Annotated in this window: 40 protein-coding genes (1 of these 40 cut by a window edge); 18 read left to right on the forward strand and 22 right to left on the reverse strand. The window is 61.1% G+C overall.

What is annotated here, in order from left to right; all coding sequences use genetic code 11:
* Nucleotides 1–458, forward strand: the 3' end of a protein-coding gene (locus J3R75_RS02000) for an endo-1,4-beta-xylanase (protein WP_307259633.1). It extends 817 nt beyond the left edge of the window; 458 of the gene's 1,275 nt are visible here — the last part of the coding sequence; the start codon falls outside the window, past its left edge; its stop codon occupies nucleotides 456–458.
* Nucleotides 459–493: 35 nt separating this feature from the next.
* Nucleotides 494–1,693 carry a mandelate racemase/muconate lactonizing enzyme family protein gene (locus tag J3R75_RS02005; protein ID WP_307259635.1) on the forward strand — a complete coding sequence of 400 codons (1,200 nt, stop codon included), beginning with the start codon at nucleotides 494–496 and terminating at the stop codon, nucleotides 1,691–1,693.
* Nucleotides 1,694–1,729: 36 nt separating this feature from the next.
* Here J3R75_RS02005 and J3R75_RS02010 read toward each other — a convergent pair whose 3' ends face one another.
* Together J3R75_RS02010 and J3R75_RS02015 are read right to left on the reverse strand one after the other, a co-directional pair.
* Nucleotides 1,730–2,938 (reverse strand): FtsW/RodA/SpoVE family cell cycle protein, encoded by a 1,209-nt coding sequence (locus J3R75_RS02010; RefSeq protein WP_307259636.1) that lies wholly within the window; start codon nucleotides 2,936–2,938, stop codon nucleotides 1,730–1,732.
* A gap of 59 nt (nucleotides 2,939–2,997) precedes the next feature.
* On the reverse strand, nucleotides 2,998–4,245 hold the full coding sequence (locus J3R75_RS02015; protein WP_307259637.1) for an alpha-L-fucosidase: 1,248 nt from the start codon (nucleotides 4,243–4,245) through the stop codon (nucleotides 2,998–3,000).
* Nucleotides 4,246–4,673: 428 nt separating this feature from the next.
* On the opposite strand from J3R75_RS02015, the gene J3R75_RS02020 reads away from it, so the two are divergent.
* From J3R75_RS02020 to J3R75_RS02035, 4 genes are all read left to right on the forward strand, one after another.
* Complete coding sequence (locus tag J3R75_RS02020) at nucleotides 4,674–5,864, forward strand: DegT/DnrJ/EryC1/StrS family aminotransferase (protein WP_307259638.1); 1,191 nt, start codon at nucleotides 4,674–4,676, stop codon at nucleotides 5,862–5,864.
* Between the two features lie 774 nt (nucleotides 5,865–6,638).
* Nucleotides 6,639–8,318, forward strand: a complete 1,680-nt coding sequence (locus J3R75_RS02025; protein WP_307259639.1) for a dihydroxy-acid dehydratase — start codon at nucleotides 6,639–6,641, stop codon at nucleotides 8,316–8,318.
* A gap of 60 nt (nucleotides 8,319–8,378) precedes the next feature.
* Nucleotides 8,379–10,211, forward strand: coding sequence for a glycoside hydrolase (locus J3R75_RS02030; RefSeq protein ID WP_307259640.1), 1,833 nt, complete (start codon nucleotides 8,379–8,381; stop codon nucleotides 10,209–10,211).
* A 558-nt stretch (nucleotides 10,212–10,769) separates the two neighbouring features.
* Entirely contained in the window at nucleotides 10,770–11,621 is an 852-nt protein-coding gene (locus J3R75_RS02035; protein ID WP_307259641.1) for a P-loop NTPase family protein, read from the forward strand.
* Between the two features lie 141 nt (nucleotides 11,622–11,762).
* Here J3R75_RS02035 and J3R75_RS02040 read toward each other — a convergent pair whose 3' ends face one another.
* On the reverse strand, nucleotides 11,763–14,426 hold the full coding sequence (locus tag J3R75_RS02040) for a tetratricopeptide repeat protein (RefSeq protein ID WP_307259642.1): 2,664 nt from the start codon (nucleotides 14,424–14,426) through the stop codon (nucleotides 11,763–11,765).
* A 162-nt stretch (nucleotides 14,427–14,588) separates the two neighbouring features.
* Here J3R75_RS02040 and J3R75_RS02045 point away from each other — a divergent pair, with 162 nt between their 5' ends.
* Complete coding sequence (locus tag J3R75_RS02045) at nucleotides 14,589–14,783, forward strand: hypothetical protein (protein WP_307259643.1); 195 nt, start codon at nucleotides 14,589–14,591, stop codon at nucleotides 14,781–14,783.
* Between the two features lie 625 nt (nucleotides 14,784–15,408).
* The gene (locus J3R75_RS02050) at nucleotides 15,409–16,758 is read left to right on the forward strand and encodes an MATE family efflux transporter (RefSeq protein WP_307259644.1); all 1,350 of its coding nucleotides are present in this window, start codon (nucleotides 15,409–15,411) and stop codon (nucleotides 16,756–16,758) included.
* A gap of 119 nt (nucleotides 16,759–16,877) precedes the next feature.
* On the opposite strand, the gene J3R75_RS02055 is transcribed toward J3R75_RS02050, so the two are convergent.
* The 6 genes from J3R75_RS02055 to J3R75_RS02080 form a co-directional block, all read right to left on the reverse strand.
* Nucleotides 16,878–17,291 (reverse strand): type II toxin-antitoxin system VapC family toxin, encoded by a 414-nt coding sequence (locus J3R75_RS02055; RefSeq protein ID WP_307259645.1) that lies wholly within the window; start codon nucleotides 17,289–17,291, stop codon nucleotides 16,878–16,880.
* Entirely contained in the window at nucleotides 17,288–17,551 is a 264-nt protein-coding gene (locus J3R75_RS02060) for a DUF6364 family protein (protein WP_307259647.1), read from the reverse strand. Before J3R75_RS02060 ends, J3R75_RS02055 begins: the two co-directional genes overlap by 4 nt.
* Nucleotides 17,552–17,745: 194 nt before the next feature.
* Nucleotides 17,746–18,711, reverse strand: coding sequence for an acetylxylan esterase (locus J3R75_RS02065; protein ID WP_307259648.1), 966 nt, complete (start codon nucleotides 18,709–18,711; stop codon nucleotides 17,746–17,748).
* A 77-nt stretch (nucleotides 18,712–18,788) separates the two neighbouring features.
* The gene (locus J3R75_RS02070) at nucleotides 18,789–19,562 is read right to left on the reverse strand and encodes an HAD family hydrolase (protein ID WP_307259649.1); all 774 of its coding nucleotides are present in this window, start codon (nucleotides 19,560–19,562) and stop codon (nucleotides 18,789–18,791) included.
* A complete protein-coding gene (locus J3R75_RS02075; protein WP_307259650.1) occupies nucleotides 19,563–20,573 on the reverse strand; it encodes an aminoglycoside phosphotransferase family protein in 1,011 nt (336 codons plus the stop codon).
* A gap of 45 nt (nucleotides 20,574–20,618) precedes the next feature.
* Nucleotides 20,619–20,894, reverse strand: coding sequence for a hypothetical protein (locus tag J3R75_RS02080; protein ID WP_307259651.1), 276 nt, complete (start codon nucleotides 20,892–20,894; stop codon nucleotides 20,619–20,621).
* Between the two features lie 721 nt (nucleotides 20,895–21,615).
* On the opposite strand from J3R75_RS02080, the gene J3R75_RS02085 reads away from it, so the two are divergent.
* Nucleotides 21,616–21,909, forward strand: coding sequence for a hypothetical protein (locus J3R75_RS02085; protein ID WP_307259653.1), 294 nt, complete (start codon nucleotides 21,616–21,618; stop codon nucleotides 21,907–21,909).
* A 109-nt stretch (nucleotides 21,910–22,018) separates the two neighbouring features.
* On the opposite strand, the gene J3R75_RS02090 is transcribed toward J3R75_RS02085, so the two are convergent.
* From J3R75_RS02090 to J3R75_RS02105, 4 genes are all read right to left on the reverse strand, one after another.
* Nucleotides 22,019–23,569, reverse strand: coding sequence for a sulfatase-like hydrolase/transferase (locus J3R75_RS02090; RefSeq protein ID WP_307259654.1), 1,551 nt, complete (start codon nucleotides 23,567–23,569; stop codon nucleotides 22,019–22,021).
* A 52-nt stretch (nucleotides 23,570–23,621) separates the two neighbouring features.
* Nucleotides 23,622–25,955, reverse strand: coding sequence for a right-handed parallel beta-helix repeat-containing protein (locus tag J3R75_RS02095; RefSeq protein ID WP_307259655.1), 2,334 nt, complete (start codon nucleotides 25,953–25,955; stop codon nucleotides 23,622–23,624).
* 132 nt (nucleotides 25,956–26,087) lie between these two features.
* Entirely contained in the window at nucleotides 26,088–26,846 is a 759-nt protein-coding gene (locus J3R75_RS02100) for an SDR family NAD(P)-dependent oxidoreductase (RefSeq protein ID WP_307259657.1), read from the reverse strand.
* 430 nt (nucleotides 26,847–27,276) lie between these two features.
* Entirely contained in the window at nucleotides 27,277–28,263 is a 987-nt protein-coding gene (locus tag J3R75_RS02105; RefSeq protein WP_307259658.1) for an SGNH/GDSL hydrolase family protein, read from the reverse strand.
* A gap of 208 nt (nucleotides 28,264–28,471) precedes the next feature.
* Here J3R75_RS02105 and J3R75_RS02110 point away from each other — a divergent pair, with 208 nt between their 5' ends.
* Nucleotides 28,472–30,247, forward strand: a complete 1,776-nt coding sequence (locus tag J3R75_RS02110) for a hypothetical protein (protein ID WP_307259659.1) — start codon at nucleotides 28,472–28,474, stop codon at nucleotides 30,245–30,247.
* A 183-nt stretch (nucleotides 30,248–30,430) separates the two neighbouring features.
* Nucleotides 30,431–30,787: an encapsulin nanocompartment ferritin-likeEncB family encapsulin nanocompartment ferritin-like cargo protein cargo protein gene (encB, locus tag J3R75_RS02115; RefSeq protein WP_307259660.1), complete on the forward strand. Its 357-nt coding sequence runs from the start codon at nucleotides 30,431–30,433 to the stop codon at nucleotides 30,785–30,787.
* A gap of 190 nt (nucleotides 30,788–30,977) precedes the next feature.
* Here the strand turns inward: encB and J3R75_RS02120 are convergent, their stop codons facing one another.
* Entirely contained in the window at nucleotides 30,978–31,160 is a 183-nt protein-coding gene (locus tag J3R75_RS02120; RefSeq protein ID WP_307259661.1) for a hypothetical protein, read from the reverse strand.
* A gap of 164 nt (nucleotides 31,161–31,324) precedes the next feature.
* Between J3R75_RS02120 and dnaA the strand changes: the two genes are divergently transcribed.
* From dnaA to carB, 3 genes are all read left to right on the forward strand, one after another.
* Nucleotides 31,325–32,740 (forward strand): chromosomal replication initiator protein DnaA, encoded by a 1,416-nt coding sequence (gene dnaA, locus J3R75_RS02125; protein ID WP_307259662.1) that lies wholly within the window; start codon nucleotides 31,325–31,327, stop codon nucleotides 32,738–32,740.
* Nucleotides 32,741–32,892: 152 nt separating this feature from the next.
* Nucleotides 32,893–34,086, forward strand: a complete 1,194-nt coding sequence (locus tag J3R75_RS02130) for a sialidase family protein (protein ID WP_307259663.1) — start codon at nucleotides 32,893–32,895, stop codon at nucleotides 34,084–34,086.
* A 244-nt stretch (nucleotides 34,087–34,330) separates the two neighbouring features.
* Nucleotides 34,331–37,534 (forward strand): carbamoyl-phosphate synthase large subunit, encoded by a 3,204-nt coding sequence (carB, locus tag J3R75_RS02135; protein ID WP_307259664.1) that lies wholly within the window; start codon nucleotides 34,331–34,333, stop codon nucleotides 37,532–37,534.
* On the opposite strand, the gene J3R75_RS19965 is transcribed toward carB, so the two are convergent.
* A complete protein-coding gene (locus tag J3R75_RS19965) occupies nucleotides 37,459–37,860 on the reverse strand; it encodes a hypothetical protein (protein ID WP_307259665.1) in 402 nt (133 codons plus the stop codon). The two genes, carB and J3R75_RS19965, sit on opposite strands and share 76 nt — an antisense overlap.
* A gap of 111 nt (nucleotides 37,861–37,971) precedes the next feature.
* On the opposite strand from J3R75_RS19965, the gene J3R75_RS02145 reads away from it, so the two are divergent.
* The 4 genes from J3R75_RS02145 (at nucleotide 37,972) to J3R75_RS02160 (ending at nucleotide 43,172) form a co-directional block, all read left to right on the forward strand.
* Nucleotides 37,972–38,679: a redox-sensing transcriptional repressor Rex gene (locus tag J3R75_RS02145; protein WP_307259666.1), complete on the forward strand. Its 708-nt coding sequence runs from the start codon at nucleotides 37,972–37,974 to the stop codon at nucleotides 38,677–38,679.
* 79 nt (nucleotides 38,680–38,758) lie between these two features.
* A complete protein-coding gene (nuoE, locus tag J3R75_RS02150; protein WP_307259668.1) occupies nucleotides 38,759–39,250 on the forward strand; it encodes an NADH-quinone oxidoreductase subunit NuoE in 492 nt (163 codons plus the stop codon).
* A gap of 5 nt (nucleotides 39,251–39,255) precedes the next feature.
* Entirely contained in the window at nucleotides 39,256–41,124 is a 1,869-nt protein-coding gene (locus tag J3R75_RS02155) for an NADH-ubiquinone oxidoreductase-F iron-sulfur binding region domain-containing protein (RefSeq protein ID WP_307259669.1), read from the forward strand.
* A gap of 29 nt (nucleotides 41,125–41,153) precedes the next feature.
* Nucleotides 41,154–43,172, forward strand: coding sequence for a [FeFe] hydrogenase, group A (locus J3R75_RS02160; RefSeq protein ID WP_307259670.1), 2,019 nt, complete (start codon nucleotides 41,154–41,156; stop codon nucleotides 43,170–43,172).
* A 1,244-nt stretch (nucleotides 43,173–44,416) separates the two neighbouring features.
* Here the strand turns inward: J3R75_RS02160 and J3R75_RS02165 are convergent.
* The 7 genes from J3R75_RS02165 to J3R75_RS02195 form a co-directional block, all read right to left on the reverse strand.
* Nucleotides 44,417–47,761: an MBG domain-containing protein gene (locus J3R75_RS02165; protein WP_307259671.1), complete on the reverse strand. Its 3,345-nt coding sequence runs from the start codon at nucleotides 47,759–47,761 to the stop codon at nucleotides 44,417–44,419.
* A 503-nt stretch (nucleotides 47,762–48,264) separates the two neighbouring features.
* Nucleotides 48,265–49,350, reverse strand: a complete 1,086-nt coding sequence (locus tag J3R75_RS02170; RefSeq protein WP_307259672.1) for a glycerol dehydrogenase — start codon at nucleotides 49,348–49,350, stop codon at nucleotides 48,265–48,267.
* 128 nt (nucleotides 49,351–49,478) lie between these two features.
* Complete coding sequence (locus J3R75_RS02175; protein ID WP_307259673.1) at nucleotides 49,479–52,196, reverse strand: hypothetical protein; 2,718 nt, start codon at nucleotides 52,194–52,196, stop codon at nucleotides 49,479–49,481.
* Between the two features lie 112 nt (nucleotides 52,197–52,308).
* Nucleotides 52,309–53,121, reverse strand: a complete 813-nt coding sequence (locus tag J3R75_RS02180) for an ABC transporter ATP-binding protein (RefSeq protein WP_307259674.1) — start codon at nucleotides 53,119–53,121, stop codon at nucleotides 52,309–52,311.
* A complete protein-coding gene (locus tag J3R75_RS02185) occupies nucleotides 53,114–54,049 on the reverse strand; it encodes an ABC transporter permease (RefSeq protein WP_307259675.1) in 936 nt (311 codons plus the stop codon). The genes J3R75_RS02180 and J3R75_RS02185 overlap by 8 nt, the downstream gene beginning before the upstream one ends.
* On the reverse strand, nucleotides 54,046–55,305 hold the full coding sequence (locus J3R75_RS02190) for an STAS domain-containing protein (protein ID WP_307259676.1): 1,260 nt from the start codon (nucleotides 55,303–55,305) through the stop codon (nucleotides 54,046–54,048). The genes J3R75_RS02185 and J3R75_RS02190 overlap by 4 nt, the downstream gene beginning before the upstream one ends.
* A 30-nt stretch (nucleotides 55,306–55,335) precedes the next feature.
* Nucleotides 55,336–57,381 (reverse strand): ABC transporter substrate-binding protein, encoded by a 2,046-nt coding sequence (locus J3R75_RS02195; protein WP_307259677.1) that lies wholly within the window; start codon nucleotides 57,379–57,381, stop codon nucleotides 55,336–55,338.
* Nucleotides 57,382–57,671: the final 290 nt, after the last annotated feature.

Here is a 57,671-nt window from a genome sequence, read left to right on the forward strand (position 1 = left end):
ACTGCCCAGAAAAAGTCCACGCGACCATCGAAGCTTTCGCCACTCTCGGCCTGCCAATCTACATCAGTGAAATCACCATGCCATCTACCATGGCACCCGCGCCGGAGGGCGAAGACATCCAGGCCGACATCCTGCGCCATTTCTACCAGCTGTTCTTCAGCATCAAGAGCGTCGACGGCATTATCTACTGGAACCTCTGCGATGGCCCCGCCTGGCGCAAGGAAGGCGATTGCAATGGCGGCCTCACTGACGAATATTTTCGCGAAAAACCCGCCTACCAGACACTGAAACAACTCATCCGCCGGCAGTGGCTCACGGCCTGCACATTGCATGCCGACGACCAGGGCGCCGTGTCTTTCCGCGGCTTCCGCGGCAGCTATAACGCACAGTTCAACAATCAGGAATTCATGTTCACTGTAGGAAAGGAACAAAAGCCTGTCACTCTGCAACTCGCCTGACAACTACCCCACCAAGGGCAAGAGGACCGCACAGCATGAAAATCACTGCCATCACCGCTACTGCCGTCAATGTGCCGCTGACCGCGCCTATTCGCTGGTCATGGGGCATCCGCAAGGAAACAACCCGGCTCATTATCCAAATCGATACCGACGAAGGTATCCGCGGCATCGGCGAGACCATGGGCCGCGTGGGCGCTGACAACGTTCACTACGAGTCCCGCAAACTCATCGGCCAAAATCCCTTCAACATCGAGCGCATTCTGGCTTTTCTGCGACCACGACCGTATTTCTTCGGCTATGCCGGACACGGCCTTATTGCCGGCATTGAAATGGCCTGCTGGGACATCATCGGCAAAGCCTGTGGCAAGCCCCTGTGGGCGCTCCTTGGCGGGCGCTTCCGCGAGAAAATTGCCATATCTGGTTATGTCTTCACCCGTGCCAGAAATGAAGAGACCGGCGAAGGCGGCGAAACCACCCCCGAGCAACTACTCGCCTACAGCCGCCGGCTCGTGCAGGAACACGGTTTCAAAAACCTCAAACTGAAGGTTGGCGCCTCGCACCCCGACGTGGACATTGCGACAATCGCCATGTTCCGCGAGGCCTTCGGCCCCAACATGGGCCTGCGCATTGACCCCAATGGCACGTGGTCCCCACAAACAGCCCTATATATCTGCAAACAACTCGCGCCATACAATCTCGAGTACATTGAAGACCCCACCTGGGGCATTGAGGCTATGGCACGACTCCGCCGCGATATCAGCATACCGCTGTCAACCAATATGTGCGTGGTCGATTTCGATCAGATTCCCACGGCTTTCCGCCTGAATGCCGTCGACGTCATCCTCGGCGACGTTCATAAATGGGGCGGCATCTTGGCCACCAAAAAACTTGCGGCGGTCTGTGACACGCTCATGTGGGGCATGTGCATCCACTCCGGCGCGGAACTGGGTATTTCGGAAGTGGCCAAATTACACATGGCGACCTGCACGCCCAACCTCAGCTACGCCATCGACACCCATTACCCACACCTCGCTGACGACATCATCGACGGCGGCAAGATGACATACCAAGACGGCACCATGATCGCTCCCGATAAGCCCGGCTTGGGTGTGGAACTCGACATGGACCGTTTTGCACGCTACGCAGAAGCTAATCGCAAAGCTGGGCTCAGCGAAGGCTACGAGAAAGACCCAAATAGGCCGCAGGATTGGTGCCCGAAAAAGTTTCAATGGTGACGTGCCAGAGCGTCCCCGAACGCACCCGCACCAGGCCTACTGCGTGCTATGGGTCTTCATGGCGAAGGCCTTGTAGGTGGGCACGACGCGCATGCTGAGCAGTTCCTGCCACATGCGGTCGAGATTGCGGCGGCAGGTATTAAAGAGCAGCCCCACGCAGAGTAGCATGGCGATCATGCTGGAGCCGCCGTAGCTTAGGAAGGGCGCCGTCAGCCCCGTGGTCGGGCACCAGCCGCTGACCACGCTGAAGTTGGTCAGTGCCTGCGACGCAATCAGTATGCCCGTGCCCATGGTCATGAGCACGCCAACGCGATCCCGGCACATCTTGCTGATCTCCACAACGCAGACCAGCAGGCCAACATGCAGCAGCAGCACAACACAGAAACCAACGTAGCCAAATTCCTCCCCGAGCACCGCCATAATAAAATCCGTGCGGGCATCGGGCAGGTAGAATTGCTTCATGACGCTGCGGGTGAAACCGCGTCCCCACAGCCCGCCGGAGCCCAGCGTGAGTTGTGAACGCCACAGCTGGTAGCCGTCGCCCATTTTCTGCTCTTCGGCGGCTTTGTATGACGTGATGCGACTCAGCCGTTCTGGGCTGAGGTTGATCGCCGTCACCCCCAACGCCACGCCCAGAGAGGCCAGCAGCACCAGATAGCGCAAACGCACGCCCGCCAGGAAAAGGATGGAATAGGCCGTCACGCCGGTGATCACCGTGGTGCTCAAATCACCGCCAAGCAGGATCAGCCCCAACACCACGCCAATGACCAGCACCGGCACTGCCACCCCTTCGACAAAGCGTTCAACCTGCGTCTTGCTCCGCGTGCCATAATAGGCCGCCAAAAACAGGATCAACGCAAACTTGGCGAATTCCGATGGCTGAATGGATATCGGCCCCAGCCGCAACCAACGCATTGCGCCCTTGATTTCACCCGGCACCAGCGGAAAAAACCGCAGGATATCCCTGGAAACCAAACGCGCCGCAACGTTGGCGGCGAAGAGATAGGCCAAGCTGGCGACAACCGCAACCAGGATGTACGGTGCGGCTTTGCACAGGTACTCCAGCGGACAGAATGCCACCAGGGCAAGACCGCTCAGGCCGATCAGTATCCACAGCGCCTGCCTAATCATGTACGCATTGCCGTGCAGATCGTAGGTCGTCGAATACACCATGGTCAGGCCAATACACAGCAGCGCAGTGATGATCAGCCCGACCAGGAAGGTGATGATGCGGGGGTATTTCATGGTTGTCCTCGTTTTTCGCATACCGCACAGCCACCGTGTAGCGCGCGGATTGACACCGGTCAGACCTTGAATACGTCCATGGCCCGCATGGCCAGGGCACCGTCACAGTCGGTCACCCGTACGCGCAGACGACGGACAGCCAGGGGCGGGAAGGAGCAAATAGCCTTGTGGCCGATGTTCTCGCCCTGCCACAGGCGTATCCACGTCTTCAGATGATTGGGATTGCAGTCGATGCAGAAAGCCCGGGCGTGCTCGCCGGCGTTGAGGTCTTCCTGCAACACGACGTGGTCGATCAGCGTCGGTTCCGCAAAATTGAGCTCCCAGCTCAGGCCGTCGGCGCCGACCGACCAGTCGGCCAGACTGCGCAGGGGCTGGCGGAAACGCCGGTCGCGTTCGCGGGCCCACGCCAGCAAATTGCGCACGTCCTTGTCCGGTAACAGCCCACGACGGTCGGGACCGATGTTGATCAGAAAATTGCAGCCGCGCCCGACGCTGTAGTAGTAGAGCCCCATGAGCTCTTCGGGGCTCTTGACCGTGCGTTCATCAGCATCGCTGTAAAACCAGTTGGTCAGACGCATGCGGCAGTCGCATTCGGCCGGCAGCCAGGTCGGCACGGCCAACTCGGCACTGTCATTGCTGTCCATGGCGAACGGAGCGCGGCTGACCGTATTCCACAGTGGCACCGGCGCCAGCCCCAGCTCATTGCCGACCCAGCGAAAATCCGGGTCGCCAATGCCAAAAATCAGTATCTCGGGCTGCATGCCACGGATCGCCCCGCAGATGCGTTCCCAGTCGTAGCGATGGCCTGCCGAGCCGCAGCCGTCAAACCACAGAATATCGATCTTGCCGTAGGGAATGAGCAGCTCACTGATCTGGTTGATGAAGTAGTCGTCATAGGCCTTTTCATTCTCGTAGTTGGGATTGCTCCAATCCCGCGGCGAGTAGTAAATACCCACCTTGAGATTATGACGGCGACAGGCATCGACGTATTCGCGCACGACATCGCCCTTGCCGCCCCGCCAACTGGAGTTGGCCACGGAGAAGTCGGTGTACTTGGATGGCCAGTTGGCAAAACCATCGTGGTGCTTGGCGGTCATAACCATGTACTTGGCACCGGCAGCTTCGGCGACGGCCGCCCACTGGTCGCAATCCAGCTCAGTAGGCAGGAACTGACTGGGCGACATAGCCTTGCCATCCCAGTCCTTATGGCCTTCGTAGAAAGTCCGAATCCCGAAATGGAGGAAAACGCCCCATTCCCAATCCTGATAGGCCAGCTGCAACGGGGTGGGCAGAAGTGTACGTGCCATGGATGTGTCTCTTTTCTGTAAGATAGCGCCTGGGTGTAGCCGGTCGAGAAGTCATTGCGGCTGCAACTATTATAACGTCATTCCCTCAGTCCGGCAGGCGTTTCGTATCATTGTCATGTAACCATAATAGTATGGCTGGCTAATGCAATGACTCTTCACCACTTTTACGCGTGCACGCGTGCGATAGGCACCCCGACGGCGACGGGATGATCGCGGCGGCAACGACAGCAACGCACGCCAAGCATACACATTTCACGTTCAGCAACGCCTCTGCGAAGCTTGCATCCACCTGAAAAGCGCCTATGGTTATGGGCGACTATGCACCACCAACGCCGCGGTGCGTCACTTGCCGCGACAAGCCCCCAGACACCTCATCTTTTTCATCGTTTTGGTAATTGCACCTTCACCCCACATCAAGGACTGACACCATGATGACCCAAGCCGAAATCCAGCAGGCATTGCAGAAACGCCCCGCACTTCCCTGGCGCGCCGAGCCGTTGCTCGGCAGCATCTACGGCCAGGAGGAAATTGACGCGGCCGTTGCCGCCATCCGCGAGGCCATGGATGTCAGCAAGGGCTTCGGCTTCTCCGCATCGCCCATTCCCGAGTTTGAACGCGCTTTCGCCGATTACACCGGCACAGCCGACGCCGTCGCCGTCAACAGCGCCGGCCCGGGCATTGACATCGTCATGCGGGCACTCAAGCTGCAACCGGGCGACGAAGTCATCGTGCCCTCCATCAACTACCAGGCCGCGCCGCTGGCCGTGCTGGGCGCCGGTGGCAAAGTCGTCTGGGGCGAAGCCGACCCCGTCACGTACATGCTCGACCCCGCCGACGTCGAACGCAAAATCACCAATCGCACCCGCGCCATCTTCCCCGTGCACATCCACGGGCTCTGCGCACCGATGGACGACTATCTGGCCATCGCCGCAAAACATCCCCACCCCGTCTACGGCCCGCCAAAAGTCATCGGCGACGCCGCCCGTGCCTGTGGTGGCTCCTATCGCGGCACCAAGATCGGCAAAAAAGGCTGGGCGACCATCTACTCCTTCCACACCATGAAGAACATGACCACCCTCGGCGAGGGCGGCATGATTGCCACCGATGATCTCGAACTGGCCGCCTACGCCCGCTCGGTACGCATGTACGGCAGTGGCGTCGAAGCCTGGGGCACCTCCAATGTCATGACCAAAGTGCAGGCCGCCGTCGGGCTCGTCCAGCTGAGCAAACTCGACAGCTTCATCGCCGGTCGCCGCCGCGTCGCCCAGGAGCGCAATCGCCTCCTGCAGGGCCTGCCCGGCGTCACCCTGCCTCACGAACCCGCCGACTGCGAGCACAGCTACTACCTTTACACCCTCACTCTCAAGGACGACTGGGCCGGCGAAAAACGCAACCAACTCATCAAGATGATGGACCAGGACTACGGCGTCGGCTGCGTCGTCGCTAACCCACCAGCATACTTGGCGCGGCGTATCCTCGCCGAAAACTTCGGCAAGACCACGCCACTCTCTGAAGCATACGCCGCAAAAATGATCAGCATTTCCCTCCACCCCAGCATGACCAGCGATGACAATAAGTACATCGCCGCCGCCTTCATCACCTGCACCCAAAAACTCTGATCAGACCAATCATCCGACGGATTGTCTGACGGATCATCCGACCGATCAGACCGATCAGACCGATCAAATCGACGATCCGACGGATCAGACCGATCCGACCGATCAAATCGACGATCCGTCCGATCCGTCCGATCCGTCCGATCAGTCCGCGAAGAAGACAGAAGACAAAAGACAGACGATCCGACCGATCCGACCGATCCGACCGATCAAATCGACGATCCGTCCGATCCGTCCGATCCGTCCGATCAGTCCGCGAAGAAGACAGAAGACAAAAGACAGACGATCCGACCGATCCGACCGATCCGACCGATCAAATCGACGATCCGTCCGATCCGTCCGATCCGTCCGATCCGTCCGCGAAGAAGACAGAAGACAAAAGACAGACGATCCGACCGATCCGACCGATCCGACCGATCAAATCGACGATCCGTCCGATCCGTCCGATCCGTCCGATCAGTCCGCGAAGAAGACAGAAGACAAAAGACAGACGATCCGACCGATCCGACCGATCCGACCGATCAAATCGACGATCCGTCCGATCCGTCCGATCCGTCCGATCCGTCCGCGAAGAAGACAGAAGACAAAAGACAGACGATCCGACCGATCCGACCGATCCGACCGATCCGTCCGATCAAATCGACGATCCGTCCGATCCGTCCGATCCGTCCGATCCGTCCGCGAAGAAAACAGAAGACAGACGATCCGACGGATCAGACCGCTCCGCCTACAAAAACACCACCCCTGCCTCTCCCCCTGCCACTCTCTGGAGAAACCATGAAGAATTCCTGTTCGCAAGCCTGGCTCAAGCCCGGCAGCCGCCAATGCCTACTGCGTCGCGCCCTGGTCAAAAGTATGGGCTACACCGACGCCGATTTGGCGCGGCCCATCGTCGGCGTCATCAACACCTGGGCAGAAACCAACCCCGGCCACTACAACTTCCGGCAGTTGGCCGACGCCGTCAAGCGCGGCGTCTGGGCCGCCGGCGGCTTCCCCCTCGAAGTCAACACCATGTCCATCTGCGAGGTCTTCTTTGACATCTCCAGCATGATCTTCCGCAATCTGCTGGCCATGACCACCGAGGAGCTCATCAGCCGGCATCCCTTCGACGGCGTGATCCTCCTGGGCTCCTGCGACAAAAATGTCCCGGCCCAGCTCATGGCGGCGGTTTCCGCCAACAAGCCCATGCTATTCCTCCCCGGCGGCCCCATGCTTCCCGGCAACTACAAGGGCGAAAGCCTCGCCTGCGGCACCGACAGCTTCAAGCTGTGGACCCAATACCAGGCCGGTGAAATCGACGAGGAGGAGCTCAAGAACGTCGAAGGCTGCCTCTATGGCAGCGTCGGCGCCTGTCCCATCATGGGCACCGCCAACAGCATGCAGTGCGCGTCGGAATCCCTCGGGCTGGCCCTGCCCGGCAGCGCCTCGGCGCTGGCCGTGTCCGCGGAAAAAATGCGCTACGCCGAAGAAAGCGGCCGGCAGATCATGACCCTCATCGAGCGCAGCATCACCCCCAGGGACATCGTCACCCGCGAGGCCATTGAGAACGCCATCACCGTCCTCATGTCTTCGGGCGGCTCCACCAACCTCATCATTCACCTTACCGCCATCGCGCGCCGCGCCGGCATCGACCTGCCCCTGAGCGAATTCCAGCGCCTCAGCGACCGCACCCGCGTGCTCGTTGACGTCAAGCCGTCCGGCAAAGGCACCGTCGGCATTGAATTCCACCAGGCCGGCGGCGTGCCCGTGCTGATGAAGGAGCTCGAAGCGCTACTGCACACCGATGTCATGACGGTCACCGGCAAGACCCTCAAGGAAAATCTCGCCGCCGTGCCGCCGCCCTACCGGCCGGACGTGATCGTGCCTTTCGACAAGCCCTTCCGCCCCAACGGTGGCATCGCCGTCCTCCACGGCAATCTCGCCCCGCGCGGCGCAGTCATCAAGCGCTCCGCCTCGTCCATCACCCGCTTCCGTGGCGAAGCACGGGTCTTCGACACCCTCGCCGAGGCGGAAAAGTACCTCCTCGACGACGACTCCGACATGGACGAGAACAAGGCGATCATTCTCCGCGGCTACGGCCCCAAAGGCGCGCCCGGCATGCCCGAGTTCGGCAATTACCTGCCCATACCCCCCAAGATGTACAAACGCGGCGTCACCGACTTCGTCCGCATCACCGACGCGCGCATGAGCGGCGGCGCCTTCGGCACCGTCGTCCTCCACGTCTGCCCGGAGGCCTGCGCTGGCGGGCCCCTCGGCGCCATCCGCAACGGCGATATCATCAGCATGGACGTCGACGCCGGCACCCTCAATGTCAATCTCAGCGACGACGAAATACAGCGGCGCCTGCAAGCCATGACCTTCGCGCCCAAAGAAGAATTCAAGCGCGGTTTCATCCGCCACTATATCGACTCGGTGCAGCAAGCCGATCTCGGCTGCGATTTCGATTACCTGCAGTAGCCACCAGCGACACCCGTTCACCAGTATATGCTCACCAGCGACCGTCCACAGGAGAAGACGATGTTCCATATCGACAACCAGCAGCTGCGGATTTCCTTCAGCGCCGAGGCCGGCATCAGCGTCAGCGACAAGGCCAGCGGCGCCGTCTTTACACAAGTGCCCTGCCCCTACACGATCAGCGACGCCGCCGCAGACGAACAGTCCATCAGCTACACGGTCCATGCCGGCGGCCTGCCCATCAGGGCCCGTCTGGCCTTCGCCGGCGAAGGCGAAATCACCCTCGACCTCGAGGCCGCAGGCCCCATGACCGGTGACATCGCCTACCCACCCGCGTGGCAGATGGCCGCCAATGACGCCGGCGTCTACCCCATCGGCACCGGCTTCGCCTTCCCCGTCAACGACCCGTCCATTCGCGTCCCACCCGAAATGCCCTTCTTTTCCGGCTCCACCGGCCTGGCGCTCTTCGGCTTCATCCGCGATGGCCACCACGTCTTCACCGGCATCGAAAAGGGCTTCGACGCCGTCATGAAACACGAGCGCAAAGACGACGGGCTACTCTACACCCAAGTCCACTGGCGCAACGAAAAAGGCCAGTTCGGCTACCCACGCCAAAGCCGCTGGTTCTTCGCCAGCAGTCTCGACGATGTCGCCGCCGCCTACCGCCGCTGGCGCGAAAACATGGGCTGGGTCGTTACCCTCAAGGACAAAATCCGCCACACGCCCAGCGTCGCCAGGCTCATCGGCGCCGCCGACATCTGGCTCTGGGACGACAACAACATGAACCGCCTCTACGGCCGCCCGGAGGTCAGCGACGTCACCCCCCGCGATGTCCACCGCGTCGCCAGCGAGATGATCGGCCTCGGCATGACCCGCGTCCTCTGGCAGTCCTTCGAAGGCGAAAACGCCGACGACTGCGCTTGGTTAAAAAGCCGGGGCTTCCTTGTCGGCAAATACGAAGTGTACCGCGATGTGCTCCCCAAGCCCATCGCCGACCTGGTCATCCCCTACCGCAAAAAGCGCAGCGTCAACACCCGGCACTGGCCGGACATCGTCCGCACCACCGCTGATGGCGACTACGCCAAGGCCTGGGCCATCCACGGCACGGACGGCCAAATGCACTACCAGCATGCCGTCTGCGATATCTGCGCCTTGCGCCTCACCATGGAAAATGTGCCGCCGGACATCGCTGCCATCGGCTACGACTCGCGCTTCATCGACGTCCAGGCCGGCGCGGCCCTGACGGAGTGCTACCACCCGCTGCATCCCCAGACCCGCACCACCGCCCAGCGCTACATCAACGCCCAGCTCGACTTCCTGGCTGACATCGGTCTGACCGCCGGCGTCGAAGTCGGCAGCGAAGCGGCCGGCCGCGCCTTCCATTTCTCCGAAGGACTACTCAGCCCGGGCTGCTACCGCGCCGAAGACGCCGGCCGTCGCATGAACACGCTCTACTACGGCGACGACATCCCCGCGCAGATTCACCGATATATGCTCAACCCCTTCTACCGGGTGCCCCTCTGGGACTTGATCTACCACGACTGCACCGTCAGCACCTGGTACTGGGGCGACAGCTCAAACTGCTGCCCCGAACTCATGCCCGTCCGCGATCTCTTCAACGCCCTCTACGGCCTGCCACCACTCTATAGCCTCAACATGAGCCAGTGGGACACGCTCAAAAAAGACATCGCCAAGTCGTACCACCGGGCCACCGCCACCGCCCGCAAAACCGCCCTCAGCCGAATGACGTCATTCGCATGGATTAGCCCAGACGGCATGATCCAACAAACACGCTTCGCCAACGGCGTCACCGTCATCGCCAATTTCTCCGCTGAGCCATACACCCTCGACGACAAAACCGTCATCCCACCCAAAGACTACCTCTGCCGCGAATGACAGCACGGCGACAAGACCGATCTTGGGACTAATCATCGGACGGATCGGACCGATCAGACCGATCAGACCGATCAAGTCGACGATCGGTCTGATCCGTCCGATCCGTCCGATCCGTCCGCGATAACAAGAAAGACGATCAGACCGATCAGACCGCGTAGGGGCGGACCTATGTGTCCGCCCAAATCCGATCGGTCCGATCCGTCCGATCCGTCCGATCCGTCCGCGATATAAGATAGCCAAATTCGGCCCGAAGGGCCGCACCATGCATAACCCTGGGTGAGGCGCCCGGAGGGCGCCGCAACCCAGGGTATAACAGCAACCAAGAATAGCGCCCGGAGGGCGCCACATTGGCCTGGCACGTCGCGTCCCACCGCGCCAGCCAGAGGCATGTCGCGCATCCAGTATCAATAGCTGACCGATTTCCAATAATTTCCTTCTCGCGGGGGCTATGCAAAACAGTAACTATTAGTACATTATTGGGGTCTTAGACACGGGCGGCAATCCGGATCTGCCGGGGCGGGCCGACCCAGCGAGAAACCCCATTCAATGGAGAGCTTCATGGAGACCAAGACATTTCCTAGGACGACAGTTGCCGGCGTGTCCCTGCCCCGAATGCTCGCGGGCACAAACTGGGTCCTCGGATACTCCCATACTGGCGGCGCCGCTGACAAGCTGATCCGCTCCCTCCACACTGGCCCCGAGTCCATCGCCACCGTCATGGAGGCGTTCCTCTTTGAAGGCATTGATGCCGTCATGGGCCCTTTCACTGGCAACGCCCTCATGCAGGACGCCGTCAAGATCGCCGAAGACCGCGTTGGCAAGAAGATGATCATCATCGACACGCCGCCCATGAATGTCAATGACAGCGCCGATGCTCGCCGTGAAGCCGAGCAAATCATCAAGGCCTCGCGCAAATTGGGTGCGACCTTCTGCCTGATTCACCATGCATCCGCCGAGCAGCTGGTCAACAAGAACCTCCGCGCTATGCCGCGCTTGCCGGACTACCTGTCCATGATCCGCAGCGAAGGTCTGCTGCCGGGACTGTCCGCGCATATGCCCGAACTGATCATCTACAGCGACGCCAACAACTACGACGTCGAAACCTACATCCAGATTTTCAACTGCATGGGCTTCCTCATGCAAATTGAAGTCGAGTCGGTTTATCGAACCATCCGCGCCGCCAAAAAGCCCGTGATGACCATCAAGCCCATGGCCGCCGGCCGCTGCACGCCCTTTGTCGGCCTGTCCTTCAATTTTTCCGTTCTCCGCGACATCGACATGGTCACCTGCGGCTGCCTCACCCCCGATGAAGTCCACGAAGACGCCGAAATCGCCCGCGCCGCCATCGAACGCCGCCAGCCCGTCCTCCAGGGCCGCAGCAGCCCCGCCAAAACCGATATCATTAAATAACCCCCGTACCGACTTCTCGTCGCCCCACGGCACGCCGTGGGGCGACAGAGGAAGTCATGGGGTTGCAGAACCCGCAGGGGGAAAGACGCCGCAGCCTGCGGCGCATGATGCTATAGTGGCCCAACGGCGTAACGTGGCCCCTTAGCGGTCCAGGCCATAGCTGGCGCGGATGCCTTCCGCGCGCTGTTTGGCTTCGGCTGATGCCGGCAGGCCAGCGCGAGCCAGGCCCTCGTAGAGCCTCGCGGCTTGTCGCATATCGTCGACACCGCCACGCATTTCGAGGATTCTGGCGGCGTCATAGACACTGCGCACAAAGTACACCCAGTTGCGCTGGCGGCCATTGGCCTGGTCGGCGGTAAACGCGAAGTACAGGCGCAGGTACAAATCCAGCGCCTCGTCGTTCTTCTGCTGCCGTTCCAAGCTTTTTGCCAGCCGGTAACTGGCCATTTCCCGCATGACCATGGCGGCCTGCGGCACGGCCAGAATGGCCTGGAAGCACTGACTGGCCTCATCAAGCATAGTGGGATTCTCGCTGGCCAGAGCCAGGCACATCTCGCCTTGCCGGCCAAGCGCCTGCAGGCCCAAATCGCTATCTTCGCCCCAGTTCCGAGCCCGTACAAAACACGCGCGCGCCTCAGCGTAGCGTTCCTGCTCGCTAAGTATGTCCCCCTTGAGCAATTCGGCCTTCGCCAGAGCCTGGCGCACATCGGCCGCCACGAGCACTGCTTCATCCGTCTTCTTGAAGCGCTCCAGCAGCTGATCCAGCAGCGCCATCGCGCTGTCAAACTGCTGAAGATGATACGCGCAGTAAGCAGCCTCATAGAGGGCCAGGGGCACCAACGGCGACGAGTCGTGGTTGTTCACCAGACGCAAGTAAAAATCCTTGGCCAATTCGCCATTCTGCTGATTGGCATGGTAGTCGCCAACCAGGATGTACAACTCGGCGGCCTGCGGCAATAGCGGAAAACTCTCAAAGAAACTCGCCGCGTCGCGCAGAGCCTCCTCATTGCGCTTTTGATGGAAACGCGTCAGCACTCGATGATACAGCGCCAACGCGACGCTGTCCGTCCCGGGATAGCCGTTGATGATTGCCGTCAGATACGACACGGCCTGATCGTAGGCGCTGGCGGCCCGGGCAGACTGAAAAGCCTCCAGGTAAGCAGCAACAGCCGTAGTCTCGTTTTTGCATGTCCGGGCAAAGTCTGCCAGTATCGTGGCCGCCGCCAAAGCGTCCTGGGGCGTGCGAGCGCCCATACGCAGAGCGATGCCACGCTGCAGCAGCGCGGTCTCGAACTGTTCGTGAGCGGGATGTTCTTCCGCAAACAACTCGTAGGCCTTCGCAGCTTCGACATAACGGGCGAGGCCAAAGAGCACTGCCGCCTGCCGCAAGCGCGCGTCCGGCCCCAGAGCACTTTTGCCGTAGCGTTCGGCGACTTTCCGGTACAGCCCTTCGGCCTGCTCAAAGCGTTTGGCGTCGTTGGCGGTAACGGCCGCCCAAAAGAGCGACTGCGACTGTTCCTCCTCGTTGCTGCCGAATTGCTCGCCAGCCAGATAGGCATCAATAGCCAGGTCGAGCTGCCCGGCCAAAACCAGACTGCGAGCGCGGCCAATCCACGCCTGATAGCGCATTTCCGGCGTCGCCTTGGCATTGTTCACCAGCTCGGCAAAGAGCTCAGCCGCCGTCAAGTAATTGCCCATGTCATGCTGGAGTTGCGCCAGCCGCATAGTCACTGTCGGCAACTCTGGACAATCCGGGTAGGTCTTGCGAATGCCCTCCAGGGTATCGCGAGCAAGAGTCACGCGCTGCAACGCCAGTTGCACATCGGCCAGCTGCAGGAGCGCCTGGATCTTCTGCTCCGTCGTCGTCGCGACCTGCAGGACCAAAGGGAAGAGCCGCAGTGCTTCTTCGTTGTTGCCGGCAGACTTCTCGGCTACCGCCAGTTGGGTCAGCGTCAGCCACCAGTCATTATCGGCCGTCGCCGGACAACGCGGCTGTATCGCCTGAAACACCGCGCGGGCGCCCGGCAGATCGCCATGCTGTACCATGGCGACAATGCGCAGCAAGTCCAAGGCGAGGTCGCGGGCGGGGTCGTCCAGACGACCGATATTGCCCAGCAACGCAATCGCCGCTCCCTGCCGGCCAGTGAGCAAATATGCGTTCGCCAGCCGCCGCTGTATCTCGTAGTTGTCAGTGCCGGAAGGACGGCGGACCAGATAGTCCACCCCCACGCGAATCACCTCTGACCACGTTTCCTGCCGGGCGTGGATATCCATCAGCAAAATCACCGCCCGGCCCTGGTAGCTCTCGGCAGCATCCGCGCTGGTGAGAGGCTCGACCCATTTCTGGCTGTCAGCCACTCGCCCCTGTTTGAAATAAATCTGGGCGCGTAGGTAAGCCAACCGCGCCTGCTGTTCGCGATCACGTAAACCCGGCGAACGCCGTTCATGATCCAGTAGCACCGCCTCGGCTTCGGCAAGCTGCGCCATGCCCACATGGGCCTCCGCCAAGTAGGCACTGGCGTCGGCAAAATCCGGCTCGCGAGTGCCAACGCTCTCCCGATAGCGCTCAAAAAAGGCCTTCGCCACCGAAAAAACGCCCTCGGCCATGGCGTGTACGCCACGCGAACGACTGACTTGCCCCCCCTCGGCCGCCGACGCGCCGTCTTCAAACTGAAAAAAGACCGGATCGTCAGCCGTCGGCGACACCGTGCCAGCGGCGTTTCCTGCCGGCGCCTGAGCCCATAGGGCCGCTGCCACCTGCAGAGCCACCAGCGCCCATAGCGCCCTCGTTATGCCTGTTGTCACCACTGATACACCCGCGATCTGGGGGAAAAAATACCTGCCGGGCCAACACCTCGTCAGCGCGTCGCGCCCTCAGGCAGGACTGTATTATGCATAAACAAACCGATAATGTAGTTCATGTTCCGACTCAGACCAACACTCAGCGCCAGAGATGGTAATGGGTCAGTGTACACCCCGGCGCTTCGCTGGGACAATTTGCAGGAAACCCACGGCCCGCCGCCGCCCAGCCATTCGACCTTGATTTCCGCCGACCTTTGCGGCAGCGTGTTTCATAGGAGTAACCACCCCGTGGGGAAAACACCGGGGACAATTTGCAGGAAACCCACGGCCCGCCGCCGCCCAGCCATTGCACATAGGTAGCTAACCAGGCAGCGGATTTCATAGGAGTCATTGATAACCAAAACTGTGGTGCCTCTACGAGGCACTGCCTGTTGGCAGGCTACGTCCCCAGGCTAAAGCCTGGGGTTAAGCATGGTTAAGCGCCTACGGCGCAAAAACATGGATATTGAATGATGGTGGTTTTGGGCCCGAACCTGACCAAGCAAGTCGTCAGATCGGCCAAGTTCGGCCCGGAGGGCCGTACCATGCATAGCCCCGGATGAGGCGCCCGGAGGGCGCCGCAACCCGGGGTATGATAGCACGTTAGAATTGCGCCCGGAGGGCGCCACATTGGCGAGGCACGCCGCGTCCCACGCGCCAGCCAGAGGCATGCCGTGCATCTGTTATCAATGGCTAACCGATTACCCAACGACTCGCTTAGCCACCCGCCCGGTCATTGACAGAGCCTGCACAGTCATTACATTAGGCGCTTTCGCGCCAACATAACTCAGCGATATCTGCGGATAGAATATTGCCCTTATAATGATCTGCGTCCATCGGCGCCATCTGCGGATAGCCCTCCCCAAAAAACAATCTGCGGCAATCGGCGCCATCTGCGGATAGAATTTTCCCCTCCCCAAAAAAGCAATCTGCGGATACGTTCTATATGCCCCCCACCAAAGTGAATCTGACCTCCGGGCACCTCTTGCGTGCCCTCTTCAGCCTGGCGACGCCGATGCTCGTCCAGGCTTTTTTGCAGAATCTGCAAAATATGATCGACCTCTATTTTGTGGGCAAGTTGGGCAGCCCGGCAGTCGCGGCGGTCAGTGCCTCCGGCAATATTCTCTTTGTGTTGACGCCGGTGCTCATGGGTGCCTCCATGGGCACGATCGCGCTGGTATCGCGCTTCACGGGCGAAGGCAATCACCGCCTGGCGGCGCAGACTGCCGGACAAAGCGTGCCCATCGCCATCATCTTCGGCATCATCATCGGCATCATCGGGCAGTTTTTCGCGCCGGACTTTTTCCGCTGGATGAGCATCCCAGACGACGTCACCGCGCTTGGCCTGCCCTACCTGCGCATTCTGCTCTTCACTAGTTTCACCATGTTCGTGCTTTTCCTGGGCAACGCCGCCATGCAGGGCGCCGGCGACGCTTGGACGCCCATGAAGATCATGGCGCTAGCCAACGTGCTCAACGCCGTACTGGATCCGCTGCTCATCTACGGCATCGGCCCGTTCCCGACAATGGGCGTCAACGGCGCCGCCTGGGCGACGGCGATCTCCCAGGCCGTCGCCGCCGTAACCTCTCTGCATCTGCTGGTCAGCGGCAAAGTCCACTTGAACATCCGCTTTCGCGACTGGCTTCCTGATCCCCATCTGTGCTGGCGTATTACCCGCATTGGCGTACCCAGCTCCGGTCAGATGCTCTTGCGCAGCCTCATGAATGCGACCCTCTACAGCATTGTCGCGCCCTTTGGCACCTCCGTGCTCGCAGGCTACAGTGTCGGCACGCGCATCAACATGATGATCCTCATGCCGGCTTTTGCCTTCGGTAATGCCGCCGCAGCCATGGTCGGGCAAAATCTCGGCGCTCAGAAGCCCGACCGGGCCGTCAAGGCCGCGTGGCTGGCCGTGGGCGTCGAAGCGATCATCATGGTTGTCGCCAGTCTGCTACTGGTCTTCTTCGCACCGCAGTTCATCGCCTTCTTCGCCTCGGAAGACCCCGAAGCCATCCGGATCGGTGCCGAATACTTCCGCATCGAGGCGCCATTTTACATCTGTAGTGCGCTCAGCATCATCCTCAGCCGCGCGCTGGGCGGCGCCGGTGCCAGCGTCGCGCCCTTTGTCATCAACGCCTTCACGCTCTGGGGCGTGCAGGTTCCCGCCGCGGTTTTCCTCTCCCAGCGCTATGGTACCATCGGCATTTGGTCCGCCATGGCTGGCACGCAGGTCATCCACGCCATCATCGTCGGCTGGTGGTTCAACCTGGGCCGCTGGAAGCACAAAAAGGTCTGACCTGCAGCCCCGGCAGCCGCACATACAAGAGGGCTGCCTCGCCGATGGCTCATCCCGCTTCAGCGCCCGCGCGTGATATTGCCCGCGTAGTAGCGTACGAAATAAACTGACAGCGTGGCTTAATGGTGAATATCCCAGTACTCTCGCGGAGTAATAATTGGCAGGTAATGATGCGAAAAGTGCGATGGATTGCGAGTCACAATGCATTGCGCTTTGGCATGCACTGCCGAGAAAGTCTGAATAGCGTCTTCAAAGTCTTTACATGGCATATCGACTGCCAATCGGAGAATCGTATCGTCAAGCGGTTCAACGGCAAAGACATTCAGAGCATGACGCACATAATCAAGTGCCTTGATGCTGCCAACCCGTTTTCGCATTATGAAATGCATATTGTTCAGCGTGATGGCTGAAATCACGCCTCGAATCCGCCCCTCCTCACAGTCGGCCCAAAGGCGTACCGCATCGGGCAAAAATTCTTCCCGATGCAACATCACATCAAGCAGAATATTCGTGTCAAGAAAAACTATTTTCATTTGACACCGTATTTCTCACCCATGCCATCTGTGAGTTCATCGTGGTAATCCCAATCTTTCGGGGTCACCGGCAAGGCCGCGCCCATTTCAAGAACGCGGCGCGTTATCGGTGGCAGGTCCGGCATAGGCGGCTCGATGTCGTTCAGTGCCGAAATGAAGTTCGCAACCATTGCCGAAACGCTGGTTTTGCGATACTTGGATATTCGGCGAGCCTTGGCAATGACAGCCGCATCCATACTCAATGTCAGTTTGCTTGTCATATGTACCTCCTTACGTATACCTTTTCTCAAGATTATACGTCTTAGCCGGAAAAAATCAAACAAAGAAGGTACGAAATAGTATCAACTTTTCTTTTTTTGCCTTACTTTACTGACACGCGTCCCGTGCGGCGACCAGCCGTCGTCGCACGGGGTGCGCTGCAAGCGCCTTCGAGCGCGCTAAAAACCGTCGCGTTTCAGAGCAGTCCCAGCATGAATTGGAAGACCCGGTCGCTGTGGCCGGGCAGGCCCTCGTGGCCGAAGTCGGGGTAGGACACGAAGCTCTTGGGCGAGCTGATCTTGTTGTAGGCAGCAAACTGGGTAGACGGCGGGCACACCGTGTCGGCGAAGCCGACGCCCAGCATCACCTCGGCGCGGATGCGCGGGCAGAGGTGCTGGATATCGATATAGCCCAACTTGGTGAAGGTCTCGGCCTGCCGTTCGTGGGTGGGATCCGTATGGCGAAAATACTCGCGTAGTTCGGCGTAGGCGGCCTTGTCCTGCTCCATTTCCCAGATGCGCTGATAGTCGCTGAGGAAGGGATAGCTCGGCGCGGCCTTCTTGATGCGCGGCACCAGCGATGCGCAGGCCAGCGTCAGTCCACCGCCCTGGCTACCCCCCGTGCAGCCCACCCGATCGGGATCGACCTCCGGCATGGCCATCACAATCTTCGCCAGTTGCGCGCAGTCGAGGAAAATCCGCCGGAAGAGCAATTTCTCGGGCGCATCGTCAAGACCGCGGATGATATGGCCATGAAGAGTGTTGCCCGTAGTGCCGCCGACGTCTTCGGAGAGGCCGCCCTGCCCCCGGCAATCCAGCGCCGCGACCACAAAGCCCGCTGCAGCGTAGGCCAGCTTGTCCTGCCACTGGCCGCAATCGCCGGAATAGCCGTGAAACTGCAGCAGTGCCGGTCGTTTGCCGCTGACGCCGCGCGGCTTGAGCAGCTTGGCATAAATGCGTGCGCCGCCGACGCCCGTAAAGCGCAGGTCATAACACTCCGCGTAGGGCGCCTGGAAGGCCGCCGGCGTCAGCTCGACCTGGCTATCAATGGCGTCCATCTCGGCAAGGCTACGGTCCCAAAACGGGTCAAAATCCGCCGGTTTCGGATTCCGTCCCTGGTATTGCAGCAGGCGTTCCAGGGGCATGTCGAACATCAAAGCCATGGCTCGTTCTCCTTTTGTACGCAAAACAAGACTTAACACCAACGCCACGCCGGACTATAGCCGGCGCGATGAGAAGATCAGTCAGTTACGCCGCCATTGCGACGCATGGGTTTCTTGCGCAGGAAGTCTATCGCCGTCGGCAGCTCCGCGAAGTCGTAGATGATATAATCGGGCTCCACGCCGTCACGGCTTTGCTCGCCCTGGTTGCTGCGGAAAAAGACAGTCTGCATGCCCATTTTCTGCGCGCCATAGACATCGCGATACATGTCATTGCCCACGAAGATCACGTTCTCCGGCGGCAGCTGCATCGCGTCCAGAGCGACTTGGTACAAGCGCGGATCGGGTTTGCGGAAGCCGTGGCTTTCCGAGATGACAATAGGCGAAAAGAAACGCTCCAGCTTCACCGCGCGCAGCTCCGGCAGCGCCCAGACACTCTGGCCATCGGACACTGCCGCCATGGGATACTTGCCATGCAGGCGTTCCAGAACAGACTGCACGCCCGGATAGAGCTCCAGCCGGAAACGCGACGCCGCGCGAAACAACTCCGCCAGCACCTGCGGCAGGCAGGCCCGCTTCTCCTCCGGCAACGCCGGGAGCGCCCGCCGACCGTGGGCGCGCAATATGGCCCGAAACACCGCCACGACGTCGATCTCGGGATACGCCTCGGGGCTGTTGCGGCGCTGATCACGGCAACGCTCGAAAAACTCCCGCTTTAATTCCTCGGCCGGCAACTGCACGCCCTGGTAGCTGAGGAAGTTGCTCAGGGTGCGATAGACGTCGTCATTACCCTCGTCGGTGAGGATGTCAATCAAGGTCCCGTTGAGGTCAAAAATAAGGCCCTGCACATCCATTCAGAAGCTCCTCAAGCATTGCTTGGCCTCAGCAATCAGCCACGCTTTGAAGTCTGGCGCGATCCATTCATTGCGCGCAATCCGCAGGAAGGTAATGCCCATGTAGAAGGGCACGCGAGCATTCATGGTCGCAAACGCCCGTTCGCGATCCGGAAAATGGCAGGCGTACTCCCAGAGGAAATGGCCGATGAAACGCTCGGCGGCGGTCTTGTTGCCACGATGGCGCATGTAAAAATAACTCAGCTCGCCGGCTATCCGCCCGGTATCAAAAATGCGGTCGGCGTAATGCAACCGTTCCAGGTCGAAGGAGATGACATTGAGGCCATCACCGAACAGAAAATTGCCAGGCGTGGCATCGCCATGAACATAGACCTGCCGGTCCGCCCACATGCGCGGCTGGTCACGCCAGCGATCGCGCAGCCAGTTCAGTTCATTGAGCTCGTCAGCGTTGATCGCGTTGATTTCCCGCAGCCGCGCCGTCAGGCGATCCATGTACGCGCAGGTCACCGCGAAATCCACCGTGCCGTCAGAAACCGTGCGGTTGTGAAATTCCGCCAGAAAAAACGCCAGTGCGCCCAGCTTGTCGTACAGCAGCTGCTCGTCATTCTGCTCCATCGCGCGCAAAATCACGGCACTGAGCTGCTCGCCATAACAGAACTCCACCACCAGCAGGCAATTGAGCAGATAATTCGCCCCGAGCGGCCGCGCGATATAATGCGGCGAATGATCAAAGCCATGTTCCCGCATTAAAGCCAAATTGCGGAACTCGCGCCCAAGTCGCCGCGCCGCGCGCTCGTAATCCGGTTGCCGCGGCGACAGAAAGAACTTCCCGACCACCCGCCGGCCGCTGCTGGCATCCTCGTAGACATAGACGTCGTTCGACCCCGGCATCATGTACACGCGGTAGTCGATGTCCTCCGTCCCCCCTGCGAGTAGTGGCTGAATATCGTTACGCAGATAGCCATACAAGGGATCATTTTTGGGCAAATGCCCCAGATAATGCTTTTCCATGCCGTCCCGTCTTTTCCTGCTGCCACGCAACAGAGCGCAACGTCCTCAGTCTTTTCCATCAAGTAACAACGCAGTGGATGAATTTAGCATCGGCGACGCCATTCTGCCGGCATAGCATAAAATAATCAGACCGATCAGACCGATCAAATCGACGATCCGTCCGATCCGTCCGATCCGTCCGATCAGACCGATCCGTCCGATCAGACCGATCAGACCGATCAGACCGATCAGACCGATCAGACCGATCAAATCGACGATCCGTCCGATCCGTCCGATCCGTCCGATCCGTCCGATCCGTCCGATCCGTCCGATGATCTTCACTTAACGATTTCCCTGGCGCGAGTTGTTTCAACCAAGCAGCCTTTTCTCGTCGTGCATTTCCGCCGCGAAGCGGCAGAAGCGCTGAAAGCGCGAACTAAGATAGCCCAGGGCAAGCGACGCCGAAGGCGGAGCGACGCCCTGGGTAGCGCGCCATATTGGTCCGTGTTCCTCAGCCTCTTTGGCTTCAGTCGGCGAAGCTGACTGAAGCCAAAGAGGCAATGGAACTCATTGATTGCTGCGGCAATTTTGCGCTGTGACCCTTCATCGCAGGTCTTTTAGGTCGCCCTTTCATGGCTCTTTTCGGGTGGGGGGCTCTACCCAGGGCGGCGCGCCCTGCGGGCGCTTGCCCTGGGCTATCTTAGGCCGCGCCTTTGGCGCTGAAAACAAAAGGCCGCAGGGCCGGCTGGCATCAATCACTCCTGTGAAACCCGCTGCCTGGTTAGCCTCCCATATGTATGGTTCACCACCACCCCAAAAACGTTCATTTTTTGGGCAAAGGTCGGCGGAAATCAAGGTCGGATGGCTGGGCGGCGGCGGGCCGTGGGTTTGCTGCAAATTGTCCCAGCGAAGCGCCGGGGTGTACACTGACCGATTACTAGTCGCCAGCGGCACCCGGCCCGGACCATGTGTCACACGCCGCTGGACACGCTACAGTACTGCCCGAAAAGCGGACCACACCGCCCACCATGAATGTTACGCCATCCAGAGGAGCGACACGATCATGCACGACAGCGAGAAAATTCTGCGGCGACTGCATACTCTCGGCATCCCGGAGCTGACGACGGTGCAGGCCCTCAATGCTCTGCCCGGCAGCTACATCAACTTGGCATGCCGCCTGCCCAATGGCCAGACGGCGAAAATCCTCGACGACAGCAAGTCCTACAGCGCCACCCAGGTGGAACGAACGGACAACGAGCGCTGCTACGGCGTCGCCGCCGATGATGAGCAGCTCGCCGTCTACGAATACGGCTGCAATGGCGCCGACGCCGTACTCGTCGCCTGGATCAAACTGTGACCAACGTCACAGACAAGCCCAGCGCCCGCTTTTGGCCCTGCATCTAACGATCTCCCGTGCTGACTGAGAACGACCCGCCCGAACTGCCCGCCGACTGGCGTGACGCCGACTATGCCGGAGCGATACGCGGCATGGGCATCGCTTCGATTTCCATGTCGGCCTGCATGAATTCGAGCAGCAGGCGCATTTTGAGGTCCCGAGAGTCGGCGTGGTCCCAGAGATTGACGATTTCGCCCGGGTCGGCCTGAAGATCGAAGAGCTCGCCGTGGTCCGCATTGCGATACACGGTGATCTTATAGCGGTCAGTAATCAAGCTGCGGAGGTGAAAAGTGGTAGGATTGTGGTGATTTTCCACCACGACATGCCGCCGTGCGGCCGCGTGGTCGCCGCACCAGTTGCGGCCCTGATCGCGGCCAGTCATGTAGCGCGGAATGTCCAGCCCCATGAAGCCCAGCATGGTCGGCGCCAGGTCCACCGTGCACTGCAGGTCAGCGCAGTCCTTGCCAGCCGGAATCACCCCAGGCAGAGCGACAATCAGCGGCACGCGCAGGAGGTCCTCGTAGTGATGCAGCGCTTTCATGGTCAAGCCGTGCTGTCCCCAGAAATCACCGTGGTCGGAAGTAAACACTACCAGCGTGTCGTCGGTAAGCCCGAGTTCGTCAAGGTGGTCGAGGATCTTGCCGATGTAAGCGTCCATCATGGTGACCATGCCGTACATGGTGGCGATGTGTTTGGCCTTGACCTCCCGGCTGAGCAGATGCGACCCGGCGCCGTGGAGGACGTTGCAGCCCTCGTCCGTGCGATAGGCCGAAAAGTCGGGTTTCAGCTGCTGCGTCAGGGCGAAATGCGGCGGCTTGTCAGCAAACTCGCCGGGCGTGAACTCGGGCACCGTGACTTTCGCCGGATCGTACATACTCGCGTAGGGCTCGGGCACCATGTACTGCGGATGCGGATCGAAAAAGCTCGCCCAGAGGAAGAAACGCTCGCCCTTGGCGTGAAAGCCGTCCATCAGCGCGTTGGTCCGCTCGGCGATCCACGCGTCGTAATGGATTTCCTCGGGTATCTCCCACGCCTGGCCGGCCTGGCGCTGCGCATGCTCCGAACTGGTGTAGCGATCACCAGGCAGACAGCGATGCGGGTCGTTAGGCAGGAAGTACTCCCGCCAGTTCGCGTAGCCCTTCTCTTCCATCCACAGGGCGTAATGCTGGCCGACGTGGCTCTCGTCAGTGTGATTGCGCGCCAGCTCCACGTGGTCAAAACCGTAAAAACGGCCCTGGTAGTTCCGCCAGAATTCCATGTCATGCAGAACGGGGTAGGCTTCCAGCGACGGGAACTCCGGCGTCGTCACCAGCGGCTGGAAATGGGCCTTGCCCACCAGTGCCGTGCGGACATTCGCCTCGCGGTACTCGTCATTCGCCGTCGGCGTGTCTTCCGCCAGCTTGGTGCCCAGGCTGTAGGCGCCATGCTGGCTGGGGTAGTTGCCTGTGAGCCAACTGCAACGCGTCGGCGTGCAAGTCGGATTGACCGTGTAGGCCCGGCTGAAATTCGTCCCCCGCGCCGCCAGGCGGTCGAGGTTGGGCGTGTATACTTCTGGGTTCAGATAACCCAGCGTGCACCAGTGCTGCTGGTCAGAGGTAATGAAAAGGACGTTCTTGGCCATATGTTTTTCTTGCTCCGATCTTGGTTCTGTCCCTCCACCACTACCGCCGGCGTCACTCCACGAATTTCAGACTGCCCATCTGCGCTTCCCAGCCGCGCCACTCGCCGGTTTCCGATATAAATAAACGGATATTGAACGGCAGTTCGCGGCCGATGTCCGGGCTGATGCCCAATGCCGCGAAGGGTATGGCCCATTCGCCCTTCCAGCCCATGGCCGCGCCCCAGCTGGTACGACTCACCTTGCCGCTGAAGACCACGCCACGCTGCAGGGCCTTAGCCATGGCAGCGCCAGCGCTGTCGTCCGCAACGCAACTGACCGCCCCGCCGGCGAAGCCGCGAATGCGCAGCAGCACTGCGCGCCCATCTGGCATCTGCCCCTGGATGACAATTTCCGCGCCGTCGTCTTTCTCCCACGCGTCGCCTTCGCTGATGGCCGTGCCGCGGAAGCGACTCACCTGCAGGTTCACATAGAGATTGGTGGCGTCGAAACCAACCTGGGCGCGGCTCGGCGGCCCGCCCGGCACAAAGGACGTGTCGTCGCGGTCAAGAGTAATGGCCGGCACCGGCCATTCTTCGGCCGTCACAGAAGCGTCAAGAGCCGGTGCGCTCATGGCCTTGGCATAGACCGGACGGTCCTTGGGCGCTTCCGGCGGCGTCAGCGGCACCCACGACTCGATGCGGAAGCCGTCCTTGCCGTCGCCGCTGAAAATGCGGTTGTCTTCCCAGACTTTCGCGGCATTGCGGTCCGCCACGCGCAATGTGCCCTTGACGTAGAGCGTGTTGCCGCTGAAAGTCATGTTTTCCGAACGCTGAAAGGACACCGTCATGTCCTCCTCGGAGATGAAGACGTTGTTGCGCACGATCGTCCCGCGCGTGATGTGGTTATGCGTCGGCCGGGCGACATTGTACGACACGTTGTTTTCAATGACGCAGTCGTAAGACCCCTCGTCCAGATAATAGCCCGAGGCGCCAAAGCCCGCGCCATTCGGCCGGATATCCCGCACCACATTGCCACGGATGACACTCTGGCGAAGATTGCCGTAGATGGCCGCGCCGTCATGCATGACCATCATGGCGTGGTACACCAGATTGTCCTCAATGAGGCACTCTTTGCCGCCGCCACCGATGACGCCCGAATACGGCACGTCGTGGATCACGTTGCGCACGAGTTCGATGCCGTCGCCGCCCATGAGCAGCCCGGCCGCGCCTGGATAGTACTGCCCAAGGTGGTGGATGTGGTTGTTTTCCACCCTCATGCCATTGGCACCAATCCTAACGCCACAGGCGCCAGTCTGCCCCACCTCGCTATCGCGCAAAGCGCCGCCACGGCTGTTTCTCACCGACACGCCAAGGCCGCCGACTTGAGTCACGCGCAGCTTGTCCAGCACGCAATCATGTGCGTAGCGCAGTTCCACGGCGCCATCAAGGTCCGACGAGCCAAAACCCGGCGATTTGAGCGCGCTGGAGCTGCAATGAATGCTCAGATTCTGCAGCGTCACGTCCTTGACCGGCTGATCCTTGTCGCCCTCGACGACGACGATGCGGTCCATCAGTGGCGCAATGACCTCGATGCTGGCCATGTCCTCGTCCGGCAGCGGCCAGTACACGAGTCGGCCGTTGCTGCGGTCAAGATACCACTGCCCCGGCTCGGTCATGCCCTCACGTATATTGTATATAACGTACTTGCGGCGATTGCAGGCACCCATCGGCCACACCGCCGGCGATGACATCACCAGCACGCGCTTCTCTATATCGTGGCTTTCCACGCCAACCAACGACTCGGCCCACATGTGATAAAGCCGCACTTCGGCGTTGTTGACGTCGATATCAGCTGGGACATCGCCCTCTTTGTAGGGCATGACCGTAAGTTCCTCGCGGGTCGGCTGGCGGGCCCAGAACCCGGCGAGCATCGGCAACAGCGGCAAGTCCCACTGGCCCAGATGTTCAAGCGTGTCCGTGCTGTTCGGCCATGTCGCCTTGGTCGCCAGACGGCCATTTACCAGCAAGGCGCGAAAGTCCCACTCGCGTTCCTTCACGCCCGGCAGGGGCACCTGCCAGAAATGCTCGCCATCCCGCGTCCAGCCCGTCAGCTTCCGGCCACCGAAAATGCGCACCGCGTCACGATCTTCACCGACGATGCTCAGGCCCTTGTCGCGCGCGTCGAGGACCAGCGGCTCATCCAGGAAATAATCGCCGGTGTGAACGACGATGCGATGCGGCCCCGCCGGCGCCTGCCGCGCAGCGTCACGCGCGGCCGCCAGCGTGGCAAAGGGCTGGTCAGCGCTCCCGGCGTTAGCGTCGTTACCCGTACTGGCAACATGAAATTCAGCAGCCAACACCACCAAGGGCAGCGCCAGCGTGCAGATACTGAGCAGTCCAATCTTCATCAAGGAAATTCTCCTTCACTGATTGTTTCGAGCCGAGTGGCGCTGGCGCGTGCCGCTGCCGATCCAGCCGGGAACCGACGTGCTGCGCGGCGCGTCGGCTTCCAATTCTGACGACATCAGACTGTAAGCGGTCTACGCCTTATAGCCGCCGCTGCTGCGACCGCCGTCAACCACAAAGTTGCTGCCGGTGGTAAATGCCGCCTTGTCCGAGCAGAGGAAGACAATCATGTCGACGAGTTCCTGTGGCTCGGCAGCGCGGCCAAGGCGCGTAGGCATATTCGCCATGCTGGCGCGAGTCAACACCGGCCCTGGCGACACGCAGCAGGCGCGCACGCCGTAGGGTGAAGCATAGACTGCCAGCGACTTGGTCAGGCTGATCATCCCGCCCTTCGCCGCACTGTATTCCATGGAACTGCTGCCGGTGACGCCGTCCACCGACCCAAGATTGATGATCACGCCGCTCTTTTGCGCAAACATCTGATTGAGCACCGCCCGGCAAAAATAGATCGGGCCCTTGAAATTGACATCCATACCCCAGTCTAGCACCTCCAACGGCATGTCCTTGAAACTCTCTTTGCGCTGGAAGATGCGCCCGGCAAAACCACCGGCACAGTTGATGAGGATGTCGATGCGGCCGTAGTGCTCGACGGTGAACGTCGCGGCGGCCTCGACTTGGCTGTAGTCACGCACGTCGACCAGCTGGCCAACCGCCTCGCCACCCTTGGCGCAGATGCCCGCCACCGCCGCCTGCAGTGCCTCGTTATTGACGTCCGTCAACACCACCTTGGCACCGCCAACAGCCAGATTCTGCGCCGTTAACAGGCCCATGCCCGATGCCGCACCCGTGACGATGGCCACTTTGCCCGTGAAATCCAGTTTTAGATTCAACATGATAATACTCCTAGAATGTTCTCCTAAACCCGACAAATAGTGCCGGGTAACACAAACAAAAATGATCACCAGAAAACAAAAACAATGGTCGAAAAGCTACCCCGCAAGCTCGCATTTACAACCGCCAGCCAACCGAATTTACGATCCGTCCGATCAGACCGATCAGCTGTCTCTTGCCTTATTTCGCGGACCGATCAGCCAGATTCGGCCCAGAGGGCCGCACCATGCATAACCCTGGGTGAGGTGCCCGAAGGGCGCCGCAACCCAGGGTGGAAGAAACATAAAAGGCCAGCGCCCGGAGGGCGCCACATGAACACAAGGTCAGAGCAACCAACACCGGACTGCTGTAACTTTGAGTGCTGAACACGCGACCAAAGACCGATCAGCAATACGATCCGTCCGCGATAAAAAGACCGTCATTGCGCATTGCTTACGCCTGCTGTGCCTCCCGCGCCACCGCCAATGCCGCGAGGATGTTCCGTGCCATGACGGCCGACCCGGCGTCATTGGGGTGAATGCCGTCGGCCAGCAGGCGTTCCTCGGCGGGCAGCACGGCCGGGCCGTCCAGGACTATCAGCGCGGGGAACTGACCTTGGAGCGCCTTGGCGACCTGGCGGTAGTCATCGAGAGTCAGGCCAATGGCGTTCGGTTTGCCCTCCTGAGCCGGACGCGGCACCGTCGTCAACAGGCAGAGTTTGCCGCGGCCGTGGCGATGCAGTGCGCCGAAGATGGCGGCTAGGCCGGCCACATACTCCGCCAACGGACGGTTTTGGGAACAGTCGTTGGTCCCAAAGGAGACCAGCGCCATGTCCCAGTCGCTGTAGCCACTCAGGCATTCTCCCAAGCCAGCCACCGCCGTGGCGCCGCCGACGCTGATATTGACGTAGTCACAGGACAAACCACGGGCCACGATGTCGAAATAACTGCGGCAGAGCGCCTCGGTCGTCATGCCCTGCATGATCGAATCGCCCACGAAAAGCATGCGGCCGCCGGCCGCCGGTACGGGCTCGGCATGTGCACCGTCAACAATGTCGACACTCTCCACGAAGGTCTCCACCAAATGCGGCAGACCAATCTCCACCCGGTGGCGCCCCGCCGGCAGGCCAATGCGAAAATCACCAGACGCCGCGCGCGGCTGCGCCGGCGCGCAGAGCCAGGCGCTGTCGTCATCAATGCGAATGGACAATGCAAACTTTTCCCGCGCCGCCCGGCCGTACGCGACACGGATGCGCACGCTCGGTGAGTCCGTCATCATGGCAATGCGCACGCCCGTGGGGCTGTTGGCGCGGATCACCCGCGCTTCGGTATCGCCATAGAACGCCCGCATGGCCGGCGTGAAGCGGCTGGGCAGAAGCCCGCGCGGGTCGTCCAGAACATCCACGGCGCCGAGAAAAAAACGTTTGCAATCCACCTGCATGGTCAGTCCTGCCTGCTGTAAATGTTGTATTACGGAATATGGTGCGCGCACCACAACGGCAAAATTCCGCTTGTAACCAATAATGCCTTGGTTGCGAGGCGTTATTTAGCGTAACCACTGGCGCCTCACGACCTGCAATACTATAGGCGCCACTGCTTTATTTGGCCGTCATCAACACAGAAATCAGCCCCGTAAAGGACCGTTTCTCATGAGTCATTGGAGCAAAGCTGCAACCATCGGAGTCGTCATGTCCATCACCAACGCCTGCGCCGCCGAGTACTTTGTCGATGCCAGCAATGGCCGTGACAGCAATTCTGGTTTGTCGCCTGCCGAAGCCTGGCAGAGCGTCAGGCAGGTCAACAGCACCGCACTCAAGCCCGGAGACGTCGTCCGTTTCAAGGCCGGCGAAATCTGGCGCGAGTCTCTCCAAGCCAAAAGCGGCGCGCCCGGCCAGCCCATCACTTTTACCAGCTACGGCGAAGGCCCCAAACCCGCCCTGTACGCCAGCGTCGACCTGGCCGCGCCCGACATCTGGACCGACCTGGGCAACAACATCTGGGCGACCAAGGCTGACAGCTGGGATAATTATCGCCCGCACGCCACCTTCGCTCCCGGCGACTGGAATATCTTCTGCGATGGCGACGCCCGCGCCACTCTCGCGGCCTCCAAACATGGTGAGCCGCCAAAAGTCTTCACTATCGACTGCATCAAGCCCGGCAAAGTCGCCACGAATATCCAGCTGAATTATTTCGGCATTCCCCTCGCGCCCGACCAGAACATCCGCTTCCGTTTCCGCGCCCGCGCTAGCAAGCCCTTCAGCATCAAAAACATCGCCCTCATGCGCTCGCACACACCATGGGGTGACTACGGCAAAGTCATCGCCCGCAACACCGACATCGGCACGGAATGGCAGGAGCACGAGGTGCTCATGACCACCACCATCCCGGATAACAAGGCCGACGGCCGCCTGTCCTTCTTCATCGGTGACGCCATCCCCGAAGGCTGCTCCTTCGAATTTGTGCCACTGGGCGCCGAACTCTTCGACCTCCACGGCCTCGACCTAAAGCAAGACGTCGGCAATATCGTGCTCACCCCCATCGGCGAGACCAATCAAATCGCCGCCTGGAAACGCTGGAACACCGAAAGCCTCAAAAAACAAGGCGATTTCTACCACGATCTCAGCGACTCACGAGTCTATTTCTACTCGGAAAAAGAGCCGACCACGCTCTACTCGGCCATGGAAGCCGCCCGCCGCCGCAACATTGTCGCCCTCGGCAAAAACAAGCACTTCATCGTCGACGGCTTCACCATCGCCTACACTGGCGCCCACGGCGCCAATGGCGCCCCGGAAGACTGCGTCATCCGCAACTGCGATTTCCGCTGGATTGGCGGTAGTCTCCTCTACACCCGCAACGGCCGCCCCACCCGCTACGGCAACGGCGTCGAATTCTGGTCCAGCTGCAAAAACATCGTCGTCGAGCACAACACCTTCGAAGACGTTTACGACACGGCCATGACCAACCAGGGGCCCGACGCCGGCCGCATCGTCAATGTCGTCTGGCAGAACAACAAGACTGTCCGTTGCGAGCAGGCATACGAAATATGGCTCAGCCACGAAGAGATGACCGTCGAGAGCATCATCGTCAGAAACAGCACTTTCATTGACTCCGGCTTCGGCTGGAGCCACGAACAACGCCCCGATATCCGCGGCTGTCATCTGCTCTCCTACGGCATGAAATGCAAAATCGTCGACCTCCGCTACGAAAACAACGTCATGATCAACGCCAAAGACGCCATCCTCTGGTTCTCAAATGACCGCGTCGCCGAATTCAAGATCAATAACAACCGCTATATCCAACCCGGCGAAAACCCCGCCGAAGCCAAACTCTTCCGCTGGCCCGGCATCGACAAGGGCGGCATCACCTTCGCCGAATACCAGCGCATCACCGGCCTTGACAGCGACTCGACCCTCAGCAATAAGTAAACCTCCCTTCTTTTTCAGCCGCACGGCATGCCGCACGGCTACCGATGTTGCACACGACCTTGCACAAACACGATTCCGGCCTATTTTCGTCTTCAGCAGTCGGCGGTAGCAAGCACGAACGCCCCGCCGCCGAAACGACACCCACGTTATTCCACAGTCACTCTCATCAGGAAAGGACTCACTATGCCAGAATTCGGATCACCCTTCTCAGGAATGGCCAGCGACAAAAAACTCAGCCACGCCGAACTGGTGCGAGCCATTCGTTTCATGGTCGCCGCCGAGTACGAAGCCATCCAGCTCTATATGCAGCTGGCTGAATCCACCGACAACAAACTGGCCATCGATGTCCTCAAAGACATCGCCGACGAAGAACGCGTCCACGCCGGCGAATTCCTCCGACTCCTCCATGAACTCGAACCCGACGAACAAAAATTCTACGCCAAGGGCGAGGAAGAAGTGGCTGAGGAAATCGAAAAAATGAACGCCAAGGCCGGCAAAGCCGGCAAAGGCAGCAAGGGCACAAAAAAAGCCAAGAAGTAACACCGGGCGCACAAACACCCGGTCCAGCAGGCCCGCCAGATCGCCAGGCGTCAACAGCGCTTCTTGATCAATGGTGGGCCTTGCCGTGTCTGATCTCACCACGGGACCGCCGCCAACAACAACGCCATGGCGCCCGCCAGCACCAACCCCGATGCCACAACCGAGACACCGGCGAAACAAAAAGACACTACTATTTTTTAGCTTCTTTTTTATTGGCATTCTTCGGTAGAAAAATACCCATCTGCTGTTTCCCCACGATGCTCCAGAGGGTTATGACGACACTGAGAGACGGCTCTTGTTTTTTGCCCATTTTGTGCTTTTCCAACCAGCCTCTGCCCCGCTTTTTTTTCTTTGCTTTTTTATCGATGGGCAAAATCAGCCACTTAGGTCGTTTGGCCTTGTCACCGGCGATTATTTTTGGGGAATGTGGCTTGCCAAGTCCTGCAAGGTCATTAAGCTATCTAGCGAGAACAAAAATACCCCGGAGAGAACGAGAAATTGACTGCACAGGTCCATTTTGCCTTGGACCCTTGAAATATGGATACCATGTCAGACGTAAGCACTATCAATGATATTTGGGAGAAAACCTCCCTTGCCTTGCGCCAAAGATTGAATGCGGACACCTATGAGCGCTGGATAGCGAACATCGTCCCCGTGCGGATTGAAGCCAAGAACATCATCCTTGGTGTGTCCAACGACCTGTTCAATCTGTGGCTGAGTGCCAACTACAAGGACTTGATTGCCGAATGCATGCTGCAAAGTTGCGGCTGCAAACTTAAGATCGTCTTTGAGAGTGGCCATGAAGCCGCAGCGCCAGAGCCAGTGGCCGCTGGCCCTGGCACAGTGCCGGCAACAAACGAGCAGCTGTCGGTCATGCCGAGCACTGAGCACCATGGCCACCACAACGCCGGCGCCGATCAGCGCGGCACTTACGGTCAGCCCTTCAATGGCCGGTTTATCTTCGACTCCTTCGTGGTCGGCGAGAACAACCGTTTCGCCCACGGCGCCTGCCGGGCCGTGGCGTCGGCGCCGGGCACTGCTTACAACCCGCTCTTTGTCCACAGCCCCACTGGCCTAGGCAAGACTCACCTCCTCCAAGCCGTTGCTCAGGAAGTCCTTAAGGTCAATCGCCGAGCGAAGGTCGAGTATCTCTACAGCGAGGATTTCTGCAATCAGTACATCGACGCCTTGTCCCGCAAGGCTCTTCCGGCCTTCCGTAACCGCTTCCGCACCGTCGACGTGCTCTTGATTGACGACGTGCACTTCTTCGGCGGTAAGGAAGGCCTGCAGGAAGAGTTCTTCCACACCTTCAACGCCCTCTACAACGGCCACAAGCAGATCGTCCTGGCATCTGATCGCCCGCCGCATGAGATCGGTGGACTGGAAAAACGCCTGGTTTCGCGCTTCGAATGGGGCTTGATCACCGACATTCAGCCGCCGGACTTGGAAACCCGCATCGCCATTCTCCACCGCAAGCAGGACGAACACCAGATCAAACTCGACGAAGACGTGCTGCAGTACCTCGCCGCCCGCCTCAAATCAAACGTCCGCCGCCTCGAAGGCGCGCTGGTGCACCTGGTGTCCTACTCATCCGTCACCGGTAAAAAAATCACCATTGAAACCACCGAGGACCTCCTCAGCACGCTTTTCAACGAGGAAGCCAGCGCCCAGGTCACTATCGAGCACATCCAACGGACCATCGCCGACTACTACGACATCCGTTTCTCCGACATGACCAGCAAGCGCCGACCCGCAAACATCGCCTTCCCGCGTCAGGTCGCCATGTTCTTCTGCCGCCGCCTGACGGAGCTGTCCCTGCCATCCATCGCCGAGCAATTCAACCGCAATCACGCCACCGTACTCCATGCCATCAGCACCGTCGAAAGCAAACTGGAACGCAATCCGGACTTCCGCCGGGAAATAGCGCAACTCGAGCGCAAATTGAAAGCCTAATGACCCATGGCGGTTCTTCCCCCGCAAAATACCACGTGATCTTCAGCCCCCTCACCTGCCCGCAATGGCCGGCTCTGGGGGCTTTTCTTTACCTGGCCCAAAACCAATCAGCGGCATCACCGCCACCGCCACCAGCATAGAAAAAACCATCCATGCAACTCATCAGTGACCGCGAAGATATCATCTACCGCTCGCCCTGGCCTCAGGACCTCTACTGCTACACCCCCAGCCTCGCCGAGGGCTTCGCTGACCGCTTGCTCCTTAGCTTCGACCTCGCCGGCCCCGGCCTCAAAAATCTCCCCGGCCCCAAGACCGACATCGGCGACTACGGCTCCAACCAACTACACATCTACGTCTCCGACGACCGCGGCCACAGCTGGCGCCCAAGTGCCACCATGGCCATGCTCCACGCCCGCATCTTCAAGGCCGGCAAGGCCCTCTACAGCATCGGCCACAGCGGCCGGCTCATCATCTCCCGTAGCGACGACAACGGCGAAACCTGGAGTAATCCGGTCGTCCTCAATGAAGGCCCACTCAACTGGCACCAGAGCGCCGGCAGCATCGACTATCGCCACGGCAAAGTCTATGTCAGCATGGAACACAGCCCATTCAAAGACCGCTGGGGCGGCGGCGACCCCATCCTCATGGCCGCCCGCGAAAACGACGATCTCTGCCAACTGGCAAGCTGGACATTCTCCAACAAGGCCGAATTCCTCGCCTTGACGCCCCGCAGCAAAGACGTCTGCGGCGCCAATCCGACCTGCTGGCTGGAGTCAAACGTCGTCCGCATCTACGATCAGAACCACCTGCTCTACGATCCTGACGACCGCACGGTCCTCCTCTTCCTCCGCCTCAACAGCATGCTCGACAACTACGCCGCTCTCCTCAAAGGCTACGAAGCGGCCGACGGCAGCCTCACCCTCGATACCGTCAAGCAGCCCGATGGCACGCCCCTCCTCTACGTGCCCTTCCCCGGCGGCGGCATGAAATTCCAGCTCACCTACGACCCGCAGGACAAACTGTACTGGCTGATCGCCACCCAGTCGGCCTACACCGGCATGAGCAAAAAAAATGTGCCTTTCCGCGAACGCCGCCGACTCGAACTCTACTACTCCCAGAACCTCTTCGACTGGGGCTCCGCCGGCATGGTCGCCATCGGCCCCGCCGAACACGCGTCGCGGCACTACGCGTCACTGCTCATCGTCGCTGACGACATGCTCGTGCTCAGTCGCTCCGGCGACCTCGATGCCAAAAACTGCCACGACACCAATCTCATCACCCTTCATCGCATCCCCAACTTCCGCCACTTGGCGCCACCCCCTTTTAACCCCGCCGACAAACACTAAGACAGACCAGCAAAAAGCAGCGTTTTTCAGTTATTGTCATGACAAATCAGGTCACCTACGGAAAACTCTTCCACAAAAAACGCGCTGACACCTTGTTTTTTCCACCCGTTCCAATACATTATTTTCTCGGCCTACGCAGTTCGCCAGCGCCTGCCGCCGACCAGCCAAGCCAATGATTTCTGTAGTGCTGAGGGGGATTGCCCTCTCAGCCTTCTTTATGCCCATCAGCCACGAGGAGAACGCAATGCCGAAACGCAACGACATTCATAAAGTGATGATCATAGGCTCGGGACCGATTATTATTGGCCAGGCCTGCGAGTTCGACTACTCCGGCACCCAGGCCTGCAAGGCCCTGCGCAGCCTTGGCTACTCCATCGTGCTGGTCAATTCCAACCCCGCCACCATCATGACCGACCCCGGCATCGCTGATGCCACCTACATCGAGCCCCTCAATGTCGCCCGCATGGAAGAAATCATTGATAAAGAACGGCCCGACGCCCTCCTGCCCAACCTCGGCGGCCAGTCCGCCCTGAACCTGGCCTCCGAACTGGCCAAAAACGGCGTGTTCGAGAAATACAACGTCAAGGTCATCGGCGTCCAGATCGACGCCATTGAGCGCGGCGAAGACCGCACCGCCTTCAAAAATACCATGGACGCCCTCGGCATTGACATGGCCCGCAGCCAGGCCGTCAACACCGTCGAAGACGCCGAAGCCGTCGCCAAAAACATCGGCTTCCCCGTCGTCGTCCGCCCGGCCTACACCATGGGCGGCACTGGCGGCGGCTTCTGCTACAACGTCGATGAACTGCGCACTATCGCCGCTCGCGGCCTCCAGGCCAGCATGGTCCATCAGATCCTCATCGAAGAATCCCTCCTGGGCTGGGAAGAACTCGAACTCGAAGTGGTCCGCGATACCACCGGCCACATGATCACCGTCTGCTTCATCGAAAACGTCGACGCCGTCGGCGTACACACCGGCGATTCCTTCTGCACGGCGCCCATGCTGACCATCAGCCAGGAGCTGCAGGCCAAAATGCAGGAATGGTCCTACCGTATCGTCGAAGGCATCGGCGTCATCGGCGGCACCAACGTCCAATTCGCCCACAACCCAAAAACTGACCGCACCGTGGTCATCGAAATCAACCCCCGGACTTCGCGGTCCTCGGCACTGGCCTCCAAGGCCACCGGCTTCCCCATCGCCTACGTGTCGGCGCTGCTCGCCGCCGGCATCACCCTCGACGAACTGCCCTACTGGCGCGACGGTAGCCTCGACAAGTACACCCCCTCCGGCGACTACGTCGTGGTCAAATTCGCCCGCTGGGCCTTCGAAAAATTCAAGGGCGTGCAGGACAAACTCGGCACCCAGATGCGCGCCGTCGGCGAAGTCATGAGCATCGGCAAGACCTACAAAGAGGCCTTCCTCAAGGCTATCCGCTCACTGGAAAGTGGCAATCCCGGCCTGGGCTTCGTCAAAAATTTCAACCAGCTCAGCCTTGATGAGATCATGGACCGCCTCAACGAGCCCAGCAGTGTCCGCCATTTCCTGATTTACGAAGCGCTACGCAAGGGCGCTACCATCGCTGACATCAATGCCAAGACCTACATCAAAGCGTGGTTCTTGGAACAAATGCAGGAGCTCGTCGAACTCGAAACCCAGATTCTGGCCTACCGCGATCAAGTCCTGCCGGACGAACTGCTGGTCCGCGCCAAGAAGGACGGCTTCTCCGACCTCTATCTGGCCAAATTGCTCAAGACGCCTGAGGCTGTGATCCGCAAGCAACGCTTGGCCCTCGGTCTCTGCCAGGCCTGGGACAAGGTGCCCGTCAGCGGCGTCGAAAATGCCTATTACTGCTACTCGACCTACAACGGCGAAAACAAGGTCGCAGTAACCAGCAATCCCAAGAAAGTCATGGTCCTTGGTGGCGGCCCCAACCGCATCGGCCAGGGCATTGAATTCGACTACTGCTGCGTCCACGCCGCCTTCGCCATGCGCGAAATGGGTTACGAGACCATCATCGTCAACTGTAATCCCGAAACCGTCTCTACCGACTACGATACCTCCGACCGGCTCTACTTCGAACCGCTGACTCTCGAAGATGTCCTCAGCATCTACCAGCAGGAAAAGCCCCTCGGCGTCATCGTCCAGTTCGGCGGTCAGACGCCTCTGAACCTCGCCGCCGACCTCGAACGCAACGGCGTCAACATCCTCGGCACCCCCCCCGCCGTCATCGACATGGCCGAAGACCGCGATCTCTTCCGCAAGATGATGGACAAGCTCGCCATCCCCATGCCGACCTCCGACATGGCCAGCACCACCGAAGAAGCCATGGCCATCGCCCCCCGCATCGGCTACCCCCTGATGGTCCGCCCCTCATTCGTCCTCGGTGGCCGCGGCATGGAAGTGGTCCGGGACGACAGCTCCCTCCGCCAGTACATGGCCGCCGCCGTCGATGTCACCCCCGAACGCCCCATCCTCATTGACAAGTTCCTCGAAAACGCCCTCGAATGCGAGGCCGACGCCATCGCCGATGGCCACGAGGCCTTCGTGCCCTCCGTCATGGAGCACATCGAGCTGGCCGGCATCCACTCCGGCGACTCCGCCTGCGTGATCCCGCCCATCAGCATCACCCCCGCGCACCTGGCCACCATCCGTGATTACACGGCCCGCATCGCCCGCGAAATGGGCGTCGTCGGCCTCATGAACATCCAGTACGCCATCTGCCAGGACACCGTGTACGTCCTCGAAGCCAACCCCCGCGCGTCCCGGACGGTCCCCCTGGTCTCCAAGGTCTGCGGCATCTCCATGGCTAAACTGGCAACGCAGGCCATGATGGGAACCAAAATCGCCGACATGAAACTGACCCTCAAGCACTTCCCGCACTTCGGCGTCAAAGAAGCCGTCTTCCCCTTCGCCATGCTCCCGGAAGTCGACCCGATCCTCGGCCCCGAAATGCGCTCCACCGGCGAAGTACTCGGCCTGGCCTCATCCTTCGGTCTGGCCTTCTATAAGGCCGAAGAGGCCGCCAAACCGCCGCTGCCCAGCTCCGGAACCGTCCTCATCACCGTCCATCCCGCTGACCGCGAAGGCGTCCTGGCGCCCGCACGCCAATTCGCCGAACTCGGCTTCCGTATCCTCGCTACCGATGGCACCTGCAAATACCTCAACGGCCACGGCGTCAAAGCCGAAACCATCGCCAAGATCACCGAAGGCCGCCCTAATATCGTCGATGTCATCAAAAACGGCGAAATCCAATTGGTGATCAATACCCCCATCGGCAAGGAAAGCGCCACTGACGACTCGTACATCCGCAAGACCGCCATCCGCCACGGCGTGCCCTACATCACCACCGTCGCCGCCGCCAACGCCGCCGCTTATGGCATCGCCGCCTTCCGCAACGGCGACGGCGGCGTCATGTCCCTCCAGGAATACCACGCCAATATCCACTGAGCCGTCGCCATAAAAAACGCCGACTGACACGACGCAAACCACGAAAGCCGGCCAACCCACGAAAGCCGGGACAAACACTCCCGGCTTTCGTGAATTTTCACCCCGTCCACGCTATCCACCCCGTCCACGCTGTCCACGCTGTCCACCCCGTCCACGCTGTCCACGCTGTCCACGCTGTCCACGCTGTCCACGCTGTCCACGCTGTCCACGCTGTCCACGCTGTCCACCCCGTCCACGCTGTCCACGCTGTCCACGCTGTCCACGCTGTCCACGCTGTCCACGCTGTCCACCCCGTCCACGCTGTCCACGCTGTCCACCCCGTCCACGAGGCTTCTCCCCGCCTTCCCGCGTTTTAATCAAGAAAAAAAGTCTTATTTTGTCATAACCTGCGTTGCAAGCTGGCTGAGAGGAGTTATCTTACAATCAAGAAAAATTTCTTGATTCATCATCCCCCCTGCTTTTCTTTCAGCGTTGAGGATGCCATGGCCAGCCAGCGAGACGACAACACCGCGTTATGCATTCCGAAGCCCGCTCTGCGGCGTCTTCCGGGGTATTTGCGTTGCCTGCACGCCTTGCACAAGGAGCATGAAACCTGGGTCTCCTGCACGTACTTGGCGGACTATCTGAAGATGGAATCCAGCCTGGTACGCAAGGACTTGGCCTACACCGGCGTCAGCGGCCGCCCGAAAGTCGGTTACGAGATCGGGCTGTTGACCCAGGCGATAGAGCGCCTCATCGGTTGGGACAATCGGCAGGACGCCTTCCTGGTGGGCGTCGGCAATCTCGGTCGGGCCCTGCTCGGCCACCTCGAACCGTCCCTCCATGGTCTTAACATCATCTGCGGCTTTGATATTGATCCCGATAAGCTGTCAACGGAAGTGCGCGGCAAGATGATCCTGCCGCTGAACAAGTTGCCGGACCTCGCCCGGCGCATGCACATCGACATCGGCGTGATCACCTGCCCGGCCGCCGCCGCCCAAAGCGTCGCCGAACTGATGGTCAACAGCGGCATGCGCGCCATTTGGAACTTCACGCAGACGCACCTGCAGGTGCCGGAAGGCATCATCGTTGAAAATGTCGACTTGGCTTCGTCCATCGCCGTGCTGCTGACTCGCTTCGCCGAACTCAAACAACACGACGACTAATAATCCTCAGTGCCAATTTTGTCTTTCCCGATATCGTCCCCCCCCAATGTCTTCACGCTAAGCAAAGGATTGCAGAACAATGGAAAAAGAACTCTCCAGCGCGACGCAGTTTGGCAAGGTCTGTGAAATCCTTGACCGCTACGATCGCGACCCGGCCAAGCTGATTCCCATCCTCCAAGCTGTACAGGAAGAATACCGCTACCTGCCCGAGGAAATCCTCACCCTGGTGGCAACGTCGCTGAATCTGCCGCCAGCCAAGGTCTACGGCGTGGCGACCTTCTATTCCCATTTTACCCTGACTCCCAAGGGCAAGCACATCATCCGTCTCTGCGATGGCACGGCCTGCCACGTCAAAGGCTCCACCGCACTGCTTGACGCCATCCGCAAGCGCCTCGGTCTTACTGGCAAACAGCAGTCCACCCCGGACCTGCTCTTCACCGTCGAAACCGTGTCCTGCCTGGGTGCCTGCGGGCTGGCCCCGGCAGTCGTCATTGACGACAAGGTGCACGGTCAGGTTACCCCTGAAAAAGCTGTCGCCCTGGTGGAAGAACTGATCAACGCGGAGGCATGAAAATAATGAGCAACATCAGCGAACTGAGCAAAGACCTGGGCCACCGCGTCATCATCTGCGCCGGCACCGGCTGCGTGGCCAACGGCTCTCTCGAAGTCTACAAGGCCTTCCAAGACGAAATGACCAAGGCCGGCATCCATCTCATCGACACCCCCGATCACCGCACCCCCCTCGACGGCGACCAGCAGGGCCTGCACCTCACCAAAAGCGGCTGCCAGGGCTTCTGCCAAATGGGACCGCTGGTCACCATCCTGCCCCAAAATATCCTCTACTGCAAGGTCCAAGCCGTCGACGTGCCCGAAATCGTCGCCGAAACGCTCGTCAAAGGCAATATCCTCGAAAAATATCTCTACCTCGACAAAAGCACCGGCAAACACTGCCACGGCACCGACGATATTCCCTTCTACACCCGCCAAAAACGTACCGTCCTGGCCAACTGCGGCCTGATCGACCCCGAAAGCCTCCCCGAATACCTCAAGGAAAACGGCTACGATGCCGCCCGCAAGGCGTTCTGCGACATGACCCCCGCCGAGGTCTGCAAGCAAATGCTCGAATCCGGCCTCCGCGGCCGCGGCGGCGGGGGCTTCCCCACCGGCCGCAAATGGGAAATGGCCCGCATTCAGCCCGGACCGAAAAAATTCGTCATCTGCAATGGTGACGAGGGCGATCCCGGAGCCTTTATGGACCGCAGTCTCATGGAAGGCAACCCCCACTGTGTCATCGAAGGCCTGATGATCGCCGCCCGCGCCATCGGCGCCGACGAAGGCTACTTCTACGTCCGCACCGAATATCCCCTGGCCGTCAAACGCCTGCGCAAAGCCGTCGAAGACGCCATGGCCAAGGGCATCCTCGGCAAGAACATCTTCGGCACCGAACACTGCCTGACCCTCCATGTGATGGAAGGCGCCGGCGCCTTCGTCTGCGGCGAAGAAACCGCCTTGATCGCCTCCATCGAAGGCAAGCGCGGCATGCCCACGCCCAAACCGCCGTTCCCGGCGCAGTCCGGCCTCTGGGGCAAACCCACCATCATCAACAACGTCGAAACACTGGCCACCGTCCCGCTGGTCATTCGCGACGGCGTCGCGGCCTTCCGCGCCGACGGCACCGAACAGGCCCCCGGCACCAAGACCTTCGCTCTCACCGGCCACGTGCTCAACACCGGCCTCATCGAAGTGCCCATGGGCACCACCCTCCGCCATGTGGTCGAAAGCGTCGGCGGCGGCGTCACCCACGACAACGGCGACCCCGGCGGCACCTTCAAGGCCGTGCAGATTGGCGGCCCCTCCGGTGGCTGCCTCACCGCTGAAATGCTCGACACGCCCTTGGACTACGAGTCGCTGCGCAAAGTCGGCGCGATGGTCGGCTCCGGCGGCCTGGTCGTCATGAACGACCACACCTGCATGGTCCGTATCGCCCACTTCTTCATGCAGTTCACCCAGAACGAATCCTGCGGCAAATGCGTGCTCTGCCGCGAAGGCACCAAACAGATGCTCGCACTGCTCGATGATATCATCGAAGGCAATGCCACCGCCGAAACCCTCACCCTGCTCGAAGACCTCGCCCACGCCGTCAGCGTCGGCTCGCTCTGCGCCCTCGGCAAGACCGCCCCGAGCCCCGTGCTCTCAACCCTCAAATACTTCCGCGATGAATACGAAGCCCACGTCTTCCATAAGACCTGCCCGGCTAAACAGTGCAAAAATCTGCTCAAGCCCACCATCGACGCCAAAAAATGCGTCGGCTGCGGCGCCTGCGCCCGCAAATGCCCCGTCGGCGCCATCAGCGGCGAACGCAAAAAACCGCACGTCATCAACGAAGCACTCTGCATCAAATGCGGCGCCTGCGCCGAAGCCTGCAAATTCAACGCCGTGATCTAAGCTGACGACCAACTCGGAGGAATTTACCCATGGATGAGAAAAAATACCTGACCATCGACGGCCGTCAGATCGCCATCGAAGGCGAACGCAACGTCCTTGAAGTCGCCCGCAAGGCCGGCATCGAAATCCCCACTTTCTGCTATCATTCGGACCTCAGTGTCTACGGCGCCTGCCGTCTCTGCCTGGTCGACATCGCGGGCCGCGGCGGCGTCGCCAGCTGCTCAACCGCACCTGAACCCGGCATGGTCGTCAAGACCTCCACCAAGCAGATCCGCGCCATGCGCAAGATCGCGGTCGAGCTCCTGCTGGCCGCCCACGACCAGTCCTGCACCACCTGCTACAAGAGTACGTCCTGCAAACTGCTCGACCTGGCCAACAAGCTCGGCGTCACCAAGGTGCGCTTCAAACCCGGCTTCGAACGCATGCCGCTGGACAACAGCAACCCGTCCCTCCAACGCGACAACAATAAATGCATCCTCTGCGGCGATTGCGTACGCATGTGCCAGGAAGTACAGGGCATCGGCGTACTCGATTTTGCCGGCCGCGGCTCGCACTCCCGCGTCGTCCCGGCCTTCGGCAAAGACCTCAAAAACGTCGAGTGCATCTACTGCGGCCAATGCGCCCGCATCTGCCCCACCGGCGCCATCATTCCCAAGAATGAAGTGAGCAAGGCTTGGGAGCTGCTGGATAATCCCGAGTACAAAACTGTCGCCACCATCGCCCCAGCCGTCCGCGTCGGCTTCGGCGAGGCTTTCGGCATGCCCGTCGGCACCGACGTCACCGGCAAGATCACGGCCGCCCTCAAGCAGCTCGGCTTCGTCGCAGTCTTCGACACGACCTTCGCCGCCGACCTCACTGTCGTCGAGGAGGCCGAGGAATTCCTGCGTCGCGTCACCGCCGGCGGCACCCTGCCCCAGTTCACCTCATGCTGCCCCGCGTGGGTCAAATACGCAGAGCAGTTCTATCCCGAACTGCTGCCCAATCTGTCATCCTGCCGCTCGCCCCAGGCAATGTTCGGCGCCATGGCCAAAGAAATGCTGCCCAAGCTCTTCGATGTGCCCCGCGAAAAGGTCAAGATCGTCTCCATCATGCCCTGCACCGCCAAGAAATTCGAAGCCCAGCGCCCCGAATTCAGCCGCGACGGCGACCGCGAAACCGAAGTGGTCCTCACCACCCAGGAGCTCATCCAGATGATCAAGGGCGCCGGCATCGACTTCAATGCCATTGAGCCCGAGGCCATGGACCTGCCCCTCGGCTTCAAAACCGGCGCCGGCGTCATCTTCGGCGTCACCGGCGGCGTCAGCGAAGCCGCCCTCCGCTACGCTTACAAGAAGCTCACCGGCAAAAACCTCGCCAACGTCGAGTTCAAGGAAGTCCGCGGCGACGACGGCTACCGCCGCGCCGAAATCACCATCGGCGACAACAAGGTCCGCGTTGTCGTTGTCCACAGTCTCAGCAACGCCCACAAGATCTGCGAAGAGGTCAAGGCCGGCAAAGCCGATGTCGATCTGATCGAGGTCATGGCCTGCCCCGGCGGTTGCGTCGGTGGCGCCGGCCAGCCCGTCTATGTCGGCATGGAAACCCGCAAACAGCGCGCCGCCGGCCTCTACCGCGTCGACCGCAACATGCAGCTGCACAGCTCGGAAGACAACCCCTACGTCAAAGAGGCCTACCAGAACATCCTCGGCACTCCCAACAGCCACAAGGCCCACGAGCTGCTCCACACCCATTACCAGAGCCGCAAACGCATCCAGGACGAAGACGTCCTGGTCAGCGGCAGCGACGAAGCGCAGGAGAAACTGCCCGTCACCATCTGCGTCGGCACCAGCTGCTTCAAACGCGGCTCGCAGCAACTCCTCCAGGAACTCACTGACTTCCTCAAGGAAAACAACCTGCAGGACCAAGTCGCCATCAAAGCGACCTTCTGCCATGAACGCTGCGACCGCGGACCTACCGCCAACGTCGATGGCACCATCATGGAAAAATGCAGCTTCGAAGCCCTCCGCGCCGAAGTCGTCAAACGCCTCCGCAGCGCCGTCGCAAAATAACCGCAGCGCGCTCAACACGGCGTGACGCCAATGTCGCCGCGGCGGCACCAACGAAGCACGCCGCGCTCAACGCGTAACGCGGCAAACGCCCCCAACCAAGCCGGGCCTACGTCGGACTCTCCACCCCGACCGGGCCCGGCTTTTTGCCGCCCCAACACAAATGCTCCCCATCGCCAACCAGGCACCATTGCTCGTGCGCATGACTGGCGCCAGCTCTCGACTGCTCTCGACTGCTCTCGACTGCAATCGACCGCTCTCGACTGCTCTCGACTGCTCTCGACTGCTCTCGACTGCAATCGACCGCTCTCGACTGCTCTCGACTGCTCTCGACTGCCGCCGGGACGGCGGCGCTCCCAGGAGTCCAAGAAGTCCCCAATCAGTCCCCTAAGTCCAATGCGTCAATCCCCACGGTCCAGAAAGTCCCCACGGTCCAATCCATGGGATCATGCCTCATGAGTCAGTGAGTCCTCGTCCCAACGCCGCCGTCAAGCAGTCCCCGGCGTCCAAGCGGTCCTCAATCACCAGCTGTCTTAGGCCGCGCCTTTGGCGCTCAATGCAGGTCGCCCCTACAGGCCGCGCCTTTGGCGCTCAATGCAGGTCGCCCCTACAGGGCTCCTGGCGGATGGGACTCCTACCCAGGGCGACGCGCCCTGCGGGCGCTTGCCCTGGGCTGTCTTAGGCCGCGCCTTTGACGCTGAAATGCTGCCGGGACGGCGGCGCTCCTAGGGCCGGGACACTCGGTGCATGCTTATGTCCATATTGTCCATATTGTCCATATTGTCCATAGAAATGCCTGGCCCCCGCCAGGACGCCCACACCCGCGCGCGCCAGTTTCCCTCGCCGCGAAGCGGCAGCAGCGCTGAAAGCGCGAAACATACCAGCCCAGGGCAAGCAGCGCTGAAAGCGCGCGCCGCCCTGGGTAGCGCGCCCATTATGCCCGTGTTCCTCGGCCCATTCGGCCCCAGTCGGCGCAGCTGACTGGAGCCGAATGGGCAATGGAACCCATTGATTGCTGCGGCGGGCACGTTTGCGTGTGGCTGTTTGGAGGTCGGGTAAGGTCATGATCCCAGGCGACGGTGCGGGCGGGACGCCCGCACCACGGCCAGGAGACGGGCGCGCGACGCATACCAGCCCAGGGATAGAGCCCACGACGCAGACAAAGGGTTCGGAACTACTGTGTCAAGTCTCTCTTTCTATCACAAGATTTCGCACATTACCAAATTATCTGGCAACTGACACCTTGCCTATTCACTGGCGAACTGAACACGCACCTCGCCCTGGCTGCAAAAGACCCAATAGCCCCTGCCCTCCTGCAAGACCATGCCCGTTCGCAGCTGCATATATCCGGCGTTATCGCCCTGCCATGTCGTTGCACTCGCCCCGACTGGCAACTGCAGTTTGCACTCGTTGACGGGGCTTACCAGATTCCAGCCCAGCTTGAGCAGCACCACGCCATCAGCGCGCACACCACGAATCGGCCCAAGCTCGGTGTCAACGGCCGAATACAGCCAGTAACCCCGTTCAGGACTAACAGCCGCGACGCGACGCTGCAGCCTGTAACGCCCGTTTTCCCAATACCAGATTCCGTTAGCGCCCGCCACCTCCAGAGCCTTTGCCAATTCTTCAGCATCGGCAGCCGTACTCATCATCGGCATTCCCACTAGGTTCCACCCAGATTTGCAGCGCAGGAAATACCCCGCCTCAGCCACGGCTGCAGAGACTATCTCCCATTCGCTGTTGGCCGAAACAGTCAAGACGCCGTTTTCCAACTCGCGCAGATCGTACATGGTTCCAACCGGCTGCTCGTCAACGATCTGCTGAACAAACACCCCTCGCCCCACATCGGCCACCCTGATGTCCCACGTCAAGTCAACAGCAGCGCCGCCCGCACCGGCCTCGGCGCCGCCACCGCCAATCTGTACACGCCAACGGCTGATGCCATCAGCAGGCACAGACCGGAAGTCGCGCTGAAGGACACGCGGCGGATTCACCAAGTCATCGTAGCAAAGCAAATGGGCGCTCAGTCCGGGCTCAGCGAATTCATCCCACGCATCCAACCCGTTCGCAGCGGTCGCAATTTCACCAAATACCAGCAAGTCCGGCGCGGCAGCGCCTGGGACAGCCACCGACAGCGCCATGGACACGCCTGCAACCACGTCGACCGCCACCGTCGCTTCTGCCGGCGACCAGTTCACGGCGTCATCGGGGGTAAATGTCACGCGCAGCGTATGCGTGCCTGCGGCGAGTGTTGTCCCCGCTGGCGGATCGTAGACGAAGCCGCCCGGCGTGTCCGCCGTAGCAACAAGCTGCTCGGCCGAGAGCACCTCGCCATACACCATCGCCGCCGGCGCCGCCCAGGTAAGTGTTGGCACATCCCGGGCCACGACCTTCAGCACAGCGGGAACGTAGGTCACTGTGTAGTTCGCGGTCTCGGCCGGTCCCGACAGCGTGATCGCGTAGTCGCCGGGCGCGCTCTGTTCATCCGCGATGCAAGCATAGACGAGTTCCAGGCCGATGCCGGCCAAACTGTCGTCGGCAACCAGTCCGCTAGCCGTCGCCGTAAATGTAGGATTGCGCTGACCAACCCGCCTTGTCATATCGTCAGCTGTTACGGTGAGCGCGGCGCGCGCGACGCTGATCTCGACCGTCGCTTCTGCCGGCGACCAGTTCACGGCGTCATCGGGGGTGAAGGTGACGTGCAGCGTATGCGTGCCTGCGGCGAGTTGCGTCCCCGCTGGCGGATCGTAGACGAACACGCCCGGCGTGTCTGCCGTGGCAACAAGCTGCTCGGCCGAGAGGACCTCGCCATACACCATCGCCGCCGGCGCCGCCCAAGAGACCACCGGCGTGAATTTCACTGCAAATTCGGCAGTGATAGTCTGATCGCTTTGCACATTGGTGTCGGTACGGGTCGCTGACTGGATGCCGTCGCTCCAGCGGACGAAGCGATAACCGTCTGCCGGTTGGGCTGTCACCAGCAGGGCATCGCTGCCGTGATCGCAGGGTTGCCGATATTCATCTTGACCATTGACGCTGCCATGTTCTCCAGCCAAGTAGGTCATCGTGTAGGTATTCAGCATCCAGAGTGCGTTGACCATCAAAGCGTAGTTCGGCATGGTCTCTGGCAACGGTGGCTCCCAGCCGAGGAAGGTATAGCCGTAGCGCGTTGGCGGTGATGGTGCCAGCAGGGGTTCTCCCGGCATAGCCCAGATATCCTCGACTGGCGTGCCGCCTGAGCTGTCAAAGCTGATCACTGGAGGCCAGTCCGTCACCCTGATAGAGAAGCTGGCGGAACGGAGCGCTTCGCCATCATGCCATTCCACTCGCACGGTAAATTCCTCGGGCGTATCCCTGCCGGGCGTTAAGAGATAATACGAGCCATGCAGTTCGCCATAGATGGTCTGGTTTTCGCCCTCGGGTGGCACCAAACGCAATCCGTAGGCGGAAGACAGGTCCCTGACCGCAAACCACAAGGGAATGCGGATGGTACCACCATAGGAAACTCGGACAGGGTAGGAGTAAAAATCATTCGCCGCCAGACGCAAGACCGGCGCGTCATCGGGCTGGATAATCGTCGACTGGTCTTCCCATTGGCTGGTGGACGCAAAAACCGTCTTCAAATCCATGGCGAGGTTGAGGCTGGTGGCCAGCTTATTAGTCATTATCTTCCCCAAGTCGTCCGGCACCCAGAAATTGCGCACCACGGGAAAAGCCCGCGGATCAAATGGCCCCCTCCCTTCATCCCACGTAATAGGCCAAGATGCCCCCGATTGAAACTGCTGCATCTTTGTCTCGTACCAAGTGCCTATGTGAGACCAACTGCATGGCGCCTCGCTCATCTCGTAGAAAAAGCTCACGCCGGGTTCATACGCTTCGGGGAATTGACCAGCATCATACGGGTGCGGGTCGGTTCCGAAGGACTCATCGCCGATGCTTGCCAGCACCGCGGCGGGGAGGTATCCGTCATCCACCAGGAACTGCAACCGCCCGGGAAACACGTTGAAGCCGTGTTCATCGCTATAGCGCCGGAGCGCCAGGCCGATAGTACGCAGCTTGTACACCGCATCATGCCAAATTGGGATAGCGCGATCCACCGGGTGGTCCTGTGAGTTATTGGGATCGGTGTTGGAGATAAATTCCTCCCAGTTGCTATAGCCGTCCTCATCCGGGTCGTCGTCCGCAGAAGCCCCATCCTGGCCGAAATGCAGCAACACCCAACTGTCGGGCAAAAGATCGCCATCGCTGTCATCCACATCCAACGCGTACAGCGCCGTCAGCCTGAGGTCGCCGCTGAGCGTCGTCGGCAGATCGCCATCCCAGCCAGCAAAAACCAGCCCAGCCCGCGGCACAACCACTGGCGCCGGGGGTGTTGCTTCGCCGTGTGAGACAACATGAGTCAGTTTGCCCGCGCCCCCAACAAAAACACCATCGTCGCCACTGACAAAGGTCAGATTGAAGAGATTGATATCCCAGGATGCAACCACCTCAAGGTTTTCGGCCGGCATAATATCTATTGTCGCGACGTCCTGCGCTCGCAGCGCGCCCACTGCACTCCACAGCAGACATAGTCCAATCCAGACATATCTCATATGGTCATTCCCTCAAGTCAGTTGTTACCGGCACTATACCCGGCCCGCATCGGCCGTCTGGCATCCCGCCCTACTGCAAAGCATAACCCAGTATAGCACAGTAAACCAACAAAATGAGAACTCTTTGCCCTATCAAGTAGATATAAGTTCCTGCTGTCATCGTCCCAACGCGCCCTGTCTTCTTCGCGTCTTCGCGCCTTCGCGTGCGGGAAAAAAGAGGAGCGGACACGCCGGTCCGCCCCGACCTCGCGCCTTCCTACCGGCGGCGCGAATTGCCGCGCAGCGGTAAGACACGACGCCATTCTTCTTCTTCGCGTCTTCGCGCCTTCGCGTGCGAAAAAAGAGGAGCGGACACGCCGGTGCGCCCCGACAATTTCGCGACTTCCGGCTGGCGTCGTGTCTTGCCGCGCAGCGGCAAGACACGACGCCCAGACATGGGATAGAGAGGGAGCGCGAGGGGGAGGAAGGGCCATTGGCCCTTCCTCCCCCTCGCGAAGCTACCGCTACTGGCGGCTGCGGCCGATAGCGTCGGCGGCGATCATGGCGGCGAGAGTTTTTTCGGGGGTGATGGTCCCCGCCTCATGGTGAATGGACTGCTCCGGCGCACAAGCCATGGCAGCGGCCTTGGCAAGCGCCTGCGGGCTGACCTTGGCCAGACCGAGGGCCGCGAGAGTGGTCGGCAGACCAACTTTTTCGCAGAAGGTGTAGACCGCATCGACATCGGCTGGCGCGGCATCGCTGAGTTGCAGCCCGGCGAGGACGCCGAACGCGACTTTTTCGCCGTGGTAGAAGGCATGTGTTTCGGGGAGCGCCGTGAGGCCATTGTGGATAGCGTGGGCGGCGGCGAGACCGGCGCTTTCGAAGCCCAGGCCGCTGAGGAGGATATTGGCCTCGACGATGCGTTCCAGCGCCGGCGTCACCACGTGCTGATCGTTGGCGATGCGCGCGGCATCGCCATAGCTGAGGAGCGTGTCGTAGCAAAGTCTGGCGATGCTCAGGCCGGCAGCCGTGCAGAGACCGCCGCATTCATTGACCGACGTTGTGCGGACGCATGACTGGGCTTCAAACCAGGTCGCCAGGGCGTCGCCCATACCGGACACCAGGAAGCGCGTCGGCGCCGCCGCAATCACTGCGGTATCGACCAACACGGCGTCGGGATTACTGCGTTGGTAAAACACCTTATCGAATATGCCGTCCTTGCTGTAGAGGACGGCGCAGCCGCTGGTCGGCGCGTCGGTGGAAGCGATAGTCGGCACCACCACGACGGCGATGCGGGCGCGGTCGGCGGCGATCTTCGCCGTATCGATGGTCTTGCCCCCGCCCATGCCGACGAGCACAGTAATCTTCTTGCGCTTGATGAGCTCCGCCACCCGCGCGAGTTCTTCCTCGCAGCACTCGCCCTGAAAGACCTCGATGGCGATGCCTTCGGCTGCCCAGTCGACACGCGCCTTGGCGAGGACTTGACTGGCGGCCGTCGGCGAAGCCAGTATCATGGCGCGGCTGCCCAACGCCGCGCACAACGCCGGCAGTTCAGTCAATGCCCCGGCGCCCTGCAAATACTTCGACGGAAAAACGGCTTTCTTCAGCATGACAGCACTCCTTTTGACTCTCGGATTGGTTGGGTATCTCGGCAGGACAATTCGTCAGTGTCACTCCTGCTACATCTGCGCATACGGTCTCTACGCGCCAGCAGCGCCTTGCCGCGCGCCGCACGCCATTAGGGCCAGAGCATTTTCAGCACGACGGTCTGCAATGGTGCGAGCTCAACGGCGACCTTACCGGGCCCGGCGGTGACGCCGCCGACCAGCACGGCATCCTGCCCTTTGCGGAGCGACACCAGGCGCGGCGTGGTGTCGGGCGGCAAGGCCGGCACGCCCGCGCACGCTTCGAGCCATACGGCAGCGCGCAACGGCTCGGTGCCGGGATTGCGCAGCGTAAAGAGCAGCTCGCCAGCATTTGCGTCGCCACCCACGCCCAGCTCCCCGAAGCGTTCGATCAGCAGCACCGGATTGTCGCTACGCATGCCGGTTTCGGGCTGCCAGCCGGCCCGGTTGAGGCGCCGGATCAGCGGCACGGCTTCCTTGAAGAGATCGCGATCGCGATCACACTGGGAATTGCCCCGGAAGTACCGCCGCCAGTTAGCGTAGCCGGGCGCTTCTTCGCCGCCAATGGTGCACACGCCGGGATAGAAGCCATAGAACAGCTGATGATCAATGTACCAGGCGATTTCCTGCTGGGTGAGCGCCGGCACCGGCTTGTCGAAATTGCCCTCCTGCAGGAGATTGCAGACCGGTCGGCGGTACGCGTAAAAGCGTTTGAGGCCACAGGCTTCGTCGCTCTGGATGTTTTCCATCCGGCGGTTGGAACCGAAACCGCCGACCTCGCTGCCGAAGACATCGACCAACGGCGCGTGAAAACGATGCGAGACGCCGAACAAATTGCCATGGAGGATCTTGCCCTCGGCGTGAAGACGGCTGCCCAGCCAGCGCACAAAAGCCAGCTGATGCTGCATGCCGTCAATGCCTGGACGAGCATGGAGGGCGTCAAAGCAGAGACTGCCACGATACACCGCCAGGTGTTCGGGACGGACATTGAAAAAATCCACCGCGAACCCGTAGGTCAGCGAGTCCAGGTACACGCCGTCGGCGTTGGCCATGGCGGGTGCCAGCTCGTAGTCCCAGCAGATACTGGCGCGGTTCGGCTGCGGCAGCGCCGGATCGGCGTTCGTACGCCACCAGTGGCTCCAGGTGCCGTATTTGTCGACGGCGAAAGGATGTTCGCCCTCAGGCGTCAGCGGCAGGGAATTGAGCGCGGCGCGGGCGGCGATATGCCGCGGCGCGTGGAACCAGGTCGCCGCAGTCTCCGTGTCGGCAGCCCAATCCTCCAGCTGCTTGAGGCGCTCGGGCACCGGTGGCAGCTCGGCGGGACTGCTGGCCGCCGGGAAATTCTGGCGCATGCCCCACGCCTCAGTATAGGGCAGGATGTACAGTCCCAGTTCGCGGGCGCGTTGGGCCTCGTTCTCTTTGGCGGCGAGGGTCACCGGCGCCTCCCAAAAGGCCAGACCGAAGTCCTCCGCGCGATCCGGCAGCTGGCTGGGCGGAACCGGCCAGAGCCACAGTCCCTCGCGTTCCGGCGTCGTCCGCGACTGGAATGCGTCCGCAAACATGGCGTAGTAACGCCGCGCAGCTGAACGGAAGCCCCAGCGGCCCTCGAACGGGAAGATCAGGAAGGACAGTTGCGCCGACGCGCTGCGGCCGTCCATGGGCAGCATACCGACAGGCCATTCGGTCGTGATACCGTCACTGCTGATGCGGCGGCATTCGAGCACGGCGTCCGTAAAATCCGTGCCCATGGCCAGACCGCGGCCATTGTTCGACAAGGCGCTAAAGGGATACAGCGACACCGAATGGCCGCTCATGGAGCTGATGTTAGCGTATGTCGTGTCAGCTGCCACGACCTCGTCATGCCGCCAGTCACGATGCCAGGTCCAGTCGCTGAAGGCGACGGGCAAGGTGTAGCGCAACAGAATCGCTCGCGGCCGCGGCGGGGTGGCGCGGTCGATCAGTTCGGCCTGCACGCGGATGCTGTCGTCAGCCGTCGCGGTAAACTGGGCCTGGAGCGCGACTTGGTGCTCGCTGCTGAACCAGTCCAGCTGCACGGCGCCTGCGACCTGCCGGCACTGTCGCTGATCAAAGCGCAGCGGCACCGTCGCCACCCGGCCGCTTTGCGCAATGCTGAATTCGCCGACGTCGGCATGGGCGCCGCGCCACAGACAGATCGCCACCGACAGGGCATGGGCTCCGGCCGGCATCTGATACGTGTAGCTCAGCTCGCGCCAGTCGCCAATGCCATCGGGCACGATCAGATTCTTGTAGTGCGTGAAGCTAAATGGCGAGTAGGTCCAGCCGCGCGCCGCCGGCACCTTCTTGGTGATGTCCTCACCGTTGACATCAAATATGCGCAGGTAGACGATGTAGCTCGACGCGCTATCCGGCACGCGGCCGCGCCAGCGGATGATACAGTTGCTGCCCGGCGCCACCCGCAGTGGCGCGGCCATTTCCAGGCCGTGGCCAAAGCGTTCCGCACCGCCGACGCGCACAAACGGCCGGCCATCTTCCTCCAGGCGTTCCGCGCCAATGCCTTCGTCGTGCTTGGCATAAGCCGCAGGCTGCCACGGCAAATCGTCAGCGCCGAAGGCATTGCGATAGAGCAACTCGGGTTCAATGGGTTGTTCCGAGCCCACATAGACCACGCCGTCAAAACCGCCCGGTCCACGCAGCGGCAGGTCGTCGCCGTGGAGCTGCATGGCCGGCAGGGTGCCGTCGGCCGCAAAGGCCATACTCATCGCGCCGGCCTGCAAGTTGCCCTGGGCACATGCCCCGCCCGTTGCCAGCAACGACATCATTCCCAGCGAGAGCCAACAACGCAGTTTCATGATCGCAGTCTCCTGTGAAGGGTGGGTGGAACACGGTGCCGACTCGGCCCTCGCCTTGGCGTCTTCGCCTCTTCGCGTGAGAAAAAGCCCTCCCACGCTCCCTCCCCGGTCACTACACGTACCGGCTGCGGAGGAGCTCAGCGGCGGACGCGTCGAGGCGATCGGCGCGACGGACTTGTTCGAAGAGCGCGAGGAGGTCCTCAACATTGACGCGGCGTTTGCGTTCATCCGCCAGGTCTTGGCGGATTTCGCCGTTGACCATCATGATCAGGCGGTCACCGAGATGCGCCGCCTGGTGCATGGAGTGGGTGACCATCACCGTCGTGAGCTTCTCGCGGGCGACGATATCGCGGGTGAGGCGGATGACCTGGTCGGAGGCCTTCGGGTCCAGCGCGGCGGTATGCTCGTCCAACAGCAGCAGGCTGGGCCGCTGCAGCACGGCCATCAACAGGGTCAACGCCTGGCGCTGGCCACCGGAAAGACTGCCAATCGCATTGTCCAGGCGATCTTCCAGACCCATGCCCAACTCGGCGACCCGGTCGCGCAAGCGACGGCGGACAGCGCCGCTCAGCAGCCAGCCCAGCCCCCGGCGCTGGCCGCGCCGCGCCGCCAAGGCCATGTTCTCAATGATGCTCAGGGTCGGCGCCGTACCGCTGAAGGGATTCTGAAAGACCCGGCCGATGAGCGCCGCCCGGCGATGCTCGCCCCAACGGGTAATGTCTTCCCCGGCCAGCTCAATGCGGCCGCTGTCAGGCACGCAGGCGCCCGCGATAAGCTGCTGCAGCGTGGATTTACCGGAGCCATTGGTGCCAATGACGACCACAAAGGCGCCGTCGGGAACCGCCAGCGACACGTGCTTGATGGCCTGGACTTCGTCCGGCGTGCCGGGATTAAAGGTCTTGCTGATGTCTTTGATATTAAGCATGACGCACCGCCTTCCGCTGCCGCAGCGACCGTAGCATCGTCGGCAGGACCAGCGCCGCCAACACGAAGAGCGCGGTCATGAGTTTGAGGTCGTTGGGATTAAGGCCCCAGCGTAGGGCGATGGCCACCAGCAGGCGGAACAGCACCGCGCCCATCACTGCGCCGACTATCGCCAGGCCAAAGCGCGACGGCCCCACCAGCGCCTGGCCGATGATCACGCTGGCCAGGCCCCAGACGAGCATGCCGATGCCCATCTGCACATCCGCAAAGCCCTGAAACTGCGCCAACAACGCCCCGGCCAGCGCGACTAGGCCGTTGGAAATCGCCAAGCCCAGCACCAGCATATTGCCGGTGTGAATGCCCTGCGCCCGCATCATCTGGGCGTTGTCGCCAGTCGCCCGCATCGCCGAACCGAGATTGGTTTTGAAAAACAGATAGAGCAGCAGCGCCACTAGCACGGCGACCAGCAGTGCGCCGGCGAGTCCCGCCAGCGCCTCCCGTTCCACGGTCCAGCCCCAAAGCGGAACCGGCCCGCCCGCGCCAAAGAGCGCGTCACCCAGCTCGCCGGCCTGCTGCGGCAGGGTCTTGACAGACATCAGCGGGATGTTGCTGCGGCCCATCACCCGCAGATTAACCGAGTAGAGCGCCGTCATCACCAGGATGCCCGAGAGCAACGCATGAACGCCGCAGCGAGTGTGCAGCAGTCCAGTGATGCAGCCAGCAGCCATGCCCGCCAAACCGCCGGCCATTGTCGCCGCCAGGGGATTCACGCCGCGCACGATCAGCACCGCCGCAACCGCCGCGCCGAGGGTCAGCGAGCCCTCCGTTGTGATGTCCGCAAAACTGAAAACTTTAAACGATATGTACACGCCAAGGGCCAACAACGATAAAATCAGCCCGATGGTCAATGATCCGATGAGCAGCATCATAGGGCGGCTCCTTCCATGTTCACGTCGCCCAGCGGCGACACCCACAACACGCCCCGTTGAAACAGACTGTCGCCCGCGCCGCTGATCGCGCGATCATCGTTGATCAGATGCAGCAAGTCCAGCGGCGTCTGCGTCTGAAAAATGTCCGCGAGAGTCGCCGGCAGCGCCAGCGGCCCGCCGGGCAAAGCGCGGTAGGACAACACAGCGGCGTGCACGTGGCCACGCAAGGCGTCAGCGCTGTCTGCCATGGGCCGCAGGTGGTCGGCCAAAGGCACAGCGGGCTGCCGCGCAAAGACGCCGACCAGCAGCACCAGCTGCCGGCCATGCACACGCTCGGGCGTGAGGTTGAACCACCGGCGCGCTTCCGGAAAATGGAAATACTCGGCGTCCTGGCCGTTCTCCGGCGAGCTCAGCAGCGATGCGCCGACGAGCCCGCTGGTTTCCGCCAGAGCAACCATCACCGCCTGTGAGGCGCCACTCAAGGCCAGCGCCGCAGCGCCGAGGTCACTGAGACCGGGCAGACCGTCATGCTGCGGGCTACTCTCGAAGCGCGCTTGCACCGCGAAATCGCCCTCAAGGTGCAGCGCCGACAGCACCGCCAGTTCCGGCACCAGCCGTTGCTCGCTGACCACGAAATCCGGCTGGCCGTTGCTGTCCGGCGGCAAGGCCACCGCCACACCGCCGGCGGCGAGGAACTCGCCGTAATGGCCCTTGGCGCTCGCGTGGTCCGCCGCGAACGCGCCGATGCCCAGCGCCACAGCCTTGGCGCCCAGACGCAGCTGGCGGACCTCGCCCGGCGCAAAGCTGCCATTACGGGCCATGAACGCCGGGTTGCCCAGCGTCCGTCCGCGCATGCTGGCGCCGGCCGCACTGGCGACCACCGTGCAACGCAGGCCGCCGATCTGCCGGCAGCCGGCAGCGCCGCCAGCGCTGGCCGCCGCCGCGCTCGGCTCCTTGCGTGGCGCAAACAGCGGCATGGTCCCAGTCATTTCCAGCACCGTCGCCACGGCGATCGACGGGTCCTGCACCTCTAGCCAGCCGCCCTGGCTCTGCAACATCTTGGCGAATTTGATCAAAACGCGAATGCCGGCCGAGCTGATGTACTCGACATCATGCAGATTCATGCGCAGCACGCGCTGGCCGCCGCGGACGCACTCGTCCAGCTCGCGGCTAAGGATGTCCGCATTGCGCGCATCGAGGCGGCCGCTGACCCGCACTGTCGCCGCATCGCCCGCCGTAGTCATGGCGATTTCCATGGTTCTGTTCCGTTCCTTGTTGCCGTCGCTTTAGTTCTTGCCGTCAACCACCTGGTCCGCGCGCTGCAGCAGCGACGGCGGCAGCGCCAGACCGAGCTCAGCGGCATGGGTGGTATTGACGATGATCAGCGTGCGGCTGATCGCCGCAAAGGGTATGGCCGTCGGGTTCTCGCCGCGCATCACCCGCAGCGCCAGCGCGGCGTGGTCGCGACCGCCCTGCTCGTAATCACGCGCCACCGCAATGGCGGCGCCGCCCGTCAGTGCCTGGCCGCTGACGAAGGCAAACAGCGGCTTGCGCAGCTGCCGCGCCACCTGGGCAATCGCCGGAAAACTGGAATCGTGAAGATTGCCAGCGACCTGGCAGATTGCATCAATGTCTTCGCCAGCCAGCGCCAGCGCCGCCGCCGGCACTTCTGTAGCCTCGTTGGTCGCCCGTGTCACCATACTCAGACCGGCTTTGGCCAGCGCCTCCTTCATCTGTTCCATATTGAACACCGAGTTGTCTTCGCTGGGATTGTAGAGCGTGCCAATTTTGCGCGCATTGGGCAGGCATTCGCGGATGACGACGACCATGCCCTCGTAATCGCTCATGGTGGAAATGCCGGTGAAGCCCGGCAGATGCTCGCTGTCGCTCTTGCCGGCACCGGCCAACAAGGGATTGGCGGTGAGGCCAAAGAGCACCGGCATCGGCGGCTTCTTGCGGACGGCAGCCTGTAGCGTCGGCGTTGTCAAGGTCATGAGAATATCTGCCTGGCTGTCGATGGCGGCATCGATCATCATATTGGCGGTGGCCATGTCGCCCTGGGCATTGCGATAGGTCAGCTGGTAGTCTTCCCCGGCGCGCAAGCCGAGCTTCTCGCAGGCGTCCGCAAAACCGCGCATCCACTGCTCGACCATCATGGACTGCGAGTAGCTCACCATGTGCAGCTGCCAGGTCTTACCAGCAGGTAGCGCTGGCGTACTCACCGGCGCGGCACCGCCCCGGACGGTCTTGTGCCCCTGTTCGTCAATGAGAATGTCTGCCTGCGCCAGGAGCTCCGGCGCAATCCGCCACGGCGCCTTCAGGCCCGCCAGCGCCTGCTGGTTCAAGGCGAGCTTCCTCGGCATCAGGTCGCGGATGGCGTACTCCGATGATTTCACCCGGCCCGTAAGCACGCCACCAGCGAGTTTTCCCCCGGCCTTGCCCACTTCGTAGTAATTGGCGCCCATACCCACCAGCGCGCCGGCATCCACGTGGTCCGGCGCGTAGGCCAGAATCGGTATGCGCGCCGCTACGGCAGCCTTGAACACCGACTCAACTGAGGTCTCGACCGTGTTGTCACCGCCGATGAAGAACGCCTCAATGCCGCGCGCCGCCAACGATGACGCGGCCTCGTAGATCCCAGAGCTGTTTTCTACCTGTGCGACGAGCAGATCGATGCCAAGCTTGCCGCATTCGTCCTGCGCCATGGCCAGACAGGCCTGCGAGCACGCCTCGCCGGGATTGATGATGGTCCCGGCTACTTTCAGATCGGGGTAGAGCTCGCGGGCCAGTTGGACGACCTGTCGCACCGGCTGGAAGGTGCCCATGCCCAGCAGGTGCTCGGGATGCTCGCCAGGCTTGTCGCCCGTAATGCCCACGCCGCTGCCATAGGGGGCCGTCACCACCGAAAAGACGTGCCGCAACTTGCCCGCCCGATTGGCATTGGCCATGGTCTGCAAAGACGGCGTGCTCACCGTGGCCACGAGATCAAAATTGCCCTGCAGGATATTCTGCACGATGGCGTTGGCTGTAACCATGTCGCCCTCGGCATTGAAGCGGGTGACGCTGAGATTGCGTCCCTGCACCAGCCCCTCTTCCGCCAGGCCGTCAATGGTGCCCTGCACTGAGTCATCCAAAATCTGCCGACTCGCGATCTGAAATATCGCCACGCGATACTGCTTCTCAGCCCCGCCGCCAGCATCTTTTGTCGCCTGCCGCTGCCGCAGGTCCGACAGCAGCAGCACCGCCGCCGCACCGACAATCAGCGCCACCCCCAGAAATAAACGCTTGCAAACCTCCACACTACCAGCCATACGGTCCTGATGCGCCGCCATATCACGCTCTCTTTCATTCACTCAGCAAGGCATTCCAAAAGCAGAGTCAAAGATGGCGGCAGCTGCCGTCAGCCTGATTGTGGCCGATTAATCGCCTCACTGACAACAGGTTGTCTATTGTCGTCATCACCAGCCCCCCAGCGATCATTCACGGGTTTGTTAAGCTAAGCGCTTCACTGGCCTTGTCAATGCCCACACTCAAGCATTATCATGGGTAATTGCAATGCCTCACATTCCCCGCCGTCGCCCCTTGTTATGCATTGTGGAAAGCAGTATAATGATCACTGTTT

It is taken from the genome of Oligosphaera ethanolica, from assembly GCF_030814695.1.
In the GTDB taxonomy this organism is placed as follows: Bacteria; Verrucomicrobiota; Lentisphaeria; order Oligosphaerales; family Oligosphaeraceae; genus Oligosphaera; species Oligosphaera ethanolica.

What these genes read in the sequence shown, in the direction of transcription:
- J3R75_RS02110 (WP_307259659.1), top strand. Translation starts at nt 28,472, where the DNA reads ATGAGTCATTGGAGCAAAGCTGCAACCATCGGAGTCGTCATGTCCATC.
- dnaA (WP_307259662.1), top strand. Translation starts at nt 31,325, where the DNA reads ATGGATACCATGTCAGACGTAAGCACTATCAATGATATTTGGGAGAAA.
- J3R75_RS02175 (WP_307259673.1), bottom strand. Translation starts at nt 52,196, where the DNA reads ATGAAACTGCGTTGTTGGCTCTCGCTGGGAATGATGTCGTTGCTGGCA.
- J3R75_RS02105 (WP_307259658.1), bottom strand. Translation starts at nt 28,263, where the DNA reads ATGCAGGTGGATTGCAAACGTTTTTTTCTCGGCGCCGTGGATGTTCTG.
- J3R75_RS02020 (WP_307259638.1), top strand. Translation starts at nt 4,674, where the DNA reads ATGATGACCCAAGCCGAAATCCAGCAGGCATTGCAGAAACGCCCCGCA.
- J3R75_RS02055 (WP_307259645.1), bottom strand. Translation starts at nt 17,291, where the DNA reads ATGAAAATAGTTTTTCTTGACACGAATATTCTGCTTGATGTGATGTTG.
- nuoE (WP_307259668.1), top strand. Translation starts at nt 38,759, where the DNA reads ATGGAAAAAGAACTCTCCAGCGCGACGCAGTTTGGCAAGGTCTGTGAA.
- J3R75_RS02160 (WP_307259670.1), top strand. Translation starts at nt 41,154, where the DNA reads ATGGATGAGAAAAAATACCTGACCATCGACGGCCGTCAGATCGCCATC.
- J3R75_RS02005 (WP_307259635.1), top strand. Translation starts at nt 494, where the DNA reads ATGAAAATCACTGCCATCACCGCTACTGCCGTCAATGTGCCGCTGACC.
- J3R75_RS02185 (WP_307259675.1), bottom strand. Translation starts at nt 54,049, where the DNA reads ATGATGCTGCTCATCGGATCATTGACCATCGGGCTGATTTTATCGTTG.
- J3R75_RS02090 (WP_307259654.1), bottom strand. Translation starts at nt 23,569, where the DNA reads ATGGCCAAGAACGTCCTTTTCATTACCTCTGACCAGCAGCACTGGTGC.
- J3R75_RS02095 (WP_307259655.1), bottom strand. Translation starts at nt 25,955, where the DNA reads ATGAAGATTGGACTGCTCAGTATCTGCACGCTGGCGCTGCCCTTGGTG.
- J3R75_RS02170 (WP_307259672.1), bottom strand. Translation starts at nt 49,350, where the DNA reads ATGCTGAAGAAAGCCGTTTTTCCGTCGAAGTATTTGCAGGGCGCCGGG.
- encB (WP_307259660.1), top strand. Translation starts at nt 30,431, where the DNA reads ATGCCAGAATTCGGATCACCCTTCTCAGGAATGGCCAGCGACAAAAAA.
- J3R75_RS02130 (WP_307259663.1), top strand. Translation starts at nt 32,893, where the DNA reads ATGCAACTCATCAGTGACCGCGAAGATATCATCTACCGCTCGCCCTGG.
- J3R75_RS02190 (WP_307259676.1), bottom strand. Translation starts at nt 55,305, where the DNA reads ATGGAAATCGCCATGACTACGGCGGGCGATGCGGCGACAGTGCGGGTC.
- J3R75_RS02100 (WP_307259657.1), bottom strand. Translation starts at nt 26,846, where the DNA reads ATGTTGAATCTAAAACTGGATTTCACGGGCAAAGTGGCCATCGTCACG.
- J3R75_RS02180 (WP_307259674.1), bottom strand. Translation starts at nt 53,121, where the DNA reads ATGCTTAATATCAAAGACATCAGCAAGACCTTTAATCCCGGCACGCCG.
- J3R75_RS02025 (WP_307259639.1), top strand. Translation starts at nt 6,639, where the DNA reads ATGAAGAATTCCTGTTCGCAAGCCTGGCTCAAGCCCGGCAGCCGCCAA.
- J3R75_RS02070 (WP_307259649.1), bottom strand. Translation starts at nt 19,562, where the DNA reads ATGGATGTGCAGGGCCTTATTTTTGACCTCAACGGGACCTTGATTGAC.
- J3R75_RS02015 (WP_307259637.1), bottom strand. Translation starts at nt 4,245, where the DNA reads ATGGCACGTACACTTCTGCCCACCCCGTTGCAGCTGGCCTATCAGGAT.
- J3R75_RS02050 (WP_307259644.1), top strand. Translation starts at nt 15,409, where the DNA reads ATGCCCCCCACCAAAGTGAATCTGACCTCCGGGCACCTCTTGCGTGCC.
- J3R75_RS02155 (WP_307259669.1), top strand. Translation starts at nt 39,256, where the DNA reads ATGAGCAACATCAGCGAACTGAGCAAAGACCTGGGCCACCGCGTCATC.
- J3R75_RS02010 (WP_307259636.1), bottom strand. Translation starts at nt 2,938, where the DNA reads ATGAAATACCCCCGCATCATCACCTTCCTGGTCGGGCTGATCATCACT.
- J3R75_RS02085 (WP_307259653.1), top strand. Translation starts at nt 21,616, where the DNA reads ATGCACGACAGCGAGAAAATTCTGCGGCGACTGCATACTCTCGGCATC.
- J3R75_RS02060 (WP_307259647.1), bottom strand. Translation starts at nt 17,551, where the DNA reads ATGACAAGCAAACTGACATTGAGTATGGATGCGGCTGTCATTGCCAAG.
- J3R75_RS02075 (WP_307259650.1), bottom strand. Translation starts at nt 20,573, where the DNA reads ATGGAAAAGCATTATCTGGGGCATTTGCCCAAAAATGATCCCTTGTAT.
- J3R75_RS02195 (WP_307259677.1), bottom strand. Translation starts at nt 57,381, where the DNA reads ATGGCGGCGCATCAGGACCGTATGGCTGGTAGTGTGGAGGTTTGCAAG.
- carB (WP_307259664.1), top strand. Translation starts at nt 34,331, where the DNA reads ATGCCGAAACGCAACGACATTCATAAAGTGATGATCATAGGCTCGGGA.
- J3R75_RS02065 (WP_307259648.1), bottom strand. Translation starts at nt 18,711, where the DNA reads ATGGCTTTGATGTTCGACATGCCCCTGGAACGCCTGCTGCAATACCAG.
- J3R75_RS02165 (WP_307259671.1), bottom strand. Translation starts at nt 47,761, where the DNA reads ATGAGATATGTCTGGATTGGACTATGTCTGCTGTGGAGTGCAGTGGGC.
- J3R75_RS02035 (WP_307259641.1), top strand. Translation starts at nt 10,770, where the DNA reads ATGGAGACCAAGACATTTCCTAGGACGACAGTTGCCGGCGTGTCCCTG.
- J3R75_RS02030 (WP_307259640.1), top strand. Translation starts at nt 8,379, where the DNA reads ATGTTCCATATCGACAACCAGCAGCTGCGGATTTCCTTCAGCGCCGAG.